The organism is Pelosinus sp. sgz500959 (assembly GCF_042610375.1).
Classification (GTDB): Bacteria; Bacillota; Negativicutes; order DSM-13327; family DSM-13327; genus CTSoil-075.
This window is the reverse complement of the sequence record NZ_JBGJZL010000017.1, coordinates 1-57,671: the sequence shown is the minus strand read 5'-3', so window position 1 is coordinate 57,671 and position 57,671 is coordinate 1. Positions and strand designations below refer to the sequence as shown.

Genomic DNA, 57,671 nt, shown 5'->3' with positions numbered 1-57,671 from the left:
CTTCATTTAGTTGATCATAGAATTATCTTGGAACGAATTGAAACGAATTAAGCTATATTTTTTTATTAATGGAGATTTCTTGAAAAATTGACAAAGGAATAAAATTCCTTTATAATGAATGAGAAATGGTAGCATGAAGCTGCTTAGTGACTTGAAGTTGGATGATAAAGAATGACTTGTGCAATGATATGAATATCATTTTGCAAGGAAATATAGGATAAAAGATAACCATGAAGGTTTATTAACTCTGAAGAGAGTGATGCCTGTCATGGTTTTTTTATGACTATGAGTGCTTTTAACTCCTACGACTTAGACTCGATCGACTCTTATTATATACTTTCAATTAGATTCGTTCACGAAGGACGAAGTGGAATCGTTATAATTCCCTATAGACTCATGATAAAAAAATTTAGGAGGTTTATTTATGCATATTCCTGATGGATACCTTAGTCCGTCGACGTGTTTAACACTAGGTGGTGTCATGTTACCAGTGTGGTATCGGGCGTCGGCAGTGGTGAAAAAACACTTAGAGTTAGCTCAAATTCCTTTTATGGCCATGGGAGCGGTTTTTGCTTTTTTAATTATGATGTTTAACGTTCCTATTCCCGATGGAACAACGGCTCATGCGGTGGGGGGTGTCCTCATTGCCATTGCTCTTGGACCGTGGGCGGCTGTGATTGCTGTCAGTGTGGCATTGTTCATCCAAGCGCTCGTATTTGGTGATGGTGGAATGTTGGCTTTTGGGGCAAATGCCTTTAATATGGCATTTATTATGCCCTTCTCTGGCTATTATACTTATAAGCTCCTTGTAGGGAAAGGACGTTCTGGTTCGACGCGCTCTATTATAGCAGCAGGTGTGAGTGGTTATGTAGGAATTAATCTGGCTGCTTTGGTTGCAGCAATTGAGTTTGGGATTCAACCATTGCTATTCCTTGCTGCTGATGGTACGCCACTGTATTCTCCCTATGGATTAGGTGTTTCTATACCTGCGATGATGAGTGTCCATCTATTAATCGCTGGTTTTATAGAAGGAACAGTCACCGCTTTGGTTTTAAAATTTGCTTGGAAAACTTCACCGGAATTAGTGAGACAAGTCAAAGAAATCGCAGTAGGAGGGGAATAAGATGCGTCGATATTGGATTGGATTAATTGTGTTAGCCATGCTGACGCCTCTAGGGTCGTTAGCAGAAGGGACTGCTTGGGGAGAATGGGGAACTGATGAGTTAATGGAGGTAGTTGGTTATATACCTCAGGGGATTGAACAAGCCGGCTCGTGGTGGACAGCCTTATTTCCCGATTATGGTATGAACTTTTTAGGTGAGGGCGAAATCCCTGGCAAGATAGGATATTTTCTATCGGCAGTTTTAGGATCAGGTTTGATCTATGCTCTAATCTCTCTCTATGGAAAAATGATTTTACGCACTAATTCTCAGCCTGTCCTCGGGTCGAAAGAATAGTATTGATGAATGATAAACTTCCAACTTGGCTAGGTGTCATAGAAAATCGTCCATTAATGCGACCAAAAACTAGATGGTGGCAGCGAAGTGATTATTTAGAGAAAACTTTAGTAGATATTCAGCAGGTCATGGCGGAAGATATGTTTCAGGCTGGGATTGCTGCTGAACAAGGGTGGTTGCAGAGTATTGAACCAAGAGTCAAGGTTTTTGGAGTCGGTATTTTGTTGTTAGCTGTAGGGCTGACCCATTCGTTGCCTATGTTAATCATTGTTCATCTATTCCTCCTTCTTACTGCGCGACTTTCGGACATTGGTTGGACGGCCTATCTTAAACGAGTATGGCTGCCAGCACTAGTCTTTGCAGGAATTGTTGTATTACCAGCAATTTTTAACTGGGTGACTCCAGGGCAGGCTGTGGTAGTCATTTATCAAAATGTGGTTTGGCATATTGGTTCTTTTACTCTGCCAAGAGAACTTTCAATTACGATTCAAGGCATTGCAACGGCCTGTTTTGTATTACTGCGAGCTTCCGCCTCCTTGGGTTTAGTTGTGTTATTAGTTAAGACTACCCGTTGGTCAATTTTAACCAAAGCAATTGGTTCTATGGGATTACCAGTTGTATTTGTTATGGTTCTTGATCTGACTTATCGGTATTTATTTCTATTCTTGTTACTATTATCAGAATATCTGTTAGGGCGTAAAAGTCGTTTGGTAGCAGTTGAAAAAACTGGTGGCGGATTGGTATGGATTGGTAGCTCTTTGGCTGGATTTTTTCGCATGCTGTGGCAATATAGCTATGAAATTAATACAGCCATGGTAGCTCGCGGCTTTAACGGTGACAATCATCAGAGGTTATCAACTCGATTGATGGTACGTGATGTATGCTTTCTCGGGATTATTTTGATTGTATGTATGAGTGTATGGGGAGGCGCCTCTTTTGTTAAAGAACTTGGTTTTTGATTTACAAAATATTGGATACGCTTATGGGCAGAATGAGTGTGCTTTAGAAAATATCAGTCTTAAAATCTCGGCTGGAGAAAAATTAGTATTATTAGGGGCTAATGGTTGTGGTAAGTCGACCCTGCAGAAAGTACTTGCTGGATTAATTTTTCCTCACAAGGGCAAGGTTCAAGCTTTTGGCTGGGAGATTAACCAGGATAGTATGAAAGATAAAGTTTTTGCTGCAACATTTCGTCAGAAGGTAGGATTTGTCTTCCAAAATTCTGATGTTCAAATTTTCTGTGCGAGTGTTCTTGATGAAATTATGTTCGGCCCCTTAAGTATGGGTATGGACTATGCTGTTGCTCGATCGCGAGCTTTAGAGCTACTGGAATTTGTGGGGATCACTCATCTCATGAATCGACTTCCCCATCATTTAAGTGGTGGAGAGAAAAAAAAGGTAGCAATCGCTGCTGTATTAGCTGTAAATCCTGATGTTTTGATTCTGGATGAACCAACAAATGGGCTTGATCCCAAAACCCAGGCTTGGATGAGGGATACTTTAAATCAATTGAATCAGCAAGGAAAAACGATTATCATTGCGACTCATCAGTTAGAATTGGTGCCAGAATTGGCGAGTCGAGTCGTCGTAATGGGAGAAAATCATCAAATCTTGGCAGATGACCAGCCAGTAGCGATCCTGGAAAATCGCTTATTGTTGCTTTCGGCTAATTTGATTGGAGAACACCAGCATGTTCATATTCATGGACAAAATAGACATGTTCATGTCCATCGCCATGTAGAAGTGGAGGGGAATGGATAAATAATAAAAATCTTTCTATTGAAAATATCATTCTATAACGATGTATCATTTTAATAGACTCAACATGCAGTATTCTTCTGCTTGTTGAGTCTATTGCTATTTCCATAGTCATGACAAATTGTAATCATTGTGGAAAAATTAGCACAATGATTTAAAATAGCTACCACAATTGTGCTAAAAAGGAGGATGTTGACAATCAGCAAAAAAGGATGTAAGATTTCAATGGGTCTATTTTTAGTTATGACGTCCATGCGTTAAAAGAATGGAGAGCTTGTTTGGACTGAGTAGGAGGAATTATTGTTGAAAGGTTTTCAAAAACATGAAATTTTAAAGGTCGTTGAAATTGATCGTACTAAATGTAAAGGCTGTGACTCGTGCAAGGTATTTTGTCCAACCAATGCTATTGATGGAAAATACGGTGCGGTGCATCGTATTGATAATGAAAAGTGTGTATTCTGTGGCCAGTGTTTGGTAAACTGTCCTTTTGGTGCGCCAACAGATGTGATTGACCCAGTCGATAAAATTATTGAAAAACTGAATAATAAGCAAGTTACAGTCGTGGCGGCCATTGCTCCAGCTGTACGGGTCGCGATTGGCGAGGAATTTGGTATGCAGCCAGGTCAGTTGGTAACAGAAAAACTATATGGTGCTATGAAAGTAGCTGGATTTAAGGTTTTTGATATTAATTTTGCTGCGGATAATACAATTATGGAAGAGGGCAGTGAGCTGCTAGCTAAGATTCGTCATTATTTATTAGGCGAAGCAGCAGAACATCATTTAGGTGCTTTGCCTCAATTTACATCGTGCTGTCCAGCGTGGGTGAGATATGTCGAACTTAACTATCCTCAGATTCTTCCAAACCTTTCCTCGGCCAAATCGCCAATGATGATGGCTGGGAGTTTAGCTAAAACCTATGGGGCAAAAGAAGTGTGGCATGTTAAACCTGAAGATATGTATGTTGTTGGTGTGATGCCATGTACGGCTAAAAAATTTGAATGTGCAAGGCCAGAGTTTGATAGCGCAGCTGAGTATTGGAAGAAGCAAGGTCATCAAGGTGAATATCCTGATGTAGATTCTAATTTGACAACTAGAGATTTAGCACGATTATTTAAAAAACTAAATATTAATTTTAATACAATACCTGAGTATACGGATGCTGATAATCCTTTGGCTCAATATAGTGGTGCAGGGACTATTTTTGCAAATACAGGCGGTGTCATGGAGGCTGCTCTGCGGACTGCTTATTTTTTGATTACAGATACAGAATTAGAGCGCTTAGAATTTACTCCAGTACGCGGGCTAGAGGGGATGAAAGAAGCTAGTGTCACGATGAAAGATGTCAAAACGGGCAAAGAATTGACACTGAGAGTTGCAGTTGCTCATGGGATTAAAGAACATGTTGTGCCATTAATTGAACAAGTTATAAATAATACTTCTCCTTATCATTTTATTGAAGTGATGAATTGTCCAGGAGGATGTGTAAATGGTGGCGGTCAACCGATTCATGCGATGGGAACGTCTTGGGTTAATAAATGGAAGGCGATATTGCCTTGGGATTAAGGTGTGGGGTGTGTGAAAAATGGCAAGTTATGATTATGTGGAAAAAGCGGTAAAAATATCAAGACGGGAATTTTTGCAAGTCATAGGTGTGGCGGGAGCTGTAATGTGGACAGGTGCGTACATCGCAACTGATTTGGTACAAGATCGTACTAAATATATAAAAATGCGCGCCCAAGGTATTTATCAGGATGATGTGAAAGCCAAAGCACGGCAGAGTCACAATAATCAGCCCTTAAATGAGATGTATAAAAAGTTTGCTCAGAAACCTTTAAGTCCATTGTCCGAGGAGTTATTTCATACTTCTTATGTCGATAGAACAAAGTTAGGTTAGAGGTAGAATAAAGAGGAGGTTTTTCCTTATGAGTCATCAGATTGAATCTGAACCAAGAGTATTAAAACATGGTTTGCCTTCCCGTTTGTTTCATTGGGGATTAGTGTTAGGTTTTCTGCCTGCTGCTATGACTGGATTTATTATTTGGCTAAAGCCTGGTAATGAAGATTTTGTTAATATGGCGATGAGAATTCATATTATTGGAGCCACTATTTTAACCATTGTAGCGATTTCTTATAGTATTTTAGCAACAGATCGCATTGTCGCATTTATTCGTAATATTTCGGAGTGGAATCGTGATGATTTGAAATGGATGAGAGTAGGGGGCGGGTATGCCCACAAAATTATATTAAAAAAAGAAATTATAGTGCCGCCTATGGGGAAAATAAATTCAGGACAAAAGATGATGGGTGTTTTTATGTTTCACGGTGGAATATTTTTATTGGTAAGCGGCTGGATTTTATATGCTTTTATTCCTTTAGCACCTAAGGTACTTATTTATTGGATTGATTTTGGACACTTATGGATAGGTATATTTTTAGGATTATGTACGCTTGCTCATATTCTCTTGGGAATTTACAATTGGGCAGATTTTAAGGCAATGTTTACAGATGGTACTATGTCTGTAGCAGAAGCTCGACATCATAATCCTTTATGGGTAGAACATAAAATTGAATTAGTAGAAAAAGAGTGTGAAGATGATTCGGAAGTCATTACGGCTTAGTAAATTATGTTTGCGTCTGAACTTTAAATGAATTACGCCCCAACTAGTAGACCAATAAGTCTGCTAGTTGGGGCGTAGTTCATTTAAAGGGATATTTGATCGTTGTTTATTTGTAAGAAATGAAGAAGTTAACGATGGATGTATTGGAAATGTTTCTTGGCAAGAACAAATGTTCTATAGTATAATAAAGAGCAATAAGGAGATGATTGGCGTGGATGTTTTTGATAAACTAAAAATTTTAACCGATGCCGCGAAATATGATGTGGCCTGCACTTCCAGTGGAGTGAATAAAAAAGCGGTTGTCGGGGGAATTGGCAGTGCAGCAGCCAGCGGCATCTGCCACAGTTTTGCAGGAGACGGTCGATGCATTTCATTGCTAAAGGTGTTAATGACCAATGTTTGTGTCTATGATTGTAAATATTGCGTTAATCGCAGATCGAATGATACGCCGCGTGCTTCTTTTACGCCACGGGAACTCGCTGATTTGACTATAAATTTTTATCGGCGTAATTACATAGAGGGTCTTTTTTTGAGTTCTGGCGTACTCAAAAACCCTGACTACACTTCTGAACAAATCATTGAGGTCTTACGTATTTTGCGTGAGGAATATCGATTTTCTGGATATATCCATGCAAAAGCCATTCCTGGAACTGACAGCACGTTGATTGCCCAACTTGGTATGTTAGCAGACCGTATGAGTGTGAATATTGAGTTGCCTTCCCAAAGTAGTTTGCAGATGTTAGCACCGGATAAATCAAAACATTCCATTCTAGCACCGATGGGATATATACAGAATCGCATACAAGAAAATTCCACAGACATCATCAAATATCGGCATGCGCCCAAATTTGTTCCTGCAGGACAAAGTACACAGATGATTATTGGTGCAACGCCAGATACGGATTTTCAAATTTTGAATTTAACAGAAGGGCTTTACAAAAAATATAAGCTAAAGCGTGTCTTCTTCTCGGCCTATATGCCTGTGATGGAAAATACCTTGCTTCCTACGATTGATACTAAACCACCTCTTTGGCGCGAACATCGACTGTATCAGGCAGATTGGTTGCTGCGGTTTTATGGTTTCGCGGCAAATGAACTGCTTGATCAGAATCACCAAAGTTTTAATGCCTATATCGATCCCAAAAGCAACTGGGCACTCAATCATATGGAGTTTTTTCCCATGAATGTAAACCGCGCATCCTATCATGACTTACTAAGGGTTCCAGGTATTGGTGTCAATAGTGCAAAGCGGATTGTAATGGCTCGCCGCACAACGACTTTGAATTTCGAAGGCCTTAAAAAACTGGGAGTCGTACTAAAGCGGGCTCAGTATTTTATCACCTGCGGCGGTAAAGCTTTAGATGGTTTGAAAATTACTCAGGATGGAGTACTGCGGTCTTTAATGTCTGAGAAAACCTTGGGCATGTACCACCAAAATTTCTCTGGCCAGTCTGAGTCCAAGCAACTTTCTCTTTTTGACCAATCATTGATGAACGAGCCCAAATTAATACAGGAGGATATCCAAGCATGTTTAACCAGTCCAATGTGATCTATCGCTATGATGGGAGTTTTGATGGGCTGTTATGTTGCGTGTTTGAAAGTTACGATAAAAAAGAAATTCCCATGGAGATTCTTCCACCGGACACGTCTCAGACCGTCCTCTTCGATGTAAAAGAGATTACGACTGATTTACAAAAATCCAAGAGGGTACTGGTTTCCATCCCGAAGAAAATTGGAGATCCTGCTTTAGAGTTGGTACGGCACGCCTTTTTAACTTGTTTTACTCAAAAGGAGCTGTACATTCTCTTATTTTTACGCATGGGTTATCAGTATGGTCCATCAGTAGTCAGTATGTTAGCTGATGATGTGGTAAATACCCTTTTTAAAGCCGTCAAACAGTTAGAAAATGAAAGTCATTTACTAAAGGGTTTCGTGCGTTTCTCTATTTTTAATAAGGTTCTCGTAGCGGAAATAGAGCCTAAAAATTACGTACTCCCTTTATTGACCCAACATTTTTGTGAGCGCTACCCAGAAGAACGGTTTTTAATTTATGATAAAACTCATGGTATGGCATTGATCTATCAACCTTATCAATCAACTGTGATTCCGATTGACTCTCTTGAAATGCCTGAACCAGATGAGGAAGAAGAATCTTTCCGCAAATTATGGCAACTTTTCTATGCTACGATTGAGGTGCAGGGACGTCATAACCCCGTATGTCGTATGAGTCATATGCCAAAACGCTACTGGAAATACATGACCGAATTTGGTTATCCACAGAAAAAATCCCTGCTCAGATTGGAAAGAGGTTAAAGAACAGAGACTTAAATTCATATTGGTTTTGAATTCTGTTGCATTGATGATGTAGTCAGAATACACTGAAAAAACCTCTTGTATTAAAAGGAAATTGTTGGTTTTTGTTGAATAGTTTATGTTATGGATAGTATATTGATCCATAACATAAACTATTTTCTTTAATTTTGTAAAATTAGAGAAAAAAATGATACTCTGCCTAGAATTAACTTTTTTAGGATGAATTATATCTGTATACAAATCTTCTAACTATTTTAGAGGGGGCTGACTTTTACATCGGACTTCAGTTCATAGTAATAGGAGGAGTATCATTGGACAGATTCACGATTTTAGGTGTAGTCGAGAGAATGAAAAAAAAGTATTTGAATAGTTATTCATGTCTTATTTTTTTATTAGGAGTCATTTTAATTGGTGGTCTCTGGACTTTTGTCCAATATCAAATCCGAGATGATTACGATAGAGCTATTGAAGAAAATTCTAGGGAAACCATCAATTTAACCAAGGCCTTTGAGGAGCATGTACGAAGAATTGTTGCAGAAGCAGATAAAGAGCTGCTTGATTTAAGCCATGTCTATGAACGAGACGGTCTTTCTAGCTCAATCTTTAATGAGTATGTGGAAAGATCAGAAAAAGATCCCAGCCGAACATTAGTGGCGATTTATGATGAACGGGGAAATATAATTAAATCTTCTAATTTAAAGAGTATCACGGAAAATCGCTCAGATCGAGATTATTATTGTTTTCATCAAAACAGTAATAATCATGAACTATATATTGGTTTGCCGATTGTAGGTAGAGTGAACGGGCAGAATACCATTCCCCTTACACGACGCATCAACAAACCTGATGGCACATTTGGTGGAATCGTTTATATAGGTCTTAGTGCCAACTATTTCCTTTTATATTATCAAAAGATCGATCTTGGCAATAATCAATTGCTTTCTCTAAGTGGTACAGATGGATATAATCGGGTTCGCCAAGTGAATGATAATTTTGAAACAGGTCAAAACATTATGATGGGGAAATTTTGGGAGATGGTTCAGTCTGGCCGCCCAAACGCAACTTACGTATCGAAGAATATGCTTGATGGTGTTAGCCGTATAACCAGCTATCGAGTCATGCCAGATTATCCTTTAATTGTTACTATCGGAAAATCGACTCAAGTGGCTCTGGCCAATTTTGATAGACGTAAGCAAGGCTATATTATTGGCGCCTCACTTGTCACCTTGTTCATTTTGGCATTTTGCAGTTTGTTGGTTACTCAGTACGCCAAGCGACAAAAAATGAATAGTGAACTATCGCGGCTAGAGCGACTAAATCTTGTAGGTGAAATGGCAGCAGGCATTGGACATGAAATTAGGAATCCATTGACGACGGTAAGGGGCTATCTGCAATGGTATCTTTACAATGAAAAGTATGCTGAACTTAGAATGCAGTTTGCTACGATGGTCGAGGAGTTAGATCGTGCTAACGAGATTATTACTGAATATTTATCGTTAGCTAAGAATAAATCCATAAAATTAAAATTGGATAATATCAACAATACTCTTGTAGCACTATTTCCCTTATTACAGGCAGAAGCATATAATTCTGGTCATGCTCTGCAAATAGAAAAAAATGATATTCCTGATATTTATATGGATGGCAATGAAGTACGGCAACTGATATTGAATATGGTACGCAATGGATTTGATGCAATGGAGTCGAATGGAAGGCTGACAATTAAATCCTACCGAGAAAAAGATAAAGTAATATTGGCTATCCGTGATACAGGAAGCGGGATATCTCAATCCATGTTAGACAAGCTGGGAACGCCTTTTTTAACAACAAAAGATAATGGAACGGGACTTGGACTTGCAGTTTGTTATCAAATCGCTGCCCGTCACAAAGCCAAGATTGATGTTGATACTTCCACAGAGGGCACAACATTCTACATCAAATTCGAGTTACCTAAATGAGATTCTAGAATTTATAGTCAATATCTAAACTAGTTTTGGGTATTGACTATATTTTATATAAATAAAGGAAAATGGCGAAATATGTAGAATATTTTCAATAATCAATTAATTCATAAAAAGGGGAATTAAAATGAAATTTTTTGATGACATGAAAGTAAGTTTGAAATTAGGTGTCCTAATTCTAATTGCCGTCATATCACTAGGTATCATGGGATATACAGGATATTATTACCTGCAGCAATCCAATATAGATATGAATACTATGTATGTTGAAAGATTAATTCCGGTTAAACTTTTAAATGAGAATCGTTCATATATTAATAGAGTCAATGGGGCAACTTTAGAATTGATGATGACAACTGATAATAAGAGAAATCAAGAGCTAATGAAGATGATCGATGATCGTGTAGCAAGATCTAATAGTAATCTTGAAGAAATCGAAAAACAATTTTTAGATTCCAAAGCAAAAGAACTGCTGAATCAAACGGCAATGACGCTGAAAAAGTATCGCGCGGTCAGAGCTAAAGTGATTGAATTAGCATTACAAAATAAAAATACGGAAGCATATGCATTATATATAATGGATGTAGAACCAGTAGCCACTGAACTTACGGATCGTTTACGTGAATTTTCTGATTATTATGCTAAATTGTCAGAGGAAATGAATGCTAATAACCAAGCAGCTTTTAAGAAGGCAACTCAAATTACTATTAGTGTCATTTTGATAGCCTTCTTAATACTACTAGTAAGTGGATTTTATATTGCAAAAATCATAATCAAACCTCTCAATTTAATGGTATTAGTTTGTCGAGAATTCGCATTGGGGGATTTTCGTGATAAACCGCGAAGGCTTGTTAGAAAAGATGAAATTGGTCAATTAGCGGATGCCTTGGCCGAAATGCGAAGTAAGCTGCGTGTTTTAATGAAAAATGTCAGTGAATCATCGGAGCAGTTAGCAGCTTCTTCAGAGGAATTAACCGCTAGTGCTGATCAGTCAGCTAAAGCAGCTACCCAGGTTGCAGAATCTATTGTTGATGTGGCAAAAGGCGCAGAAGAACAGCTTGCTGCAGCTAATCATACATCGACGGTGGTAGAGCAAATGTCAGCGAGTATCCTACAAATTGCTGCTAATGCCAATGAAGTAGCCGGACAATCAGACCAAGCGACTAACAAAGCTAAAGAAGGAAACCATTCCATTGATAAAGCGGTCAAACAGATGGCGAATATTGAACAAACAGTGGCTACTTCTGCCCAGGTTGTTGTTAAGCTCGGTGAACGCTCGAAGGAAATTGGTCAAATTATTGATACAATTTCTGGTATTGCGAGTCAAACTAATCTCTTGGCCTTAAATGCCGCCATTGAAGCAGCACGTGCAGGAGAGCAAGGACGTGGTTTTGCTGTAGTTGCAGAAGAAGTTCGCAAACTTGCAGAACAATCTCAAGGGGCAGCCAAACAGATTGCGACACTGATTAATGAAATTCAAGGAGATACAGACAAAGCCGTAGTGGCTATGAATGGTGGTACCCGTGAAGTTAAGTTAGGAGCGGAGATCGTCAATGATTCTGGAAAAATCTTTTTAGAAATTTCTAATCTGATCATACAAGTGTCCGACCAGGTGAAAGAGATATCTTTAGCGATTGAGCAGATGGCGATCGGGAGTGAGCAAATTGTACTGTCCGTAAAACAAATTGATCAGTTGAGTAAAAAGACATCTGGCGAAACCCAGACAGTATCGGCTGCCACTGAAGAACAATCGGCATCCATGGAAGAAATCGCCTCATCCAGTCAAGCGCTGGCCCATCTAGCAGCTGATCTTCGGGGCGCCGTTACTAAGTTTCAGATTTAATTCAATAGAATAGGGTGACAGAGATGGCGTCTTATGGCGCCTATCTGTCACCCTATTGAAGTTTTGAGATTATACATGAATTTTTTACATGGGTGCATTTTAGAATTTAACGCCCCGCATTTTTAAGCTTTATATTCATTTATAAATCAAGATTAACGATTGTTCTACCTTGGAGTTTTCCCTGTAGAATTAAGTCAATTTTTTGACTTAACCCATCTAAAGATACTTCCTCTACGTTTTGTTCTAGGTGATAAGGCTTCCATTCATTAGCTAACAAAGACCAAAGCTCTAAGCGGAGTTCCATTGGACACATGACAGAGTCGACTCCATGTAGAGTGATCCCTCTTAAAATAAATGGATAAACAGAAGTTAGTAATTCAGGAGATGCTACGTTGCCGCAGCATGTTACGCTGCCACCATAGTTAGTCGATTTTAGGGCTGTTGCTAACATATTTCCGCCGACTGTATCAATGACGCCAGCCCAAGTTCCTTTTAAGAGTATTCGTCCAGATTGATCATCCAGTTCTTCTCTGAGAATAATATCTTTTGCGCCTGTTTGAAGTAACATATCTTTTGCATCGGGTTTACCAGTTGCAGCAATAACACTATAACCGAGCTTATGAAGGATACCTACTGCAATACTGCCGACGCCACCTGTTGCTCCTGTTACTAAAATATTACCATCAGCTGGCTTAACGCCCCCATGTATCAATTTATAAACAGAAAGAGCAGCGGTAAAGCCAGCTGTACCATAGATCATCGTTTCTTTTAGTGAAAGATTGATAGGCACTTTGACAACCCAGTCAGCAGGGACTTGAATATATTGACCATAACCGCCAGACGTATTCATACCTAGATCATATCCGGTAACCAGTACTTTATCGCCAATATGGAATGTTTCATTTTTGCTTTCGATAATCACGCCAGCTGCATCTATGCCCGGAGTATGAGGATATTTTCGCGTTACTCCTTTATTACCAGAAGAAGAAAGCGCATCTTTATAATTTAAAGAAGAATACTTTACATTAATTAATACATCACCTTCAGGGAGAGTGCTGATTTTCCGATCAACAATTTTTCTGGAAAATTGATTGTCATTATTTTCTGTGACGACGAGAGCTTTAAATTGAGTAGTAGGCATACATTCACATTCCTTTCTACGAAATTAGTTTGATACCAAACATTATAACATAGAATAGTTTTGTGTCAAACTATATCGATTATTGAAGTGATGATTGAAAATCTTCTCATATTGACATGAGGTTTTACGTAAGACTATAATGACATAGCTAGGCAATCTATGCTTACTATTTATGATGAGGTTGTTAATATGAAGGATAAATATATAGTCTACTTTATCAGTAAAACGAAGAAAAAAATGCTGAATTTTATTGAAAAACAATTACAAGAAAATCGATTAGATGATTTGATCCCTTCTCATGGAAATATTCTTACAGCACTTTATGAGAATGATGGTCAGCTAACCATGAAACAAATTGCTCAAATCATTGGTAAAGATAAGTCGACGATAACGCCATTAGTCAATAAATTAGTGGATTTAGGTTATATTACAAAAGAAAAAAATGAAATCGATAAACGAGTTACTTATATTATATTGACTGAAAAAGGGAAGCAAATCGAAGCAAAGTTTAAAATAATCTCAAGTGAAGTAGCAGTGACGGCTTATAAAGGATTTTCGACAGAAGAAAAGGAAGTTTTTCTAAGGCTGCTAAAGAAATTAAATAATAATTTTGATTAAAATTTAGAGAGAGTGAAGTCCTGATGATGTGTCTGCGTCCCTCTTCTCAAAAGACCCTCTACGGCAGAGCGAGCGATTGTTAAAATCAACCTGCTTTAGGGGGCGTTTCTAATTATAATTACCAAAGCGTGAGGTAAGGCGATACACGGAAAGGAGCTAGAGGTTATATGGAAAAAATAGAGCGGATTTTTTATGAGAGAGAGACTTTGGATGTAGCGAAAGATTTATTAGGTAAATACCTAGTTCATCATACGAAGGATGGCAAAACAGTTGGCAAAATTGTAGAAGTGGAAGCCTATGTCGGTGTTAAGGATCGAGCCTGTCATGCGTATAATGGTAAATATACAAATCGAACAAAAGTGATGTTCGGTCAAGGTGGCCATGCTTATGTGTATTTAATTTATGGCGTTTACTACTGCATGAATATTGTAACCAATCAAGAAGACTATCCAGAAGCAGTATTGATTAGAGCCTTAGAGCCCTGTGATGGACTTGATCTTATGAAAAGACGACGTAAAACAGATAAAATTCTTAATTTATGTAGTGGTCCTGGAAAATTATGTGAAGCGATGGGCATTTCGAAGATGGAAAATACGATAGATTTATGTGGTGATAAAATGTATCTAGTAAGCGGCGAAGTGATTGCTCCAGAAAACATCATAGCAACTCCTCGTATTAATATTGATTATGCGGAGGAAGCACGCGATTATCTTTGGCGATTTACGATAAAAGACAACCCTTTTGTTTCAAAAACTAAGAAGATCATCTCCAGGTAAGAATAATCATGAGATACGTTCCCCATGAGAATGGATGAAAAGTAACTTTCATAAAACAAGCCGAAGCAGTAAGCTTCGGCTTGTTCATTATATTAAGGTTCTTTTGTAGTTAAAGTTTCGACCTTGGTTTTTTTATCATTCCAGCACCCACCTAATACATGGACGACTAGACCGAGCATAACGAGTAGTGCACCTATACTTTGTGCAAATGAGAGCGACTCTCCCAAAAAGATCGCCGAACTGCTCATGCCGACCAATGGAACCATGAGAGCTAAAGGTGAGACTATGGCAGCTGGATAACGAGACAATAATTTGCCCCATAGACCATAACCAACTAGCGTTGCAAATAAGGCTAAGTATATGATTGAACCAAACATAGTCCAAGTTGGAGTGTGAAAAACAGTTAGCCATGCAGCGGGTCCTTCAAGTAACCAAGATAGAAGTGCCAAAGGTAAGATGGCGACAACGCCAGCCCAGACAATCAAAGAAAGTATGGAAAAAGGAGGAACACCAAGTGTTGCGCGGCGCATGATGATATTACCTATGCCCCAACAGGCAGCTGCCGCCAAAGTCAATCCAAATCCCACGATAGTCATATTGCCTCCTTGTTGTAGGCCGATGATTGCCATACCGCAGGCTGATACGGCAAGTCCCAAGAGGTGGTTCCATCGCCAGACTTCGTTGCACCAAGTCACGGCAACGAATAAGGTAAAGAAGGCTTGAGATTGTAGTACGAGAGAAGCAAGACCGGCAGGCATACCCATTTTCATACCTAAGAATAAAAAAGAAAATTGTCCGACATTGATAGATAAACCGAGAGCAATAAGCCAAGGCCACGATACGGGTGGTTTTGGCAGGAAAAAAATAGCAGGAAAACAAGCAAATACAAATCGTAGTGTGACAAGGAGAAGCGGAGGTACATCTTGTAGCCCCAATTTGATGGCAATAAAATTAAGACCCCACACAATGATAACGAGTAAGCCAATGATGATATCTCGTTGTTTCACAAAAAAATGCCCTCCGATATAATGGATTGAGTTCGCAGATATGACGATAAAAATATGTCAAAAAATACAACGAGCTCTTCTTGTAATATAACACACCTCTTAGGAGATGTAAAAAATCTATCACTTAAAACCATATCATAAGGTTGCAGGAATTTTGTGTTGAATGGCAAATAAATGTAGTATAAATCACAACTTTGGACATGATGATATGAGGAGGAGATTCACTATGGCACAAGACAAATTTACTCAAAAGGCGATGGCTGCTTTGCAGGAGTCGCAGCAACTTAGCGCGCTTTATTATCACCAAGAAGTAACGACAAGGCATTTGCTTATGGCCTTAGTAAAAGAAGCAGAAGGTTTAATCCAAGAAATTATGTCACAGTCTAAGGTTGATGCCAAACTCTTTCAGGCTAAAGTAGAACAATTATTGAAAGAACAACCAGGAGTGCGGGGACAAGATAGTGGTTTGAGGATGAATACCGCAATGATCCGGGTCATGGCGTTGGCCGAAAAAATGGCGACAACTATGAAAGATGATTATGTCAGTACAGAACATTTATTATTGGCGATTGTGGATGATGGTGATCATGATGTAGTCCAGCTTTGCAAACAATTTGGACTTCATGGCAGCCGCATTCAAAAGATCATCAGTGAATACCGTAAGGGACAACGGATTACAAATGATAATCCTGAAGAAGGTTATAATTCTTTAGAAAAATATGGACGAGACCTAACAAAGATGGCTGAGCAAGGAAAGCTTGATCCGGTGATTGGCCGTGATGAAGAAATTCGCCGAGTCATCGAAATCTTGTCACGGCGGACTAAAAATAATCCAGTGTTAATTGGTGAACCTGGTGTTGGCAAAACTGCGATCGTTGAAGGGTTAGCGCGGCGTATTGTCGCTGGCGACGTTCCTGAGACACTGAAAAATAAAGTTCTATACTCTTTAGATCTAGGATCGATGGTAGCTGGTGCTAAGTTTCGTGGAGAATTTGAAGAGCGATTAAAAAGTGTTTTGAATGAAATTGTAAAATCTGAAGGGAAAATATTACTCTTTATTGACGAACTTCATACCGTGGTGGGTGCTGGTGCGGCGGAAGGGGCGATGGATGCAGGTAATATCCTCAAACCTATGTTAGCGCGGGGTGAACTGCGGTGCATTGGTGCAACGACTTTGAATGAATATCGTAAATATATTGAAAAAGACGCGGCCTTAGAGCGACGTTTCCAACCTGTACATGTTGGGCAGCCAACAGTTGAAGATACGATTTCTATTTTGCGGGGCTTAAAGGAACGTTATGAAATTCATCATGGTATCCGCATTAAAGATTCGGCATTGGTAGCGGCGGCAATTTTGTCCGATCGTTATATTTCCGATCGTTTCTTGCCTGATAAAGCCATTGATTTAGTGGATGAATCCAGTGCAAAACTTCGTACTGAAATTGATTCTATGCCTACAGAACTCGATGAAATTCAGCGTCGGGTGATGCAGCTTGAAATTGAAGAGCAAGCATTGAATAAAGAAAGTGATACTGATTCCATGGAACGGTTAGCGCGTATCCAGGAAGAACTCAAAGGACTGCGTCAGCAAGTAGGCAATTTGAAAACTCAATGGGAAACTGAAAAACAAGCGATTGTTCGTTTGCGTAGTATTAAGAAGGAAATTGAATCTGTTAAGAGTGAGATGGAGAGCGCTGAACGTGCTTATGATCTTAATCATTTGGCAGAACTAAAATATGGTCGTCTTCCTGAGCTTGAAAAGCAACTTAACGAAGAAGAGGACATACTGGCAAAGAAACGAACAACGAATACTTTGCTAAAAGAAGAAGTGAGTGAGGATGATATCGCTCAGGTCGTGAGTCGGTGGACAGGTATTCCAGTCAATCGAATGTTAGCTGGTGAGCGAGAAAAGTTGGCCAATCTTGAAAATGTCTTACATAAACGTTTGGTTGGGCAAGATTATGCTGTACAAGCTGTCAGTGATGCCATCATAAGGGCCCGAGTTGGAATTAAAGATCCAAATCGTCCCATTGGTTCTTTTATCTTTCTTGGGCCAACTGGAGTCGGTAAAACAGAATTAGCAAAAACATTGGCAGAAGTTTTATTTGATGATGAACGAAGTATCATTCGTTTGGATATGAGCGAATATATGGAAAAACACACCATCGCAAGATTGATCGGTGCTCCTCCTGGTTATGTAGGTTATGAAGAAGGGGGGCAACTGACTGAGGCTGTACGTCGCCGTCCTTATAGTGTGATTCTTCTAGATGAAATCGAAAAGGCGCATAAAGATGTACTGAATGTCTTACTGCAAATTCTCGATGATGGACGATTGACGGATGGCAAAGGACGTACTGTCAATTTTAAAAATACAGTGATTATCATGACTTCAAATTTAGGGGCTGCCGATATTTTGCAAAATGAATTCCGTGTGGCAAAAGAATTGGTTCTTACTATGGTTAAAACTTATTTCCGTCCAGAGTTTTTAAATCGTATTGATGATATTATTGTATTTAATGCCCTGACATTAGAACAGGTTAGTCACATTGCAGGACTTATGTTAGAGCATCTTGCCAGCCGATTGCAAAAACAACTAAATATTGCCTTGGTGTGGGATGAGGCTGCACTGACCTTACTAGCACAAGATGGATATGACCCAGCTTTTGGCGCAAGACCTCTGCGGCGGCAGATTAGTCAGTCGGTGGAAACTGAACTGAGTAAGATGCTTGTTCGCGGTCAAATTTCCGAAGGTGATAGCGTAAAATTAGGAGTGCATAATGGCTCTATGGTATTAACAAAAAACGTAAAATAAGATAGGATTATTTTACTAATCCTAATTGCTAAAATGTGATATAATAGCAAGATAACAAAAAAGTGAGGTATTACTAATGAAAAAAGCAATCATTGAAATGGAAAAGGGCAAAATTGTCATTGAGTTATTTGAAAAGGAAGCGCCAAATACAGTTGCTAACTTTGAGAAATTAATTACGGAAGGTTTTTATGATGGACTTTCCTTTCACCGCGTTATTAAAGGTTTCGTAGCGCAAGGTGGTTGTCCAAAGGGTAATGGTACTGGCGGACCTGGTTATACAATTAAGTGCGAAACAAAAGGCAACCCTCATAAACATGATAGAGGTTCCTTGTCCATGGCTCATGCTGGTCCTAATACAGGTGGCAGTCAGTTCTTCATCGTATATGAGCCACAACCTCATTTAGATGGTATTCATACTGTTTTTGGAAAAGTCATTGAAGGTCTAGATGTTGTTGATCAAATTCGCCAAGGCGACAAAATGTTAAAAGTTACAGTTGAATAATATTATCTGCCACAAAGGTTCTATTTTAGAACTTTTGTGGCAGTTTTCTTAAAAACTATTGACAATCCATAGGTAAATTTGATATGCTACATTAAATAGAATATAGCCTTTAAGCTGGTCCTGTGAGGCGAGCAAGGAGACATTTAGTAAAGTAGTGTATTACCTATGCCTTCTTGCGTCATCATACGCCAAGAAGGCATTTTTGTTTGCCTTTTAATGGGTAGCAATTGTCTTCTGGATATGATAGTATATATATGCATGAAATATGAATAAATATTAGTCGATAAAACGCTATCAATAAAAAAACTCTACTTAAGCAAGGCGTATTCTGTTGTAAAATACAAATACTAATCTGTAAGTTTATCCGATGAGTAAGTTACTTTAGGATATTTGGTTAGGGTTTTAGTTATGAGGAGGAGTGTCTATGAGTAAACGTCAGATTTCATTGCGAGGAAAAGATATTTTAGGTTTAGAAACCATGACAGTTCCAGAAATCGAATTAATTTTGGCGACGGCCCAAGAGATGAAGTCGGTAATTGACCGTGATATAAAGAAAGTGCCAACTTTGCGTGGCAAATCCATTGTTAATTTGTTTTTCGAAGCAAGCACGAGGACTCGAACTTCTTTCGAATTAGCAGGTAAATACTTAGGGGCTGATGTTGTTAATATTACGGCAAGTGCCAGCAGTGTGACAAAAGGGGAAAGTTTGCGTGACACGTTGTATACGGTAGAAGCCATGGGCGTTGATATTATTGTGATGCGTCATAGTGCTGATGGTGCGGCACAGTACGCTGCCAAGGTGGCGAAACCTGTAATCGTTAATGCTGGTGATGGTGCTCATGAACATCCAACCCAAGGTTTGCTGGATATGTTTAGTATTAAAGAGAAAAAAGGAAATTTGGCTGGACTTAAGGTTGCCATCATTGGTGATATTTTACACAGTCGAGTTGCACGATCGAATATTTGGGGACTGCAAAAGATGGGTGCTGAAGTACATTTAGCAGGGCCTAAAACTTTAATGCCACGGGATATTGAGCAAACTGGTGTCTATGTACACAATCGTGTCGAAGATGCGCTCGATGGGGCCGATGTTGTGAATGTCTTGCGTATTCAAAGAGAACGTCAACATAAAGGTTTGTTTCCATCAGCAAGAGAGTATGCACGAATTTTTGGTATCAACCAAACCCGCTTGGAATTGGCAAAGCCAGATGCCCTCATTATGCATCCAGGCCCGATGAATCGGGGACTTGAGATTTCTCCTGATGTGGCATATGGTGATCAGTCAGTGATACAAGAACAGGTTAAAAATGGACTGGCAGTGAGAATGGCCGTGCTGTTTTTGGTGCTGATGGGAGGTAAAGACATTGAAACTACTGCTTAAAGGTGGAAGAATCGTCAATCCAGCACAAAGTTTTGATGCTGTGGCAGATTTATTAATTGAAGATGGTCATGTTATTGAAATCGGCGAAAATATTAGCGCGGAAGGTGCAGAAATTTTTGACGCTGAAGGATTGGTCGTTGCTCCAGGACTCATCGATATGCATGTACATTTACGTGAACCTGGGCTGGAAGCGAAAGAAGACATTGTATCAGGTACTCGCGCCGCTGCTGCAGGAGGATTTACAACAATTGCTTGTATGCCAAATACCAAGCCTGCTGTCGATAGTTCCATTGTCGTTTCTGGAATTATACATCGCGCTCAATATGAAGGTGTTGTGAATGTAAAAGTCATTGGAGCGTTGAGTAAAGGACAAGAGGGCAAGGAACTAGCGGAAATTGGAGATATGATTTTCACGGGTGCAGTTGCCATTTCTGATGATGGAAGTTCTTTAAATAACAACAGTCTGTTGAAAACAGGTCTTGAATATACAAGTATGTTTGATTGTCCAGTCATTACCCATTCAGAAGATGAATCTTTGGTGGAAGATGGGGTTATGCATGAAGGTGCAGTTTCTGCCATGCTTGGTATGAAAGGGCGACCAGCTGTTGCGGAAGACATTGCAGTAGCGCGGGATATTATGCTTGCTGAGTATGCTGATGCAAAACTTCACATTGCTCATGTGAGCAGTAAAGGTGCGGTAGAACTCATACGCCAAGCTAAGAAAAAAGGCATTAAAGTGACGGCTGAGGCCACGCCCCATCATTTGACTCTTACAGATGAGGCGGTAAAAACCTTTGATACAGCAACGAAAGTTAATCCGCCACTACGGTCGGCAGATCATGTGGATGCTTTAATAAAAGGTTTGCAAGATGGAACCATTGATGCCATTGCCACAGATCATGCGCCTCATGCTTTTGAGGAAAAAGATATGGAGTATAAAGTGGCGCCTCCTGGTTTTACAGGGATGGAAACAGCTCTTGGCGTGGTATTGACAGGCTTATATCATACGGGTACACTTACATTATTGGAGCTGATTGAGCGTATGTCCACAGCTCCAGCGCGCATCTTAGGTCTTGAAGCTGGTGTGCTTAAGGTTGGATGCAACGCAGATATTACCATATTTGATGCAGATGCAGAATGGATTGTAGATAGTCGTAAATTTTATACAAAAGGCAAACATACTCCTTTTGACAAAAAGCCACTAAAAGGCAAAGTCGTGGCAACAATAGTCAAAGGCAAGTTTGTTATGCGAAATGGTGAGGTGTGTACATGAAAGGCAAATTAATATTAGAAGATGGTAGTGTATTTACAGGGGAAATCTTACTCGACACGGGTGTTGTTGGTGAAGTTGTATTTAATACAGGTATGACTGGATATCAAGAAATATTAACAGATCCTTCCTACTGCGGACAAATTGTGACTTTGACCTATCCTCTTGTTGGTAATTATGGAGTGGCTGAGTTATTTGAACAATCAAGGCAGTCTTTTGTGCGAGGATTTATTATAAGTGAGTTGTGTGAAGAGCCAAGTAATTGGCAACTGCAAAATACATTAAAAGATTATCTCCTTAAAAATAAAATTCAATGTATCTATGGTGTGGATACACGCGCTATTACACGACGGATTCGTTCTCATGGCACAATGAAAGGTATCATTGTTTCAGAACAAGTAAGTGAAGAAGAGATCGCTCAATATTTTGCAAAGCCAGCAGTAACAGGCGAAGTAATGGAAGTAACAACACCAGAAGTATACCGCATTGAAAATGACGGGCCTCATGTTGTTGTCATGGATTTTGGTATCAAAAAGAATATCCTTAATTCTTTAAGCAAACTAGGATGTTCCTTAACAGTCGTACCAGCTGATATGGGAGTACAGAAAATTTTGGCGCTTAAACCAGACGGTATCTTTTTGTCCAATGGACCTGGTGATCCAAAAGATGTGATGTGTGCTGTTGAAACCATTAAAGAATTAATTGGTAAAAAACCGATCTTTGGCATTTGTTTAGGGCATCAATTATTAGCCCTAGCCCTTGGTGCTGATACGTATAAATTAAAATTTGGTCATCGTGGTTCAAATCAACCTGTGAAAAATTTATTGACAGGTCGAGTACACATTACTTCACAAAATCATGGATATGCAGTAGAAGAAGCTTCATTGATCGGTAAAGATGTGATCATTAGTCATCGAGCAGTCAATGATCAGACCGTTGAAGGAATTCGACATAATCAATTACCGATATTTTCCGTTCAATATCATCCTGAAGCATCACCAGGACCTGATGATAGCACCTATTTATTTGATGAATTTATGGTTCTGCTCAAGAAAGGGGTATAATTATGCCAAAAAAACAATATCTTAAAAAAGTAATGGTCATTGGTTCAGGTCCGATCGTCATTGGGCAAGCTGCTGAGTTTGATTATGCTGGTACACAAGCATGCCGCGCCCTCAAAGAAGAAGGACTTGAAGTTGTCCTCGTTAATAGTAATCCTGCGACGATCATGACAGATACGAATATTGCTGATCGCGTTTATATAGAACCTTTGACGTTAGATTTCCTTGAAGCCATTATTGCCAAAGAACGTCCTGATGGATTACTTGCCACATTGGGCGGGCAGGCAGGGCTTAACTTAGCTGTTGAATTACATGAGAGTGGAGTACTTTCAAATTTTAATGTGGAATTATTGGGAACACCATTAAGTGCGATCAAAAAAGCTGAAGATCGGGAATTATTTAAGGCGACTATGCAAGAAATTGGTCAGCCAGTTCCTGAAAGTACCACTGTAGAAGATGTGGAAGCCGCTTGCTTATTTGCACGTAAAATTGGTTATCCTATCATTGTACGTCCTGCTTATACTATGGGTGGTGCAGGTGGCGGTATTGTTGATAATGAAGTTGATTTAATCAGCACTGTGACCCGGGGATTAAAATACAGTATGATTGGTCAAGTTCTCATTGAACGCAGTGTTGCCGGTTGGAAAGAAATTGAATATGAAGTGATTCGTGATGCTAACGACAACTGTATTGTTGTGTGTAACATGGAAAATTTTGATCCTGTTGGCGTGCATACTGGAGATAGTATCGTTGTTGCTCCTTCCCAAACTTTAACAGATCATGAATATCAGATGCTCAGAACAGCTTCCTTGAATATCATTCGTGCGCTAGGAATTGAAGGCGGTTGCAATGCTCAATACGCTCTTGATCCTAATACAAATAATTATTATGTTATTGAAGTGAATCCACGGGTAAGTCGTTCGAGTGCTCTCGCTTCAAAAGCAACAGGTTATCCGATTGCGAAAGTTGCTAGTAAGATTGCCATTGGTTATCATTTGGATGAAATACAAAACGCAGTAACAAAGAAAACAATGGCTTGCTTTGAACCTGCTCTCGATTATATTGTCGTTAAATTCCCGCGTTGGCCTTTTGATAAATTTATTTATGCAGATCGCATATTAGGTACCCAAATGAAGGCAACGGGTGAAGTGATGTCCATTGATCGTTCTTTTGAAGGTGCCTTATTAAAAGCTGTACGTTCTTTAGAAATTGGTGTTCATCGTTTGCAAATTCCTGAAATTGGAAAACTTACAACGGAAGAAGTACAAAAGAAATTAACCATTACCAATGATGAGCGGATCTTTGTCATCGCAGAAGCTCTGCGCCGCCGCATTAGTATCGATGAAATTCATGAAATTACAAAAGTCGATTACTTCTTTATTAATAAACTTAGAAATATTGTTAAAATGGAAAAACGTTTGCTTGTGGAAGAACATAGCCCAGAATTAATGTTGGCAGCAAAGAAAATGGGATTTGCAGACAAATCCATTGCAGAAATTTCTGGAAGAACCATAGAAGAGGTACGAGAAGGGCGCAAAAGCCAAAACATTGTGCCAAGTTACAAAATGGTTGATACGTGTGCTGCTGAGTTTGAAGCAGATACACCTTACTATTACTCTACTTATGCCCAAGAGGATGAAGTTCTTGTATCTGATAAACGCAAAATTATGGTGCTTGGTTCCGGTCCTATCCGGATTGGCCAAGGGGTAGAATTTGATTATTGTTCTGTTCACTCCGTATGGGCATTGCGCGACATGGGGCTTCAGTCAATTATTGTTAATAATAATCCTGAAACAGTCAGTACAGATTTTGATACGGCAGACAGTCTGTATTTTGAACCTTTAACGCCAGAAGATGTACTTAATATTATCGATAAAGAAAAGCCTGAAGGGGTTATTGTACAGTTTGGTGGACAAACAGCTATTAATTTGGCAGGACCACTGGCGAAAGCTGGGGTTAAAATCATGGGTACAAGCGTAGAAGATATCGATCGCGCTGAAGATCGAGAAAAATTTGATGCCCTCTTGGAAAGCTTAAATATTCCAAGACCACGAGGCGGAACGGTTACTAACGGTGAGGATGCTGTTCTTGAGGCTGCTAAAATAGGTTATCCTGTTGTGGTTCGTCCTTCTTATGTTCTCGGTGGTCGGGCGATGGAAATTGTGTATGACGAAGATGAACTAAAAGATTATATGACGAGAGCGGTAAAGGCTTCTCCAGAGCATCCAGTACTTGTTGATCGTTATATGCAAGGTACTGAAGTTGAAGTAGATGCCATTTCTGACGGAAAAGATGTCTTTATTCCAGGAATTATGGAACATGTGGAACGTGCAGGAGTTCATTCTGGTGACAGTATTGCTGTATATCCAACTCAAACCTTATCTCCTGAGGTCATTAAGATTATCGTAGATTATACGACTCGCTTGGCGACAGGATTGAATGTAAGAGGTGTAATCAACATTCAATATGTAGTGGTTGAAGACGGTGTTTACGTGATTGAAGTCAATCCGCGTTCTAGCCGTACCATTCCTTTCTTAAGCAAAGTGACAGATGTACCAATGGTTAATGTTGCTACGCGTGTTGCCATGGGCGAGACACTTCGTTCTCTTGGTTATCAATCTGGCTTAATGCCAGCAAAACCTTATATTGCAGTGAAAGCACCTGTGTTTTCTTTCTCCAAGATGCAACAAGTTGATATTTCCTTAGGGCCCGAAATGAAATCTACGGGCGAAGTTATGGGGATTGATTATCACTATGCGAGAGCTTTATATAAAGCCATTACTGGTGCAGGGATGAATATACCAGAACGTGGTACAGTACTATTTACAGTAGCAGATAAAGATAAAGAAGAGGGCGGGGAACTTGCTAAAGGTCTTGCTGACCTTGGTTATCGTATCGTTGCTACTGGTGGAACAGCCACTCATCTGCAATCATTAGGGCTAGATGTGGATGTTGTTCACAAAATGCATGAGCACAAACCTGATATTATGCAAATGATCAAGAGTGGTAAGATTAATATGGTCATTAATACACTCACTCATGGTAAAGCGCCTGAACGTGATGGTTATAAAATACGTCGAGCAACAGTAGAACATGCCATTCCGTGTTTTACATCAATGGATACTGCGAAAGCTGTTTTTGATGTATTGACTTTCATGCGGGAACGCCGTTTATCCTATGTACTTGCGATCCAAGATTATGTGGGCGGAGGCGATAGCCTTGCCTAAAATGCTGGTAAAGGCTCAAGTAATCGATAATCGAGAAATTGGTACTCAGGTCAAAGAATTAGTGCTGTATGCTCCAGAAATTGCAGCGCAAGCTATACCAGGGCAATTTCTCCATATTCGAGTAGCCAATGCTACTTATCATCCTCTATTACGTCGTCCCCTCAGCATTTCAGATGTGGATGCTGAGGAGGGCACTGTAAGCACTATTTATCGGATTGTCGGTCATGGTACGGCTTGTCTTGCTACGCTAAACAACAGTGATATTGTGGATACCATTGGACCTTTGGGCAATGGTTTTAAATTGCAAGGAAAACGACCTCTGCTCGTTGGAGGTGGAATGGGATTGGCGCCGCTCGTTTGTCTAGCAGGCGCCTTATGCCCAAGACCCATCGAAGTCCTAATGGGTGGGCGTACGGAAGAAGAAATGTTTTGGGTGGATATGTTCACCGATATGTGCAGTAATCTTCATATTACCACTGATGATGGTACGTTAGGGAGCCAAGGCGTTACTCTTGACCTGTTACCAGGCTTACTAAAAACGGGGAAATACGATATGATTTATACCTGCGGTCCTCATATTATGATGGATGGCGTGGCGAAACTTGCACAGGAATATCAGATTCCTTGCCAAATTTCTTTAGAAGAGTACATGGCCTGTGGCGTCGGTGGTTGTTTGTCCTGTACATGTGCTATGACGGATGGATCACGGAAAAAAGTATGTACTGATGGACCCGTTTTTTGGGCTGAGGAGGTGGTTTCATGTTAGCGGTCGATATTGCCGGCATCAAAATGAAAACACCTGTGATGACAGCGTCAGGAACCTTTGGTTTTGGTACGGAATACAGTGATTTTGTAGATCTGAATCAAATCGGTGCTGTGGTCGTTAAAGGTACAACTTTGAAACCGCGGCCTGGAAATAAGGGACGCCGTATTGCTGAAACTCCAGCAGGAATGCTCAACTCAATTGGGCTCGAAAATCCAGGAGTTGAAGAATTTTTAAAAAGTATATTACCGAATTTGGCTGGGTATGATGTACCCATCATTGTGAATATTTCTGGTAATACAGTAGAAGAATATGGTGAATTGGCTGCTCTTCTTACGGTTCCAGGCATCGCTGGTTTGGAACTCAATATTTCTTGTCCTAATGTAAAGGAAGGCGGAATTGCTTTTGGTACCCAATGCAATAGTGCTGCAGCTGTTGTGGAGATGGCAAAACGCAATACGAATTTACCTGTCATTGTTAAATTATCCCCTAATGTCACTGATATTGTAGAAATGGCAAAGGCTGTGGAACAAGCTGGAGCAGATGCCATATCTCTTATTAATACGTTACTTGGTATGGCCATTGATATTCATAAATGGAAACCAGTGCTTGGTAATGTAGTGGGCGGTTTGTCTGGTCCAGCTGTTAAACCTGTCGCAGTACGTATGGTATGGCAAGTTGCTCAAGCTGTTCAGGTGCCGATTATTGGTATGGGTGGTATTGTGACTGCTGAAGATGCGATCGAATTTATGTTGGCAGGGGCAAGTGCTGTTGCTGTTGGGACAGGCAATTTTGTCAATCCATGTGCTGCACAAGCAGTAGCAGATGGTATTAAGAGTTATCTGGAGAAAAGAAACTTAGCAAGTGTGAACCAACTTGTTGGTCAAGTGATGATATAAATTTTGGATGTGATATGGTGAAAGCTGATAAACGTTTAATCGTTGCCATCGATGTTCATTCTATGGACAAAGTACAGCAATTAGTTGAAACTCTAGGGGACAGTGTTAATTATTATAAAGTGGGCATGGAGCTATTTTATAGTGTAGGCAGTCAAGTGATTACCTACTTGCGTGCTCAAGGAAAAGATGTCTTTCTAGATCTGAAATTACATGATATCCCTAATACTGTAGGGCAAGGGTTAGCCACACTTACAGGACTTGGAGTATCCATGCTTAATGTACATGCTTCAGGCGGCCCTGCTATGATGAAAGCAGGTGCTGAAGCTGTACGGAAAAAAGCCGATGAGATGGGCATTGAACGTCCAAAATTAATTGCTGTGACGGTATTAACCAGTATTAATTCTGCTGAATGGTCTGCTCTTGGTTATGATTTAGATTTGTCAAAACAAGTAGTACATTTGGCAAAACTTGCGCAACAGGCGGGGTTAGACGGAGTCGTGGCTTCCCCCCAAGAGGCCGAGGCCATTCGCGCTATCTGTGGGGATGAATTTGTGATTGTTACACCTGGAATCAGGCCAAGTGGTGCGGCGATTAATGATCAAAGTCGGATCGCGACACCGGCTGGTGCTCTCAAAAATGGTGCTCATCAGTTAGTCATTGGGCGTCCAATTACAGCCGCAGAAAATCCTCGTCAAGCAGTACAAGCTATTTTAGAAGAAATGAGGGATAAGGCATGACAGAAGTTGAAGTAAAACAGTTATTTATCGAAACAGGAGCTATATTGGAAGGACATTTTTTGTTGACTTCAGGATTACATAGTCCTTTATATGTAGAAAAATTTCAAGTTCTCCAGCACCCAAAACATACAGAATCCTTATGCAAGGCTTTGGCTGAGCGCTTTGTACAAGATGATGTAGAGCTTGTAATAGGGCCGATTACAGGAGGAATTCTGCTTGCTCATGAAGTGGGTAAAAACTTAGGAACGCGCGCTATTTTTACGGAACGTGAAAATGGACGTATGACTTTGCGTCGTGGTTTTGTAATCGAACCTGGTCAGCGTGTACTTATTGTTGAAGATATTATTACAACAGGTGGTTCGGTCAAAGAGGTCATCGATGTTGTTAAGGAACATGGCGGCATACCAGTTGGTGTAGGAATACTGGTTGATCGCAGTGACGGGACTGTAGATTTTGGTGTACCGCATCAAGCCTTGTTGCATCTTACGGTCGAAACTTATCAGGCTGAGTCTTGCCCTCTTTGTGCAAGTGGTCAGGCGATCACTAAACGTGGTAGTCGCAAATTATAAACTCGTTTTGAACACTGAAAAAATATTGAATTAATTAACATAATAATTAAAAAAACTATTGCAATCATATAAAGGTTATGTTATTATATAGAAGTTGGTTGTTGCGAAACACGACATGTGGCCCAGTAGTTTAGCGGTTAGAATGCCGCCCTGTCACGGCGGAGGTCGTCGGTTCAAATCCGATCTGGGTCGCCATTCATTATGCGGGAATAGCTCAGCGGTAGAGCATCGCCTTGCCAAGGCGAGGGTCGGGAGTTCGAATCTCCTTTCCCGCTCCATAGGGGTATAGCTCAATTGGTAGAGTAGCGGTCTCCAAAACCGTTGGTTGAGGGTTCAAGTCCTTCTGCCCCTGCCACTCAAATCGATTAACGACGCGGCTTTTTGCTACGTCGTTTTTTTATTGCGGATCGGAAAGTATGAGACTTTTTTGATTCCGAGTAAGAATGACATCAGGCTATTGTCTGTGTCTTAAGACTTGGTATAAACCAAGTCTTTTCTTATATCGATGTAAATTAATAAAAATACCATAATTTATTTGGAAATATACAATAATATTGATATATTAGTAATACTATATGAATTTATCAATATTAAATAAAAAGAAATGAGAGGGCTAGCATGGATGTCGTTATAATTGATAAAATTGTCCAAGAATCTACGCGTGAATATGTATATCGTTTTTTGAAATCGAATATAATGCAATTAAGGCTTATCCCGGGTAGCGCTTTATCGGAAAAAGAAATATCGCAGCTATTAGGTGTAAGTAGAACCCCTGTTCGTGAAGCGTTCATTCAATTATCTCAGGAATATTTGCTTGATATTTTACCTCAAAAAGGAACCTATGTATCACTAATTGATATTGAAAATGTTGATGAATCTAAGTTTTTGCGCGAGACAGTAGAACGGGTGGTCGTTGGTATTGCTTGTACAGAGTTTCCTAGTGATAAACTTTTTGAGCTTCAATCGAATCTTGCCTTACAAGAATTGTGCATGGAACAAAAAAATTATTTAAAATTTTATGATCTTGATGAAGAATTCCATAAAACAATCTTTGTAGGATGCAAAAAAGCGCGGACATGGTCTATGATTCAACAAATGAACACCCACTATAATCGAGTTCGCATGTTAAATATGGCTGGTGGCTATAACGTAACACCCGTTTTGAATCAACATAAGGAATTAGTTTTAGCAATTAAAGAAAAAGATGTAGCTTTGGGCATAAAGACCATTGAGCGTCACTTGAATAAAGTGAAATTTGATATCCAAGAGTTGTATAGAGATCATGTTGATTATTTTAAACAACAAAATCCGGTGTTGAGATAATTTTATACATAGTGCAGAAAATAGCTACTTGAAAAGATTTTGACTTTTTAGGTAGCTATTTTTATTTTATTAATCATTCTAAAAAAACTTAAAAATTAGATTTTAATGAATAATACTAATAAATGGTATTTACACTAGTATGGTAGTATGGTAGAATAATTTTAACAAGCAGATAGCATTAATTCGCTTCTTACGATTAGTAGGTCATCATTGCGATAAGTTAATGAAATCAGTTTTGTTATTTAATATTAAAGGGGGCCAAAAACAAATGATTATGTCATTTCGTTGGTACGGTAAAGAAAACGATTCAATATCCTTGCAGAATATACGTCAAATTCCTGGAATGAGAGGAGTTGTAGGAGCTTTATTCGATGTGCCCGTTGGTGAAGTTTGGCCGATGGATAAAATTCTTGCTTTAAAAGAAGAGATTGAGGAGCAAGGTTTGGTACTTGAAACTATAGAAAGTGTTAATATTCATGAAGATATTAAATTAGGCCTTCCAACGCGAGACCTATATATTGAAAATTACATCACTACATTGAAACGTCTTGGTCAAGCGGGTGTCAAAGTTGTTTGTTATAACTTTATGCCAGTATTTGACTGGACTCGAACTGATTTAGCTAAAGTGTTACCTGATGGTTCGACAGTTTTAGATTTTGATATGAAGTTGATTCGTGATAAAGATCCGCAAAAATTGGTAGAAGAAATGCAAGCCAATTCCAATGGATTTGAACTTCCAGGCTGGGAAGCATGGCGTTTGAAAGAACTAAAGAATCTGTTTGAATTGTATAAAGATATTGATGAAGAAAAACTATTTGAGCATTTAGAGTACTTTTTGAAAGCTGTTGTGCCTGCAGCGGAAGAAGCTGGCATCAAGATGGCTATTCATCCAGATGATCCACCTTGTTCTGTTTTTGGTCTTCCTAGGATCGTAACGTCTAAGAAAAATTTAAAAAGAATTGTTGATATGGTTGATAGTACGAGCAATGGACTCACTATCTGTAGCGGTTCTTTAGGTGCGAATCTAGAAAATAATATCCCTGAAATTATCCGTTACTTTGGTGACCGGGTTGCCTTTGGACATGTGCGTAATGTTCAGGTTCATGAACCAGGTGTATTTAATGAAACAGCCCACAAAGCCGATGAAGGTTCTCTAGACATCTATGAAATTATGAAGGCTTTCCATGATATCGGTTTTACTGGACCGATCCGTCCTGACCATGGCCGAATGATATGGGGCGAAAATGGTAGACCGGGTTACGGTTTATATGATAGAGCCTTAGGAGCTAATTATTTGTGTGGTCTTTGGGATGCCATTGTTAGAGGCGCAAATAAATAGAAAGGGGAGAGGGGGTTTTTCATGTTAGTCTTAAATCAAGAAAGTATAAAAAACGTTGACCTATGGAAAAAAGCAGGTATAGAAAATCTGAATTTTAATCATGAGCAAATGTCGGCTTCGACAAAAGAAAATCCTACATGGGTACACTTTGGAGCCGGAAATATTTTCAGAGGATTTATAGCAATGCTTCAACAATCACTTCTCAACTCAAAAAAAGTAGATTCAGGAATTGTTGTTGTGGAAACCTATGATCATGAAATTATCGAAAAAATTTATGCACCTTACGATAATTTAGGATTGCTCGCCATTATGAATACAGATGGTAGCTTAGACAAAGAAATTATCGGAAGCATCGGCGAAAGTCTAATCGGAGATCCTTCAAAAGAAGAGGATTGGAAGAGAATACAAACTATATTTTCTAAACCTTCTCTGCAGCTTGCAAGTTTTACGATTACAGAAAAAGGTTATAGTTTAAAAAATTCTGCAGGTGATTATTCAGCTGAAGTACAAGAAGATATGGCAAATGGTCCTCGGCAGCCTAAAAGTGTCATGGGCAAGATTGCATCATTAGCATATACTCGTTATCAACATGGTCAACTTCCGATTGCTTTTGTAAGTATGGATAACTGCTCTCATAATGGAGATAAACTGTATAATGCAGTGGAAACTATTGCTAGAAAATGGGTTACACAAGGTTTGGTTGAAGAAGGATTCTTGCAGTATATCAATGATCCTGCAAAAGTATCTTTCCCATGGAGCATGATTGATAAAATTACACCTAGACCTGCTGATAGTGTAAAAGATGCATTAAATCAAAGTGGCTTTGGCAGTACAGATATTCTTTGTACGACTAAAAATACATTTATTGCTCCTTTTGTTAATGCAGAGAAACCACAGTATTTAGTTATTGAAGATAAATTTCCTAATGGTCGTATGCCTTTAGAAGAGGTAGGGGTAATTTTTACAGACAGACAGACGGTAGATCGGGTTGAAAAGATGAAAGTATGTACTTGTTTAAATCCGTTGCATACTTCCCTTGCCGTTTTTGGCTGTTTATTAGGATATACATTAATTGCAGACGAGATGAAAAATCCAAACTTAAAAGGATTAGTAGAAAAAGTTGGATATGAAGAAGGGATGCCAGTCGTCGTAAATCCGCAGATTGTTGATCCGGAAGCTTTTATCAAGGAAGTTATTGAAGTGAGATTCCCGAATCCTTATATCCCTGATACTCCGCAACGTATTGCCTCTGATACCTCACAAAAAGTAGGCATTCGATTTGGAGAGACGATAAAAGCTTATTGCGAAAGACCTGATTTGGACCCTAAAACTCTTCAGTATATTCCTCTCGTTATTGCTGGTTGGTGTAGATATTTGATGGGCCTTGATGATCAAGGAAATAAGATGAGTTTAAGTCCAGACCCATTATTGAGTATGTTGCAAGTTCACATTTCTGGAATTGAATTAGGAAATGTAGAATCTGTAGGGGATTCTTTAGAACCAATACTTTCCAATGAAGAAATATTTGGCGTGAATCTTTATAATATTGGTTTAGGCGAAAAAATTGAAAATTATTTTAAAGAATTGATTTCAGGAGTTGGCGCTGTAAAAGCTACCCTAGAAAAACATATAACAATTTAATAATTCCAATAATATGACGTAAGATGTATGTAGAAGATAAACCCAGGAGTGTCAGCTTATATGAGTTTCTGGGTTTATCTTACGGAATAATAATTTTTTTTACTATTTGTGATCTAATAAGTTACCTTAATTATAAATTTCTCTGTAAATGTAGAAGTATAATGAGAAGAAACAAAATATTTACATTTGTCATAATTTACTGAATTATGTTGATCGAACGGCTATGTTTGTTGCCCTGCCGATCTTAAATAAAAAGTTTGATATACATCTGCATTTGTGCTAGCTGCATAAATATAAAATTGAAAATAATGGTAGGTGATGTACATGAATGGATTTATGGATGAAAATTATCTCTTAGAGACAGAAACTGCTAAAAAATTATATTTTGAGTATGCAAAAGATATGCCCATTTTCGATTATCATTGTCATCTTCCCGTTCAAGAAATTGCAGATGACAAAAAGTTTGAGAATATAACACAACTCTGGCTAAGTGGCGATCATTATAAATGGAGAGCCTTAAGAGCGAATGGTATATCGGAAGACTATATTACAGGAAATAAAAGCGATTATGAAAAGTTTACGAAATGGGCTGAAACAGTTCCTTATACAGTAGGGAATCCTTTATTTCAATGGACGTATTTTGAACTCAAATCTTATTTTGGAATACAAGATCATTTAACGCCAAAAACGGCAGATGCCATATGGAAAAAATGCAATGAGATGCTTCAACAAGAAAGCTTTTCAGCAAGAAATTTAATTAAGCGATCGAATGTACAAGCTCTTTGCACAACAGATGATCCAGTAGATACTTTAGAGTATCACAAACAAATAAAAGCGGATGAAAGCTTTGATGTAAAGGTTCTTCCAACCTTTAGACCTGATATGGCTTTGGAAATTGGCCATGAGAATTTTCAGAAATGGATGAATAAGTTGGGAAGTCTTACAGGTGTTACGATTGCAACTCTTGATGATTATCTTGAGGCGTTGAAACGTAGAATTGAAGATTTTCACGAAGTTGGTTGTCGATTATCTGATCATGGCCTATCTGAACATTTTTATCAGGAATCTAATTCAGTAGAGATCGATCAGATATTTCAAAAGCGTTTTGATAAAGACTCAATCGGAGCGGAAGACCAACTGAAATTCCGGTCAGCAATTCTAGTGTATCTTGGAAAAGAATATGCAAAACGTGGTTGGGCGATGCAAATTCACATTGGTGCAATACGCAATACCAATAGCAAGATGTTACATTCCATTGGAATTAATACTGGTTTTGATACGATTGCAGATTTTAATTTTGCCAATGAGTTAGCTGCTTTTTTGAATGCCCTGGATGTTTCAAATTTACTTCCTAAAACCATCTTGTATTGTTTGAATCCGAGAGATAATTATATGTTGGCAGCTATGGCAGGAAACTTCCAAAGTGACTCGCCAGGTAAGGTTCAATTCGGATCAGCATGGTGGTTCAATGATCATGAAGATGGTATGATCGATCAAATGAAGGCTTTATCGAGTATTGGTCTATTTTCGAGATTTGTTGGTATGCTGACAGATTCCAGAAGTTTTATCTCTTATACAAGACATGAATACTTTAGAAGAATTATGTGTAATCTTATTGGAAATTGGGTAGAAAAAGGCAGTTTCTATCAAGATTTTGACTTCTTAGGTGAAATGGTACAAGGAATATGTTTCAATAATGTAAAAAAATATTTAGATGTTGAAATGTAACAATCAATAAGACAAGTTAAATCAGATAATACTGAGGGGAGCATTTTATATGATAGCCAAATTTAATCGAATTCAAAGAATAACAAAGTCTGGAGTTGTAGCAGTTGTTCGTGGTGATACTTCTGAACAAGCCTTGCGAGTAGCTGAAGCTTGTCGGAAAGGTGGAGTAAACGCTATTGAAATTACTTTTACTATACCTGGTGCAAGTAAGGTCATAGAGGATTTGACCAAAGCCTACAAAGATGATGAAATGATTATTGGGGCGGGAACTGTCCTTGATCCAGAGACAGCAAGAATTGCAATCTTAGCGGGAGCCCAATATATAGTCAGTCCATCCTTTAACTTGGAGACAGTCAAATTGTGCAATCGTTATCAAATACCAATTATGACTGGAGCCATGACGATTGATGGCGTGGTCGCTGCCATGGAAGCTGGCGTTGACATTGTAAAAATATTCCCAGGAGAAGTCTTCGGTCCTTCTTTTATTAAAGCGATCAAAGGGCCATTACCTCAAGCAAACCTCATGCCAACGGGAGGCGTGAGTCTTGAGAATGTGGATCAATGGATAAAAGCAGGATGTGTAGCAGTTGGTGTAGGCAGTAATCTTACTGGTGGTGCAAAAACAGGAGATTATCAGTTGATTACTGACATTGCCAAACAATTCGTTGAAAAAGTTAAAATTGCTCGCGGTTGATCATGTGGACAACTAGATAAGAAACTCCCACAGAATTTTAATTCTGTGGGAGTTCATTATTCATCACTTCATCACGCAAAATAGACCAAATGCCTTGACATAATGTATTCTAGAATTGAATAAGTGAAATGTCTTGCGAGCTTTGGAGACAAATATTAAGAGTATAAGGGGAAAAATCTGGAAATTCAAAGAAGAAAACTTGACAATGAGTAAACTAATTTGTACTATATAGTTAGTTTTATAAAACTAATATCTGGTGAGGTAAAGATTATGTTGGTAGAAGATTTAATTGTAAAGGCCATTGATGTATTATCGCAATCAATGCGTCAGGTAATGCGAAAATATAAAGAGGAATCGCCAGAGGAAAGTGAGCTTTTTAATCTTACAATAACCCAGTTGCATTATCTCTATGCCATAAGGGAAATGAGAAATCCAACTTATACTGAGTTGGCCCAAAAGTTTAACGTTCAAAAGTCGACAGTTACTGTTACTATCAATAAACTAATTCAACGTGATTATATATATAAAACACAGTCGGTCGATGATTTAAGAGTGTTTCATCTTCAACTTTCCCCAAAGGGGCAAAGGCTAATGGAAATTGAGGACCAGGGATATCGGCAATTTGCCACCCAAATCACAGCCTGCCTAGATGATTCACAAAAAGAAGAGTTTGCGAAGCTTTTACTCATCATTGCCGGTTCATCATCTCGCGGATAGGGGGATATGATGTTAGTAAATAGTTAGTTTCTTAAAACTAATTATTGGGTGAATGTGCTAAACGAGAAGTCTTTGGAGGGAGAGTATATGAATAGGAGGACTTTTCTCAGTTATAGTGGATTAGGTTTTCTTATATTAAGTGGGGTTACTGTAGTACAGTTGTTAAATCAAAACAACTATCGTTATGAAAGTATACCTGATAATAAAGAGGGTATTTTAGATGATGATTTTTTCTATATTATATATTTGGCATCACTGGCACCTAGCGGGCATAACACACAGCCATGGACTATAAGGATGATCAATAGGAATCACTGGGTCCTTGGAACCGAAAAATCTCGATGGTTGCCTGCGGTTGATCCAGAAAATCGGGAAGTATTATTATCGTTGGGAGCTTTTTTAGAAAACCTGATCATTGCTGCGGGAATAAAGGGATATGATGTTGAAACTGAAATACGGGCAAATCATCCGTTGGATAGTGAAATAGTTGATATTAAACTATACAAGACTCATAAAACAACAAATTTTAATGAGGAAAAAATTATATTGCGAAGAACGATAAGAAATAATTTTCTAAATGATTCATTATCTGTCGAGGATCTCAAAGAAATTATAAGTGATGACCAAGATAGTTTTACTTATTACCCTCAAGAGTCTCAAGGAGGCAAGTATCTTAAAGAAGGAACGATCCTTGCAAATCGGATACAGGCATATCGAAATTCAGCTCAAGAAGAATTGGCAAAATGGATAAGATGGTCTAAAGATGATGTTAGACGTTATATGAATGGACTAACGCCTGAAACCATGGAAATCCAGGGAATAGCCCGGTTGTATGTTGAGAATTTTTATTCGAATAAGTCAGTCATGGATAATAGTTTTCGTGAAGATACAATAAGGACAGTACAACGGCAAGTAAATGGTGGTAGTGGCTGGTTATTACTTGAAAGTAAGGATTCGTCAATTTTAGAACTGATTGCTACAGGTCGGAAATTGCAACGAATGTGGCTTAAAGTTAGAGGTAAAATGATCGCAATTCATCCAATGACCCAGATGCTAGAGGAAGAACCGCTGTTGCAACAGATCGTATCAGAGTTAAATAGTAATAAAAAAATTCAATTCCTATTAAGAGTTGGCTATGTAAAAGATTATCCCAGACCCGTAAGTCCAAGGATGCTTTTATCAAGAATAATGATTTAGTACCTTATCGCTTTTATAAAAGAAAAAAATTTAATTCATTTAATCATGGTTAAGTTAACTTTAGCAAAATCGTTAACCCTAAAGCAAGAGCAGAAAACTGCCTTTAGCGAGAATGATATAGAAATTCCCACAGAACTTTTTAGTTCTGTGGGAGTTTGTTATTCATGACTTCATCACGCAAAATAGACCAAATGGATTGAAATAATGTATTATAATAAAGTGAAGTACGGATCGTAGCGATGTCCCGAGGACGTGGCAGGTCAATATCGATAATAGTTTTAATCATACCAGGATGTGCGCTCATGACCATGACTCTGTCACCAAGACAGAGGGCCTCATCAATACTATGGGTGATAAAGACAGTCGTTTTTTTTGTCCTTTCCCAGATTCTAAGGAGTTCTTGTTGTAAAATGAGACGATTCTGTTCATCGAGAGCGCCGAAGGGTTCATCCATAAGCAATACTTCAGGATCGTTGGCAAAGGCGCGAGCAACGCTAACGCGTTGCTTCATACCGCCTGATAGCTGAGAAGGATAAGAATGAGTGAATTCCTGAAGACCGATCATATGAATATAACCCGCGGCAATTTCATTTCTTTCTTTTTTGGGTATTCCACGCATCCGAAGACCATAGCTCACATTATCAAGTACTGTCATCCAAGGGAAAATTGACTGCTCTTGAAAAACCATTGAATTAATGGGATGGCCATTTTGCGTTGACTTTATCTTTATATTGCCGCTTGAAGCCGTCTCTAGGTCGGCTAAAATACGGAGTAGAGTGGTTTTCCCACAACCGCTAGGCCCGACGATGCAGAAAAATTCTCCATCACCAATGGATAATGAAATATCTTTGAGGGCTGTTGTTTGCCCTTTTTGAGTAGAAAAAATTTTATTGATGTTTTCGATCGAAATTTTTTCGGTGGTATAGGTCATTAGACTCATCCCCTTGTTATAATTCTTGTTTCCAAGGGAGAACCCAGCTTTCAATTCGGTCAAGAATAAGTGAAAAAAGATAGCCGAGACAGGATAAGGTAATGAGGGCTACAAACATTTGTTCAATGTCAAACATATCGTAGGCGCGCCAGATCATCCAACCTACACCGGCTTTGGCTGCGGACATTTCGGCAGCTACAATTAAAATTAAGGCCATACCCATACCGAGCTTTAAGCCTGCAAAAATCATTGGTAAGGCACCGGGGAAAGCCACTGTAAGATAAAAGTTTTTACGACTTGCACCAAAATTTTTAGCCACATCCAAATAAATTTTATCAATGGTGAGCACTCCGGCCATTGTGTTGATGACGACTAAATAAAATACGCCAATCCCAATGGTGAAAATCTTTGATGTCTCACCCAGACCGAAGATTAATAAAATAAGCGGCATTAATGCCAATTTTGGAATGGGATAGGTAGCGGCAATCATTGGCTCAATTGCTGAACGTGCAAAAGGAGATAAGCCCATACTGATGCCTAGAAAAATACCAGGGATAGAGCCTGCCAGAAAGCCCCATAATACTCGTTGCACACTGACTGCCGTATTATATAATAATTCACCAGAAACTAGCAAAGGGATAAAAGAACTCGTGATTAAGCTAGGACTGGAGAATAAACGGACGTCTATCATGTGAATTCGAGCCAAAAACTCCCATGCTAAGAGTAAAGTAAGGGGGGATAATACAGAGATGATCCGAATGTATAGAGTTCGATTTGCCTGTCTCAACATGCACTCATCTCCCAAGGACATTTTAGATTATTGATATTTCCCTAATGTTTGAATTGCAAAGTCTACATATTGATTATCCACAGCATCGGAAAGGGTTATGTTAGATTTTAATAGATTATTACTCTTATACCAGTCTAAATCCATGCTTATGCCTTTAGGACGGACGTAACCATTGGGATTTAGACCAGTTGGGAGCATTTTCTCATAGAGTGCTGCATCCTTGATCACTGAATAGTTGCAGAGAATATCTACAATTTCAGCTTTATTTTTGTTTTTAAAGAAGGCGTCGTTATAATCACGTAGAGATTGTATGTAGGCGGTCATAAATCGGTTGGCTACATCTGGATTCTTAGTCATGCTTGTGCCGAATACTAATAAAGCTGTTTGGGCATCAGGATCATAATCAAAGGGATCTTTCCAAGGGTCAATTAAACCTTTACTTATACCTAAAGTAACGAAGGGTTCGATGATCATAGCGGCGTCAATACTTTTATTACCGAGAGCGACTAATAAATCAGGAAAGGCACGGATAATTTGCAAATCAATATCTTTTGTTGTTAATCCTGCTTTGTCGAGTACTCTTGCTAAAGCAATTTCATCAAGTGAAGCTGTGGCAACAATACCAATTTTTTTGCCATGTAAGTCTTTATAATCTATAATAGTATTCGCCAAATCTTTACGAATGACTAAACGGTAGTAGCCTTGACCAGGGACGTTGATTCCTTTGTCCGCAACAATTTTCACAGGAATATCACGAGACATGGCGTTGAATAAGCCAGAAGAGGTGACTGTTGCGCCAACGTCTAGCTGACCAGCTGCTAATTGATTAATCATTTCTTGCCCTGTATTAAATTGTGTGGGCTCAATAAGGATGCCTACATCTTTATAATAACCTTTTGCCATCCCAATTAAGATGCCTGCATCAGAAGTGACTTGTTTCATGCCGACTTTAACGATTTTTTCTTGGGGTAAAGGAGAGAGTGTTGGTGCCCATGCTGGGGATGCTTGAGAATTGTGTGTAATTTGGCTTTGACTACAGGCTGTAATCAATAATGTGATAAGCACCAAAACTAAGTTCTTTAGCCATAAGGTGTACTTCATCGTTTTTCCTCCTAACACATTTGAATAGTTATCACATCGTATTCATTTTTAGACGATTTGGTGATAAATAAAGGGTTTTACAAGGAAAATAAAGAATAATTATGAAGAAAGGTTGTTATATATGGAAAAAATAATCGCACAAGTAAAATCATGGGAATTATTATCTAAATTACCTCTTGAATTAGAAAGCTTTACATTGGCGATGGAGTTAGAAGAGCGCGGTACACAGTATTGCATATTTACTTATGAGAATAAAGAATGTCATAAAAGCTTTTCTGTGATCTATGATAAAGCGACAAAAGAATTTTTAGCACGGATTGTAGTCGGTTTAATGGAGTATTTTGATGTAAATTTTATTGTCGCTGATATGAAAATTTTAGAAAAATTATTAATTAAAAGATTAAAAGATACTTTAAAAAACTTGGCGGTCTTTAATCAAGATAATTTGGATAGCATCCTAATTGAAAAGAAAATCCTTGAATGGACATATAGTGAGAATTTGCCTCAAGAAATAGCAGGCTTTAGCTTGTTTATTAGACCATCGCAACCTGTAAAAATAATTAATGGCTCATACATTATTCTTGATTATAGTGATTTTTCTAATGAAAGTAATTTGGTTATTTATTATAATATATTTAGAGATGAATTTTTTGGAGAAGTGCGCCTTCACCGTACTCCGCAAATGTCAGGAGTTTTTGATGGAAATACTCTCGATAAACTACAAGAAAATATCGATATCCATCTTACAAAAATTTTAGAAAATATGAGAATTCAATTAGCTAAAGATGATTTACATAAATAAAGTTAAGAGGGAGCTAATACTAAATGGCAAGAATATTAGTGTGTGATGATTCTGCTTTCATGCGAATGATGTTGAAGAGAGTATTGGTTGAAAATGGGCATGAGATTGTAGGTGAAGCAGGAAATGGTATGGAAGCGGTACAAATGTATCGTCAGCATCAACCTGACTTGGCTACCATGGATATCACAATGCCTAAAATGGATGGAATACAGGCTGTTACCCATATCCATGAAGAAAATCCTTTAGCAAGAATTATTATGGTTACTGCAATTGGCCAACGAGCAATTATTACGGACGCTTTAAAAGCGGGGGCTGCAGATTTTATTATTAAACCATTTGATAATGAACAAGTGATTGCCACAATAAGAAAAGTTTTAACGAGTGCATAAGTTATATTTACGAAAGTACTTGACAATAAAAAACAATGTGCTATAATAATATTTGTGGTTAGGACATGTGAATGAAAAAAATGGATTTAAAAAATAAATTCAAAAAAACGTTGACAAGATTAACCGAATATGATACAATAGATCATGTTGCTAGTGAATACGGCCCAGTAGTTTAGCGGTTAGAATGCCGCCCTGTCACGGCGGAGGTCGTCGGTTCAAATCCGATCTGGGTCGCCATCTAAAGCACATCTTGCCTCGGTAGCTCAGTCGGTAGAGCAGAGGACTGAAAATCCTCGTGTCGGCAGTTCGATTCTGCCCTGAGGCACCATTTATCATGCGGGAATAGCTCAGCGGTAGAGCATCGCCTTGCCAAGGCGAGGGTCGGGAGTTCGAATCTCCTTTCCCGCTCCAATTAAATCGGCGGCATAGCCAAGTGGTAAGGCAGAGGTCTGCAAAACCTCTATTCCCCAGTTCAAATCTGGGTGCCGCCTCCAAATTTATTTAAGTATCACACCTGCGAGGGTGGCGGAATCGGCAGACGCACCGGACTTAAAATCCGGAGGGTGGTAACGCCCGTGGGGGTTCAAGTCCCCCCCTTCGCACCATTTTTAATTAATCAAAACTTCTGATTTTAAATCAGAAGTTTTTTTGCATCTAAGAAGGCTTATGTCTGCGTCTGAGTAGTTGACATAAGCTTTACTCGTTCTTAAGTTGAAATTGACTTCGGTTGTGCTAAGGCATATACTTAATAATGTAAACAGTATAATAGTAGGGGGTAGCTATGAAGAATATAGTATTTCTCAATTCAGCAAAATTGGACTTTGATAACAAACTGGATTTTTCCTTATTATCTGAACTTGCCACTGTTACAAAATATGATGCAAGTAGCAATGAAGAAATTTTAGAACGAGTGAAGGGGCAAAATATTGTCATTACTAAGGAGATGCCTGTAGGTAGGGATCTGATCTTACAATTTCCTCCTTCAGTTAAACTTATTTGTGAAGCCGGTACTGGTTATAATAACATTGATATTGTTGCAGCAAGAGAAAAAAATATTGCAGTTTGCAATGTGCCAAGTTATAGTACTGAAGCTGTTGCCCAGTTGGTCATTACCTTTATGTTAAATTTAAGTTCATCATTGATTCAACAGCAAATCATGCTTCATCAGAAAAATTTTGATAATTTCACTAAATTTTTGCAAGTGCCGCATTTTGAGTTACAAGAAAAAACTCTTGGGGTCATTGGTGGTACTGGTGCGATTGGTCAAAATGTAATCAGTATTGCGTTGACTTTGGGGATGAATATTCTGGTTTATAATCGTAATCCAAAAATTTCGAATGATCCGAAAGTGAAATTTGTTACTCTTGATGAGTTGCTTAAGCAAAGTGATTTTATCACAATTCATTGCCCTCTTACTGCTGATACAAAGCATCTTATTAATAAAGATCGGCTGAAGATGATGAAGAAAAGTGCATTTATTATTAATACTGCTAGAGGGGCTATTATCAATGAAACTGATTTAATTGAAGCCTTACAGCAAGGAGAAATAGCTGGTGCTGCTCTTGATGTGCAGGACCCAGAACCACCGGAGCTCCATAACCCTTTATTTACCATGGATAATGTTATCTTGACCCCGCACATAGGGTGGAGACGTTTGGAGTCTAGGCAAAGGCTTATTCAGCTTATGGCCGGTAATGTTGAGTCTTTTATTCAAGGGAAGCCAATTAATGTTGTCAATTAGATCCTATCATTGATGGATTCGGCTTTTTTAAAAATAAAATGACCAAGTTCTCTGTAGAGGACGTGGTCAAGTAAAAAACTAAATTTTTTTGTATCTGAAGATTTGGCTTCTGCCTGCGTCTGCGGACTTGGCACAAGCCAAGTCTTTTCTTACGTTATGATGAAGTTGTATGCATGGTCTTAAAGAGTTGTGCAAGTTGATCTTCAATCATTGTAGAATATGTATCAACCAGTGATAATGCTTCTGTGCCATCAGGTCGGGTAATTGATTTATCAACAAGATATGTGTTGCTTGATGAAGAAAAAGCTCTTAAATCGAGAGAAATATCAAGGGGATGAATTGTAAAGAGCATGACATAATTCACGTGAGCAGCGCTAGAGTAAGCTGATAATTGTTCTACAGTCGCTGAAGTTGTATTGGTAATTCCGCAGCGGTTTAGATCTCGTATCACAGCATTGCCAGATTGGACTTCGCTACCTAAAAATAAAGCGTTAATCTTAAAGCGGATTATTTCGTTTAGAGCTTTGTTTAAAAGGTCGATACCAGGAACATAATGACCTGATGTATCTACATAAAGAGCAACTGCAATCATTGCATTTTCATCAGAAGGACTTGCGAAACAGGTGGTTATACTTATTAATAGGGTGAAGATTAATAAAAAAACTATTTTCTTTGACATGTAAACACCTCATTAAATTTTATGTCGTATTAGAATTTATTTTGGGAAGCTTTGTCGGAGTGTTACTAATAATGCTTTTTACTAGTTGAGCACGGGTAAAAATGTTATAATAATCTGTAAAGGTGAAAAACAGCATACCGAAGTGATGGTTTAAAGGAGATTTTTATAATAAATGAAAAGAAATGTATATGATCAGGTACGGATGTTTTATAGCCAGGATTTACTTTGGGAACCTATTATTAGGCAAGAATGGGTTGAAGGTTTTTTGAGGCAAAAAGCTTGGCAGGGACTTGATGATGATAAGCTTAAAGACTTATGGAGACAGATCGAAATGTTCATCATGTATTTAAATTATGCTGATCATGCTGATTTAAATGAAATCACTGTGATTGAATATAGTTTTGCTATTGAATGGTTAGTTGAACACATAGCCGGTTTTAAGGCAACCTTAAAACGTGTACATCATCTTTTTAATGTTCTGATTGATTTTTATAGCTATTTATTTAACAAAAAACTCATTAATGATATAGATGAGATAAAAGAAGCAGCTCAAAAAATCGCAGGCGGAAAAAAATTAAAACTAATTAAAGTTGATTCAATGGTTGAACGGTTTCGGTTAGTTGAAGACAATGTTGATAAGTTAACTGGCCTTGATGCTGAGTTTAATCATCAGCTTGGTAGCGTTATTGGTGAAGCGATTGAAGGACTCATGCTCAAATTAGGCAAGTATTTTCATAAAGAGGATTTTGCGGAAGATTTTGAACGTGCTTTGTATTTATATATTGGACCTTTTGAAAGAGTGCCAGAAGAAGGGAAAGATGAATTTTGGCTAGGATTTTGGGATTATTTTTTATTTGACTACCACTTATTAGAAAGTGATGTTAAACCTTTAGAATATTTTGATATGATTTATGGTGAAAAGTTGAGTGCAGAGGAAAGTCAAGTATTAAAAGAACTATTAAACTCTAAATTTACCGTCTTTTATGTCAGTAAAATATTAAATCCTAATTCAGTCGAATGTGTTAATTTATTTACAGATGAAATCTTCAGTTTACCATTGCTTGATTTTGATTATAAATCCTTAAAAAAATTATTATTTTTTGGACATGTATTCCCGACAGGACTTGTGATGATTAATTATCTAACGAGTGTTGAAATGAGTACGAATCTTAGACGGCGGATAAAAGATGAAGTCGTTAGGCAAACCGAAATTTTTAGAATTCAAAAATCAGATGCGACTTTAGAAGATTTTTTTAATCGACATGCCTTAGTGCTACGGCATACTGTAAAGATTTTAGTTACGTTAAGTAAAGTGAATGTAACATCAACAATACATTTAGACCGTAGTTATCCAGTTGTTGAAGATAAGAGAGTACCCAACCAGGCTGTAATTGAATTATTACATGAATTGGTAGTGAGTCATGGGTATTCGCTACATGATCAAAAATTACTTGAAAAAATGTGGTATGATTTTTCTCAGCTGACAGAGATCAATGTGCGTAAACCTGCTACGTGGGCAGGGGCTATATTCTATGCATATGCTGAGATTAATAATACAAACCATGTAGTTGTGAAAGAGATTGCTGAACAATTGGATATTTCTACTGGAAGTATTTACAAGAATAGTACTCAAATTGATCATATATTACAACTGCAGGTTTTTGATCCACGCTATTTAAGTGAGGAAGGGTTTGTCATTTCTTTGTTTGAGTCATAGTATAAATACGTCAGGAGGGATCATCTTGAATTGTAGCGTTTGCGGTGCTAAAGTACAAGGCGATGAGCAGATATGTGCAAATTGCAACGAGATAGAAAGTAAAGTTCAAATATTGACTTTGGAAGAACAGCAAGGGTTCAAAGGTGTTACCCTTGAGCAAGATGAAAATGGGCAAGATTATCGTGGATATGAGAAGAGTCATGCCAATCAACAAATTTATATCAAGCAGTTTAATATGGGTAATATTAATTGGCTTACTAAACTAGTGATTGGCATTGTTTTGGCAGTCCTAGTAGTGATTGCATTGCCAATTGCCCTCTTCTTTATCAGTATCGTGGGTTTATTTTTATACATTGTACGAAAATAAGATTATTTTTGCAATAATTTTTCTTTTAAGGTCAGATAATTAGTGGTAAAATAGGTCCTATTTTGGGCTTCGCGGTGGTCAAAGCCATAAGCTCGTCTACTAATAGCCAATACGGGAGGAGCTTGAATTCTCTTTGCTACGGCCATACCAGTATAAAGTTTCCACCATCTTTCTAAATCATTAATGAACTGGGCAGCAGTAGGGAACAGTTTCGTCACTAGGCCGGATTCACAACCAATTTTTTCTTCTAAGATATCTTGCTCATACCATGATAAAATATCTTCAGGGGTAGCCCTATTCCAATGTTCCATAAATGCTTTAAATAAATAATCATGATAAGGGTAAATAATAGGATCGCCTTTTCCTTGATCAACATTCTGATCAAAAGAAAGTTCAGCACTAGGAACAATATTAATTGTTTCTTTGGGAATGACTTCGCATTGATAAATTTCTTGATTGATGAAATTTGCTAATTCATATACTTGAAATTTCCAAAGATCAGCTAAAACGGCCAAAAATCCAGCTTGGTCACCGTATAAGGTCGAATAACCAACCGTCATCTCGCTTTTATTCGCATTACAAGTGAAACCAGCGCCAAAGGAGGCGGCGATACCTGATAAGATACGGGCAGAGCGATCACGGGCCTGAATATTTTCTGCTACAAAAGAAGTTACATTCAAATGTTGTTCCTTTCCATTTGCAAGGTTTATGATTGGAGTTTGGTTAATTTGTTGAATGGTATGATCAACAGCTTCTTGAATTGGCATAATGGTGTAAAGGCAACCTAGATTTTGTGCTAATTTAGCCGATAGATCTTTCGTAGTCTGAGAATTGTAAATGCTTGGCATATTCACTAGTAATACATTTTCAGGACCTAAAATTTTGGTATAAAGAGCAGCACTTACAGCTGAATCAATGCCACCCGAAGCACCGATGACGACTTTGCTTATACCAATTGAACGTAAAAAACGTTTAGCACCATAGTGCAAACTTTTATAAATACTAGCGATTGTCGTATCATTTTCCATAGTGATTGATGAATGGTTTACGTCTGACTTAGCGCAAGCTAAGTCTTTTTTTGTGTGATGATCGAGATCAAGTTCGATATATTTTACTAAAGTAGAAAATGGTGGGCAATATTCTATGATTTCTCCTTTTGAATTATAAACAGTGCTGAGACCATCAAAGGTATAAATGGTTTTCCCATTGTTTTGTATACCTGTATTATTTACATAAATTAGCGGTCTATTCACAAGTTGAGCTTGAGTAGAAAAAACACGATTACGTTTATTATTTTTGCCCAAAGTATAGGGAGAACTTGAAATATTGATAAATAAATCGACGGGACCATTTTGATGGATAGCCTGAATTGGTTTAATGGCATATTCATCACTCCAACCATCTTCACAGAGGATACAACCTAGTTTCAAATTTGTGTGGGCTAATTGTAAATTGACAGGTTGCAATAATTGGTTAACATGTTCGCCTCTTTCGGTTGCAAGTTTGCGTAAACTATAAAAATGGCGAGAATCATCAAACTCCCGGTAGTTTGGTTGCAGCGTTTTAATGCGGAACGGGTAAGGGAAATTATCATTACCTATCAATTTGCCTTGAAAGGCAATAAAACAAGCGTTGTATTTACGCACTCTGCCATCATCATTGACTTTGTTCCAGTCCATTGCAATATTACCAAAAATGATGCAAATATCAGTTGAGGATTCGATAATACGTTGTCCATGTTTTTCGCAGTCGCGTAGGAAGGTTGGTTGTTCCCAAGTGTCGCCGAGAAAATAACCAGGTATGGACATTTCAGGGAAAATAATCAGTTCCACGTGTTTTTGTCGTGCTTCTTCAATCATTCTTAACATTGTATTCGTATTTTCCATTGGATTTCCTGGAATTATTTCCATTTGTGCTAAAGCTATTTTAAGCAAAAATAAGTCACCTCTTCTTGTCGATTGGTTATGATTATTATCTTTATTAATTCTATATTGTATGTAGATCTCCTGCCCAAAGTGTGGTAAATAAGTAGGGGATCATAGGGTTGGAGTTTATTGACAAATTAAATTAAGAATAATATACTGTGTAAAATATAGATGATTTGTTGTATAATGATGAGAATAATGTAATTTATAAATGAACATGTTCAGCTAAGCTAGACATTGGTTTCATTGTTAAATTTTATAAATGAGGGATAACTTGAAAAAAACGAATGTTGCTCGCATTTTGGATGGATTAAAAATCACCTATGAATTGCGTGAATACAAAGTAGATGAAAATGATTTGAGCGCGGAAAGTGTTGCACTCAAAATTGGCAGACCCTTAAGAGAAGTCTTTAAAACTTTAGTGGCATGTGGTGACAAAAATGGAGTATTGCTTGCCTGTATACCAGGAGGAGCTGAGCTAGATTTAAAAGCACTGGCAACTCTTAGTGGTAATAAAAAAGTTGAGATGGTACCTTTAAAGGATGTACAAAAATTAACCGGTTATATCCGAGGTGGAGTTTCACCTTTAGGTACAAAAAAGCAGTATCATGTATATGTTGACGAAAGTATGATGTTGTGGGAAAAAATTTCCATTAGTGCTGGAGTAAGAGGATGTCAAATTCTGATTGCTCCTAATGATTTGCTGACCGCTGTTAATGGTACCTTGTGTCAAATATCGCGTGAGATGGCATCAGAATAGACCATACAGAGCTTGTTTAGATGGAGGCGCGTATGAAATTTAAGATTCATGAAAATATAAAGCAGGAGAATAATCATGTTCAACTTGGGTATGTGGTTATTCGTAATGCTAAAGTACAAGGAACTCCTATGGCCTTGGCACAGAAATTTTTCCAGTTACAAAGCTCGATCGCTGCAGTTTATAATATAGATGGGTTAGCCGAAGTACCACGCCTTGCAAGTGCGCGTAATTTATATAATCCAAATGAGTTTGATATTACTCGTTATGATCTGGAATCAGAAGAATTAGTTCGTCGAGTTTTACGCAAGAAAGATGCTTATTATGTGAATAGTGCAGTAGTTGCTGCTCAATATTGCTCGATGTATTTACTATTGCCAGTTGGGTTATACGATCTTGATCAAATTGATGGCAATATTACGTATCGTTTGCCAAGGGAAGAGTTTTATATCAATATTAATGGCGAAAGTATGCCAACGAAGGGGCAAGCATTTTTAAGCGATGATTATGGTGTCTTTGCGAATGGAATTGTTGATACAAGGCGTACAGCCGTAACGTTGTCAACAAAGAATCTCTTGGCTGTTGTTTATGGAAATGGAAAAGTAACAAGAGATGAGCTTGCAGATACTCTTAAATTAATTGGTGAAACGATTATTTGCTATAATGATGGTATCGTTGAAGAGCAAGGAATTATCTAAGGTTCGCTTTGTGATTTGTATTTTAATAATATAGATATGATTTGGTACTGGAGAAAGGGAGTTTTTTATGTATATTAGTACTCGAGGAAAAAATGATCATTTTTTTGCAGCTGAAGCCATTAAAACTGGAATTGCAGGTGATGGTGGGTTATTTGTACCCACAACTATACCTAAGATCACGACAGAGTGGTTGGTTTCTTTAGCCAATCTTGATTATGGTAAACGAGCTTTTGCCATTTTAAGCTTATTTTTACCTGATTATAGTGAAGAGGAATTGCAATTTTGTATTGATGCCGCCTATACTACGGAAAAATTTGATAATGCTGCCATTGCTCCTCTTGTGGCAATCAATGGTGACAAATTTGTTCTTGAATTATGGCATGGTCCAACAAGTGCTTTTAAGGATATGGCCTTACAAATATTACCTCAATTGCTATCTAAAGCTCTTGTTAAAACCAAGGAAACAGCAGAAATTGTAATTTTGACAGCAACTTCAGGCGATACAGGTAAAGCTGCTTTAGAAGGATTTAAAGATGTTAAGCAGATAAAAATTATAGTTTTTTATCCTGATGCAGGTGTAAGCCCCATTCAACGGATGCAGATGGTCACGCAAGCTGGCTCAAATGTTTCTGTTGTCGCTGTTCGTGGTAATTTTGATGACACTCAAACAGGAGTAAAAAATATCTTTAATGATAAAAATTATAACGCTGACTTGGCCGCACAAGGTTTTCAGTTGTCGTCAGCTAATTCGATTAATTGGGGACGATTAGCACCACAGATTGTATATTATTTTAGTGCTTATGCTGATATGGTGCGCGATGGTCATCTTGAACTTGGACAACCAGTCAATTTTGTTGTACCAACGGGAAACTTTGGTAATATTCTTGCAGGTTATTACGCGAAAAAAATGGGTCTACCAATTGGTAAACTTATTTGCGCTTCGAATAGTAATAATGTGCTGACTGAATTCTTGCATACTGGTGTGTATAATCGTAAACGCCCATTCCATAAAACCGCTTCTCCATCAATGGATATCTTAATTTCCAGTAATTTAGAACGTTTATTATATTACATTACAGATGGTGATACTGTACAAGTGAGCAGTTGGATGGCAGAATTAAATGAGCATGGTCAATATAATGTGGGGGAACAGTATTTGGCTGCTATTCAAGAAATTTTTTGGGCTGACTGTGTGGATGATGATGAAACCTTGCAAATGGTACATGCGGTTTATGAAGAACATCATTATCTCGCTGATCCTCACACCGCTGTTGCTTGGCAAGTTGGTGAGCGTTATCGTCAGAACACTGGCGATGATCGAGTTCAAATTATTGTGTCGACAGCCAGTCCATTTAAGTTTAATGAGAGTGTATTGAGTGCGATCGACAGTGAAAATTTCATTGCTGAAAAGAATGAATTTGCAATGCTAGAGCAATTGTCTGAACGAAGCGGCTGGTCGATACCACCTGCTTTGGCAGCTTTAGAAAATGAACCTATCCGTCATGAAATCGTATGTAACAAAGAAGAAATGCCTACAGTAATCAAGCAGATCTTAGAGAAAAATAAATAGAGATGCAAATGGCCTGAATCAGTTGATTCAGGCCATTTGTGTATAAACTAAATTACCGCCAATACTATTTATTCGGCTAATAGTTTTTCCATTTCATCAAGCATTGTAGAAAATTTCGCTAATGTGATTTCAATTGGTTTAGGGGAAGACATATCGACACCTGCTTGCTTTAGAAGATTAATAGAGTAATCAGAGCCACCGCTTTTGAGAAAATCGATGTAGCGTTGCTGAGCGGGTTCTCCTTCTTGCAAAATCTTTTCTGCGAGGGTTGTTGCTGCCGAGTATCCTGTAACATATTGATACACATAAAAATCCATATAAAAGTGTGGGATTCGCGCCCATTCAATATCAATGTCTTTATCTGTGATGATCTCAGTACCATAGTATTTTACATTCAGATCATGCCATAGTTCATCAAGCAGATCAGCAGTCAGTGGAGTATTTTCTTCTGCTTTTATATAAATTGTTTTTTCGAATTCGGCAAACATCGTCTGGCGATAAACTGTACCTCGGACTTGTTCTAGGTATTGGTTGATCAAATAGAGTTTAATTTTCTTATCAGTTGTTGTTTTTAACATATATTCTAAGAGTAATATTTCATTGGTGGTAGAAGCTACTTCAGCACAAAAAGTTGTATACGATGATGTAGGGTAGGGTTGATATTTCTGACTATAGTAGCTATGAATTGCATGCCCCATTTCATGTGCTAAGGTGGAGACAGCATCATAACGATCGTTATAGTTTAATAATACGAAAGGATGTGTGCCATAATTGCCCCAGGAATAAGCACCTGTCTGTTTGCCTTTGTTTTCATAGACGTCAATCCAACCGGAAGTTAGGCCTTTATCCAGGATATCGACATATTCTGATCCTAAGGGTTCAAGACCATTACGTACCAATTTCAACCCTTCTTCATAGGGGACTGGAAATTTCACATCACCAACGAGTGGTGTATAAAGATCATACATATGGATTTCATCCAATTTGAGGAATTTCTTCTTAAGAGCTACATACCGTTGGAGTGGTGCAAGGTTATTGTGGACAGTTGTGATGAGATTGTCATATACTTCAGTTGGTACATTATCACTTTTCAAAGCTGATTCTAATGTAGATTGATAATGACGGGTTGTGGCATAAAAAGTATTCTTTTTTGCATTGCCGCTTAAGGTTGAGGCAAAGGTATTGCGATACTTATTATATGTTGCAAAGAGATGAGTGAAAGCTTCTTGTCGTACAGCCCGATTGCTTGAACGGATAAACAAGCTATAACGTCCTTCACTGAGTTGTACTGATTGCCCATTTTCATCAATTGTTTTTGGAAATTCCAAATCCGCATGGGCTAGCATGTTAAAGGTGTTTTCCGATGCTTGTGTGACTTCGGCGACTCTTGACAAAATTGCTTCTTCGGCAGGTGAAAGGATGTGTTGTTTTTGCCTAGCAAGGTTATCAAAATAAAAATCATATACAGTAAGACCTTTTTCTTCTTGACGGAATTTAGTTAATGTTGCATCAGGAATTGCTAAAATTTCTGGCTCAATAAAAGCTGTAACAGCGCCTGCTTCGGCTAATACGGATTCCACCTTACTGGTCATTCCTTGGTATTTGCCATCTGTCGTATTTTCGTCGCGATGCATACGTGCAAATGCATATAGTTTTCCACTGATAATGCCGATTTCATCTCGGGCTTTAAGGCAAGCGAGTAGATCTTGTGATGAATGTGCTAGTTTCCCTGTGAAATTCTCAATTGGTACAAGACTGGACTTTAATTGTTCAAAGTCTTGTTGCCAAAGTTCATCGCCGGCATAAATATCATTGAGATGCCACTTGTGTTGGGCAGAAATTTCGCTACGGTCAGGTACATGAGAGGTGTCTTTAGCAGCTACTTCTCCCTCAGTATTGAGAAATAGTACAGTATTACGAATGAAAGGGCTGATTTGCGGTAATTTAAACATGAGCACGCTCCTTTGAATCATGATGGATATTTTTGTATTAAATCTGATATTTGATGAGTTCCATATAAGTTGCATTACAAAATCCTTATTTAGAATAGTGAATGCAAGTTACATATATCGTTATATATTGGCAAAAAGAATGTGAATTCCTGTGTAGTATATGAAAAAAATATTTTTTTATGCTTTGAAATAGTTTGTGATACCATGAAAAATACTTTCGGCTATTTTGGTTCGACCATCTGTGCTAGAGAGCAGAACTTCTTCTTCTGGATTAGAAATAAAAGCGACTTCGACTAAGATGGCGGTCATTTTTGCATAGCGGATGACATAAAAACTAGCAAAACGTGAAGCGCGATCTTTAGTGCCGAGCTCGGCTACGAGATTTTTCTGAATACAAGTAGCGAGTTTCATTGAATCAGCATCGCCATAATGAAAAGTAGTTGTACCCATGGCTGTATTGCTGGTAAAGGAATCATTGTGTATACTAATGAAGATATCCGCATTCCCATCGGTAGCGATTTCAACACGGGCTTTTAGTTCTTCACTCGTCTCAGATGGAGAAGCGGACACGGCGCGATCAGTATCGCGAGTCAGTATTACGGTTGCGCCATTACTTTCTAGCATATCTCTTAATAGTAAAGAAATTGCTAACGTATTATCTTTTTCTAATGTCCCAGATGGACCAATGGCGCCGGAGTCATTGCCGCCATGACCGGGATCTAGGCAGATAATTTTACCTAACAGGCGATTGCTTTCTGGCTCATCAATAATATGAGTGGGACGTTCTAAGGGGGTTGGCACAATATAATCTTTAGAATAAATGTAGATTAATTCATTGGTAGTGTCATAATTAATTTTCCAATGAAGAGTTTGTGACATGGCTTTTAATGTCATTAATAAATCTCTACTAACCCTGACATTAACAGGTACTTTTTGTCCATCTATGACTATCCGCATTATTGCACCTTCCTCTAAAGGTTAATTTTATTTATACTATTCGTCAGCCTGTGAGAGGGTGAAGGGTGTATTTTAGAAAAGCAAGGATAGTATAGTCACAATGCGGAAAAAATTAAAATATTATATGTGAATTTATATGGGGTGGTTTTAGAATGAAAGTCGTTTTATCAACATTGAATGCCAAGTTTATCCATTCTTCTTTTGCGCTAAAATATTTGGAAGCAGCTTGCCGTCCAGTATGTCCTAAAATTATGAGTAAGGAATATACAATTAACAATGAGTTGCTCAATATTTTAAGTGATATTTATAGTCAACAGCCAGATCTTATTGGACTGGCATGCTATATTTGGAATGTAGACATGACCTTAAAGTTAGCTAGATTACTAAAAAAAGTACTACCTCATGTGACGATTGTGTTAGGCGGACCAGAGGTATCATATGATCCAGCAGAACTTATGTCACAGCATGATTGTGTGGATTATATCGTACAAGGCGAAGGCGAAGAAACTTTGCAAGCTTTGCTGAAGGCCTTGAAATCCAATCAGTCTGTTGAGGGGATCCCGGGTCTTACTTTTCGTCAACAGGAAGAAATTATTGTTGGGGAACCCCAAGTGATAAGGAACTTAGATACAATTCCTTTTCCTTATTGTGATGCAGATATCGACAAGCTAAAAGATAAGATTATTTATTATGAGAGTGCTCGAGGGTGTCCTTTTTCTTGTAAATACTGCTTATCGAGTGCGACCGCTGGTGTGCGGTTTTTTAGTTTGGAAAGAGTTTATGAAGATTTGAAATTTTTTATTGCTCATAATGTACGCCAAGTTAAATTTGTTGATCGCACATTTAACGCTCGTAAGGAACATTATTTGCCTATATTACGCTTTTTAGCAAAACAAAATTGTCGAACTAATTTTCATTTTGAAATTTCTGCAGACATTTTAGATGATGAAGTGCTAGAATTTCTAAAAGATGTACCAGTTGGTCGTTTTCAATTTGAAATTGGTATTCAATCTACCTATGAACCCACCCTTACTAAAATTTCTCGGCATAATAATTGGCCTAAGATTGTAGAATACGTTACGAAAATTATCTCTTACAAAAATATTCATGTTCATCTTGATTTGATTGTAGGATTACCCAAAGAAAGTTATGCTCAGTTTGGGAAATCCTTTAATGATGTATATGAACTTCAGCCACATATGCTGCAGATTGGCTTTTTAAAGCTACTAAAAGGTGCTGGAATTCGTGAAAATGCCGACGAATCGAAGTATATATTTCTTGATTATGCTCCCTATGAAGTATTGGCAAATGATTGTTTAACTTATGGAGACGTTCGTAAACTTAAAATATTGGAAGAAGTTTTTAATCAAGTGTATAATACTGGTCGATTTAACTATACATTGCAATTCTTAATCTCATTACATGGGGAAGATGCCTTTGGTTTTTATCATGATCTTGCTTCTTATTGGGAAGAACGAGAACTACATTTAGTAGCTCACAGCAGTAAATCTTTGTATAAATATTTATTAGATTTCTATCGTATCCATCATGAACATGCAATAGAGTTAGTCCAGGAATTTTTGAAATTTGATGCTCTTATGAGCGAAAAAGGCTCGTTGCGTCCTGAAATCTTGTCGTGGAACAAAGAAATGTGGACGAAAGAGAAAAATGCATTTTGGGCGAGTCAAGAACAAGTACGCAAATATTTACCCAAATATACTTTTACCACATGGCGAGATGTGAATAAAAAATATCATATTGAAGTCTTTTCTATTGATATTCTTGAATATGTAAGAACACGTACTATTACAAAGAGGGAATTGCCTATATTGTTTTCCTATGAAGAAGAAAACACAATGTATCAATCTCTAACTCTTCATGATTTTTGGCAGGGAGGGGACAGGAATTGAAGATGCGTTATAATATTTATTCAGAGTATTTACGACAACGTTATGGAGAAAAAGTATATAAATTACCTGTCAGCTTACCGGTTACTTGTCCAAATCGTGATGGTACCTGTGGTAGTCGAGGATGTTCTTTTTGTGGTGAAATTGGTGCTGGATATGAAAACCTACCAGCATCCATGACAGTAGGAATGCAACTTGCAGCAAATCGTGTACACATTGCAGCTAAATATAAAGCAAAAAAGTTTATTCCTTATTTCCAAAATTTTAGTAATACCTATTTACCAGTAGAACAACTTAAAGAGTATGTATATGAAGCTTGTCAAGACGAAGTGGTTAGCATTGCATTGGCGACACGTCCTGATTGTGTTAATGATCAGTATTTGAAAATGTTGGCTGAAGTCAGGGCAACTAAAGGAGTCGATATTAGTCTTGAACTAGGATTGCAAACTGTGAATTATCATTCTTTGCAAAAAGTCAATCGTGGACATACCTTAGCCGAATTTCTTGATGCAGTGCTGCGGATCAAACGATACAATCTTGAAGTTTGTGCCCATATTATATTGAATTTGCCATGGGATAATGAGGTTGATGTAATTGAAAGTGCTAAAATATTATCGGCGATGGGTGTGGATCAAGTAAAACTTCATGCTCTTTATATTGTTAAAGAGACAGAAATGGCTGATTTATATCAGAAAGGTGAAATATCACTGATTACGAAAGAAGAATATGTGGAAAGAGTTGTTACGTTCCTTGAATACCTTCATCCTGATATTGTAGTACAACGTTTAATTGGTCGTGCTCCAGAATCAAATACACTTTTCACTAATTGGCAGACTGGTTGGTGGAAAATTCGTGATGCGATTGAACAAACATTATTAGAACGTGATACATGGCAAGGAAAACGTTGTACTTATTTAAATGGCAGTGCTGTGCAGAAGTTTCTGTGAATTTAACTAGAAAAAGTTTTTTGAGATTTCCTATTTACAATCTATTTTTTTGTTGTTAAGATAGGGCTTGTGATTTTAAAAATAGAGGTGTAAATAAAAGAAATGGAAAAAATAGAATTATTGTCTCGTATTCGTAAATTATCTTCTGTAGTACATGGCTCAGATTTGGCTGAATATAATTTAGCTGATGAAAGTATTGCAGAAATGCATAGAGTATTAGATGAATTAAGTGAAAAATATATTTCTGCATACTGCTAAGCTTAGAGTAAAGAATGATTGTATTATAGATGCTACAACCTTAAGTCTTAACTTATGTTGTTATGACTATTATAGGTTGTAGCATTTTTACGGACTCTTTAATAGTCGTATAATGGCAGAAAAACAAAATTTTTCTAAAAATATGGAAAAATTATTGACATAGCTTGTCGAACTGTGTTAATATAAACAAGTTGCCAACAGCGACACAGAAAAAAGAACAATATGTTGACATGGTGAAATAAATGTGTTAAACTAATATTCGTTCGCAAAAAACGATCAAGTGTTCTTTGAAAACTAAACAATGTAAGTAAAGTTAAAATAAGCCAGATGTGCCGTACTCGTTTTGAGTACACACACGTTGGGTCACGCAAGTGATCTAGCGCAAGTAAGTTTTTTAAAGAGCCATCAAGGTTCTTCAAATAAAGTTTTTGTATATTATGTGAGGCTGATTGATAAGGATGTTCGACTGCTAACGCATCGAACAAAGCGATCATATCAATGCTGAAGCATTGTATGCCTGCTTTTATGGAGAGTTTGATCCTGGCTCAGGACGAACGCTGGCGGCGTGCCTAACACATGCAAGTCGAACGGAGATTTCATTTATGGAATCTTAGTGGCGAACGGGTGAGTAACGCGTAGACAACCTGCCTTTTAGATGGGGACAACACTGCGAAAGTGGTGCTAATACCGAATGTTGTATTAATGATGCATATCATAAATACTAAAGATGGCCTCTAAATGTATGCTATCACTAAAAGATGGGTCTGCGTCTGATTAGCTAGTTGGTGAGGTAATGGCTCACCAAGGCGACGATCAGTAGCCGGTCTGAGA

Annotated in this window: 51 protein-coding genes, 8 tRNA genes and 1 rRNA gene (1 of these 60 running past the window's edge); 51 read left to right on the top strand and 9 right to left on the bottom strand. The window is 38.1% G+C overall.

From position 1 onward, the window contains the following. The 12 genes from ACAN52_RS19590 to ACAN52_RS19535 all read left to right on the top strand — a co-directional run. Positions 1–51, top strand: partial view of a CooT family nickel-binding protein gene (locus ACAN52_RS19590; RefSeq protein WP_378956688.1) — the end only. Its footprint begins 147 nt before the window's first position; the window shows 51 of its 198 coding nt (coding positions 148–198); the start codon falls outside the window, past its left edge; it ends in the stop codon at positions 49–51. Between the two features lie 373 nt (positions 52–424). Further along, entirely contained in the window at positions 425–1,123 is a 699-nt protein-coding gene (cbiM, locus tag ACAN52_RS19585; RefSeq protein ID WP_378956686.1) for a cobalt transporter CbiM, read from the top strand. 1 nt (position 1,124) lies between these two features. Next, entirely contained in the window at positions 1,125–1,457 is a 333-nt protein-coding gene (locus tag ACAN52_RS19580; RefSeq protein ID WP_378956684.1) for a PDGLE domain-containing protein, read from the top strand. Between the two features lie 5 nt (positions 1,458–1,462). Next, positions 1,463–2,416: an energy-coupling factor transporter transmembrane component T family protein gene (locus ACAN52_RS19575; protein WP_378956682.1), complete on the top strand. Its 954-nt coding sequence runs from the start codon at positions 1,463–1,465 to the stop codon at positions 2,414–2,416. After that, positions 2,394–3,218, top strand: coding sequence for an energy-coupling factor ABC transporter ATP-binding protein (locus ACAN52_RS19570; RefSeq protein WP_378956680.1), 825 nt, complete (start codon positions 2,394–2,396; stop codon positions 3,216–3,218). Before ACAN52_RS19575 ends, ACAN52_RS19570 begins: the two co-directional genes overlap by 23 nt. A gap of 300 nt (positions 3,219–3,518) precedes the next feature. Beyond that, the gene (locus tag ACAN52_RS19565; protein ID WP_378956678.1) at positions 3,519–4,778 is read left to right on the top strand and encodes a [FeFe] hydrogenase, group A; all 1,260 of its coding nucleotides are present in this window, start codon (positions 3,519–3,521) and stop codon (positions 4,776–4,778) included. A 19-nt stretch (positions 4,779–4,797) separates the two neighbouring features. Beyond that, positions 4,798–5,109, top strand: a complete 312-nt coding sequence (locus ACAN52_RS19560) for an iron hydrogenase small subunit (protein ID WP_378956676.1) — start codon at positions 4,798–4,800, stop codon at positions 5,107–5,109. Positions 5,110–5,137: 28 nt separating this feature from the next. Then, positions 5,138–5,833: a cytochrome b/b6 domain-containing protein gene (locus ACAN52_RS19555; protein WP_378956674.1), complete on the top strand. Its 696-nt coding sequence runs from the start codon at positions 5,138–5,140 to the stop codon at positions 5,831–5,833. Between the two features lie 211 nt (positions 5,834–6,044). Then, positions 6,045–7,382 (top strand): putative DNA modification/repair radical SAM protein, encoded by a 1,338-nt coding sequence (locus ACAN52_RS19550; RefSeq protein WP_378956672.1) that lies wholly within the window; start codon positions 6,045–6,047, stop codon positions 7,380–7,382. Next, positions 7,361–8,146 carry a TIGR03915 family putative DNA repair protein gene (locus tag ACAN52_RS19545; RefSeq protein WP_378956670.1) on the top strand — a complete coding sequence of 262 codons (786 nt, stop codon included), beginning with the start codon at positions 7,361–7,363 and terminating at the stop codon, positions 8,144–8,146. The genes ACAN52_RS19550 and ACAN52_RS19545 overlap by 22 nt, the downstream gene beginning before the upstream one ends. 311 nt (positions 8,147–8,457) lie before the next feature. After that, positions 8,458–10,104: an ATP-binding protein gene (locus ACAN52_RS19540; RefSeq protein ID WP_378956668.1), complete on the top strand. Its 1,647-nt coding sequence runs from the start codon at positions 8,458–8,460 to the stop codon at positions 10,102–10,104. Between the two features lie 130 nt (positions 10,105–10,234). Further along, positions 10,235–11,950 (top strand): methyl-accepting chemotaxis protein, encoded by a 1,716-nt coding sequence (locus ACAN52_RS19535; RefSeq protein ID WP_378956666.1) that lies wholly within the window; start codon positions 10,235–10,237, stop codon positions 11,948–11,950. A 139-nt stretch (positions 11,951–12,089) separates the two neighbouring features. Here ACAN52_RS19535 and ACAN52_RS19530 read toward each other — a convergent pair whose 3' ends face one another. Further along, positions 12,090–13,091 (bottom strand): YhdH/YhfP family quinone oxidoreductase, encoded by a 1,002-nt coding sequence (locus ACAN52_RS19530; protein ID WP_378956664.1) that lies wholly within the window; start codon positions 13,089–13,091, stop codon positions 12,090–12,092. Positions 13,092–13,280: 189 nt separating this feature from the next. Between ACAN52_RS19530 and ACAN52_RS19525 the strand changes: the two genes are divergently transcribed. After that, positions 13,281–13,709, top strand: a complete 429-nt coding sequence (locus ACAN52_RS19525; protein WP_378956662.1) for a MarR family winged helix-turn-helix transcriptional regulator — start codon at positions 13,281–13,283, stop codon at positions 13,707–13,709. Positions 13,710–13,876: 167 nt separating this feature from the next. After that, complete coding sequence (locus ACAN52_RS19520; RefSeq protein ID WP_378956660.1) at positions 13,877–14,485, top strand: DNA-3-methyladenine glycosylase; 609 nt, start codon at positions 13,877–13,879, stop codon at positions 14,483–14,485. Positions 14,486–14,577: 92 nt separating this feature from the next. Here ACAN52_RS19520 and ACAN52_RS19515 read toward each other — a convergent pair whose 3' ends face one another. Then, entirely contained in the window at positions 14,578–15,492 is a 915-nt protein-coding gene (locus ACAN52_RS19515) for an EamA family transporter (RefSeq protein WP_378956658.1), read from the bottom strand. A 226-nt stretch (positions 15,493–15,718) separates the two neighbouring features. Between ACAN52_RS19515 and clpB the strand changes: the two genes are divergently transcribed. The 20 genes from clpB (at position 15,719) to ACAN52_RS19415 (ending at position 37,352) form a co-directional block, all read left to right on the top strand. Continuing rightward, positions 15,719–18,304: an ATP-dependent chaperone ClpB gene (gene clpB / locus ACAN52_RS19510; protein WP_378956655.1), complete on the top strand. Its 2,586-nt coding sequence runs from the start codon at positions 15,719–15,721 to the stop codon at positions 18,302–18,304. A 76-nt stretch (positions 18,305–18,380) separates the two neighbouring features. After that, positions 18,381–18,806, top strand: a complete 426-nt coding sequence (locus ACAN52_RS19505; RefSeq protein WP_378956653.1) for a peptidylprolyl isomerase — start codon at positions 18,381–18,383, stop codon at positions 18,804–18,806. Between the two features lie 424 nt (positions 18,807–19,230). Further along, on the top strand, positions 19,231–20,187 hold the full coding sequence (locus tag ACAN52_RS19500; protein ID WP_378956651.1) for an aspartate carbamoyltransferase catalytic subunit: 957 nt from the start codon (positions 19,231–19,233) through the stop codon (positions 20,185–20,187). Then, entirely contained in the window at positions 20,171–21,460 is a 1,290-nt protein-coding gene (locus tag ACAN52_RS19495; RefSeq protein ID WP_378956649.1) for a dihydroorotase, read from the top strand. The genes ACAN52_RS19500 and ACAN52_RS19495 overlap by 17 nt, the downstream gene beginning before the upstream one ends. Beyond that, positions 21,457–22,521, top strand: coding sequence for a glutamine-hydrolyzing carbamoyl-phosphate synthase small subunit (carA, locus tag ACAN52_RS19490; RefSeq protein WP_378956648.1), 1,065 nt, complete (start codon positions 21,457–21,459; stop codon positions 22,519–22,521). The genes ACAN52_RS19495 and carA overlap by 4 nt, the downstream gene beginning before the upstream one ends. Positions 22,522–22,523: 2 nt before the next feature. Continuing rightward, the gene (gene carB, locus ACAN52_RS19485; protein WP_378956646.1) at positions 22,524–25,745 is read left to right on the top strand and encodes a carbamoyl-phosphate synthase large subunit; all 3,222 of its coding nucleotides are present in this window, start codon (positions 22,524–22,526) and stop codon (positions 25,743–25,745) included. After that, positions 25,738–26,511, top strand: a complete 774-nt coding sequence (locus ACAN52_RS19480; RefSeq protein WP_378956644.1) for a dihydroorotate dehydrogenase electron transfer subunit — start codon at positions 25,738–25,740, stop codon at positions 26,509–26,511. Before carB ends, ACAN52_RS19480 begins: the two co-directional genes overlap by 8 nt. Next, on the top strand, positions 26,505–27,407 hold the full coding sequence (locus tag ACAN52_RS19475; RefSeq protein ID WP_378956642.1) for a dihydroorotate dehydrogenase: 903 nt from the start codon (positions 26,505–26,507) through the stop codon (positions 27,405–27,407). Before ACAN52_RS19480 ends, ACAN52_RS19475 begins: the two co-directional genes overlap by 7 nt. A 17-nt stretch (positions 27,408–27,424) precedes the next feature. Then, a complete protein-coding gene (pyrF, locus tag ACAN52_RS19470) occupies positions 27,425–28,144 on the top strand; it encodes an orotidine-5'-phosphate decarboxylase (protein ID WP_378956714.1) in 720 nt (239 codons plus the stop codon). Next, on the top strand, positions 28,141–28,713 hold the full coding sequence (pyrE, locus tag ACAN52_RS19465) for an orotate phosphoribosyltransferase (protein WP_378956640.1): 573 nt from the start codon (positions 28,141–28,143) through the stop codon (positions 28,711–28,713). The genes pyrF and pyrE overlap by 4 nt, the downstream gene beginning before the upstream one ends. Positions 28,714–28,832: 119 nt before the next feature. Beyond that, positions 28,833–28,908 (top strand) — tRNA-Asp (locus tag ACAN52_RS19460). 8 nt (positions 28,909–28,916) lie between these two features. Then, a tRNA-Gly gene (locus tag ACAN52_RS19455) sits at positions 28,917–28,991 on the top strand. A 1-nt stretch (position 28,992) separates the two neighbouring features. Further along, positions 28,993–29,068: transfer RNA gene (locus tag ACAN52_RS19450), tRNA-Trp, on the top strand. A 263-nt stretch (positions 29,069–29,331) separates the two neighbouring features. Next, positions 29,332–30,036, top strand: coding sequence for a GntR family transcriptional regulator (locus ACAN52_RS19445; RefSeq protein WP_378956638.1), 705 nt, complete (start codon positions 29,332–29,334; stop codon positions 30,034–30,036). A 268-nt stretch (positions 30,037–30,304) separates the two neighbouring features. Next, positions 30,305–31,375 carry a mannonate dehydratase gene (uxuA, locus tag ACAN52_RS19440; RefSeq protein ID WP_378956636.1) on the top strand — a complete coding sequence of 357 codons (1,071 nt, stop codon included), beginning with the start codon at positions 30,305–30,307 and terminating at the stop codon, positions 31,373–31,375. Between the two features lie 21 nt (positions 31,376–31,396). After that, entirely contained in the window at positions 31,397–33,016 is a 1,620-nt protein-coding gene (locus ACAN52_RS19435; RefSeq protein WP_378956634.1) for a mannitol dehydrogenase family protein, read from the top strand. 324 nt (positions 33,017–33,340) lie between these two features. Beyond that, a complete protein-coding gene (gene uxaC / locus ACAN52_RS19430) occupies positions 33,341–34,744 on the top strand; it encodes a glucuronate isomerase (protein ID WP_378956632.1) in 1,404 nt (467 codons plus the stop codon). 49 nt (positions 34,745–34,793) lie between these two features. Continuing rightward, positions 34,794–35,438, top strand: a complete 645-nt coding sequence (locus ACAN52_RS19425; RefSeq protein ID WP_378956630.1) for a bifunctional 2-keto-4-hydroxyglutarate aldolase/2-keto-3-deoxy-6-phosphogluconate aldolase — start codon at positions 34,794–34,796, stop codon at positions 35,436–35,438. 270 nt (positions 35,439–35,708) lie between these two features. Then, positions 35,709–36,155, top strand: a complete 447-nt coding sequence (locus ACAN52_RS19420) for a MarR family winged helix-turn-helix transcriptional regulator (protein ID WP_378956629.1) — start codon at positions 35,709–35,711, stop codon at positions 36,153–36,155. A gap of 87 nt (positions 36,156–36,242) precedes the next feature. Then, positions 36,243–37,352, top strand: coding sequence for an Acg family FMN-binding oxidoreductase (locus tag ACAN52_RS19415; RefSeq protein WP_378956628.1), 1,110 nt, complete (start codon positions 36,243–36,245; stop codon positions 37,350–37,352). A 139-nt stretch (positions 37,353–37,491) separates the two neighbouring features. Here the strand turns inward: ACAN52_RS19415 and ACAN52_RS19410 are convergent, their stop codons facing one another. The 3 genes from ACAN52_RS19410 to ACAN52_RS19400 are packed head-to-tail and all read right to left on the bottom strand — an operon-like array spanning position 37,492 to position 40,174. Further along, positions 37,492–38,283 carry an ABC transporter ATP-binding protein gene (locus ACAN52_RS19410; RefSeq protein ID WP_378956627.1) on the bottom strand — a complete coding sequence of 264 codons (792 nt, stop codon included), beginning with the start codon at positions 38,281–38,283 and terminating at the stop codon, positions 37,492–37,494. 16 nt (positions 38,284–38,299) lie between these two features. Continuing rightward, a complete protein-coding gene (locus ACAN52_RS19405; protein ID WP_378956626.1) occupies positions 38,300–39,073 on the bottom strand; it encodes an ABC transporter permease in 774 nt (257 codons plus the stop codon). A 27-nt stretch (positions 39,074–39,100) separates the two neighbouring features. Next, on the bottom strand, positions 39,101–40,174 hold the full coding sequence (locus tag ACAN52_RS19400; protein WP_378956625.1) for an ABC transporter substrate-binding protein: 1,074 nt from the start codon (positions 40,172–40,174) through the stop codon (positions 39,101–39,103). Positions 40,175–40,295: 121 nt separating this feature from the next. On the opposite strand from ACAN52_RS19400, the gene ACAN52_RS19395 reads away from it, so the two are divergent. The 8 genes from ACAN52_RS19395 (at position 40,296) to ACAN52_RS19360 (ending at position 43,106) form a co-directional block, all read left to right on the top strand. Then, positions 40,296–40,976 (top strand): hypothetical protein, encoded by a 681-nt coding sequence (locus ACAN52_RS19395; RefSeq protein WP_378956624.1) that lies wholly within the window; start codon positions 40,296–40,298, stop codon positions 40,974–40,976. A 23-nt stretch (positions 40,977–40,999) separates the two neighbouring features. After that, positions 41,000–41,365, top strand: coding sequence for a response regulator (locus ACAN52_RS19390; RefSeq protein ID WP_378956623.1), 366 nt, complete (start codon positions 41,000–41,002; stop codon positions 41,363–41,365). 161 nt (positions 41,366–41,526) lie between these two features. Beyond that, positions 41,527–41,602 (top strand) — tRNA-Asp (locus tag ACAN52_RS19385). Positions 41,603–41,617: 15 nt separating this feature from the next. After that, positions 41,618–41,693 (top strand) — tRNA-Phe (locus ACAN52_RS19380). Between the two features lie 8 nt (positions 41,694–41,701). Further along, positions 41,702–41,776 (top strand) — tRNA-Gly (locus ACAN52_RS19375). 8 nt (positions 41,777–41,784) lie between these two features. After that, a tRNA-Cys gene (locus ACAN52_RS19370) sits at positions 41,785–41,859 on the top strand. A gap of 22 nt (positions 41,860–41,881) precedes the next feature. Further along, a tRNA-Leu gene (locus ACAN52_RS19365) sits at positions 41,882–41,970 on the top strand. A 176-nt stretch (positions 41,971–42,146) separates the two neighbouring features. Next, on the top strand, positions 42,147–43,106 hold the full coding sequence (locus tag ACAN52_RS19360; RefSeq protein WP_378956622.1) for a 2-hydroxyacid dehydrogenase: 960 nt from the start codon (positions 42,147–42,149) through the stop codon (positions 43,104–43,106). 154 nt (positions 43,107–43,260) lie between these two features. Here ACAN52_RS19360 and ACAN52_RS19355 read toward each other — a convergent pair whose 3' ends face one another. Further along, positions 43,261–43,785: a hypothetical protein gene (locus tag ACAN52_RS19355; protein WP_378956621.1), complete on the bottom strand. Its 525-nt coding sequence runs from the start codon at positions 43,783–43,785 to the stop codon at positions 43,261–43,263. Between the two features lie 172 nt (positions 43,786–43,957). Here ACAN52_RS19355 and ACAN52_RS19350 point away from each other — a divergent pair, with 172 nt between their 5' ends. Next, the gene (locus tag ACAN52_RS19350; RefSeq protein WP_378956619.1) at positions 43,958–45,502 is read left to right on the top strand and encodes a hypothetical protein; all 1,545 of its coding nucleotides are present in this window, start codon (positions 43,958–43,960) and stop codon (positions 45,500–45,502) included. 25 nt (positions 45,503–45,527) lie between these two features. Next, entirely contained in the window at positions 45,528–45,869 is a 342-nt protein-coding gene (locus ACAN52_RS19345) for a hypothetical protein (protein WP_378956618.1), read from the top strand. A 2-nt stretch (positions 45,870–45,871) separates the two neighbouring features. On the opposite strand, the gene nadE is transcribed toward ACAN52_RS19345, so the two are convergent. After that, on the bottom strand, positions 45,872–47,803 hold the full coding sequence (gene nadE, locus ACAN52_RS19340; protein ID WP_378956616.1) for an NAD(+) synthase: 1,932 nt from the start codon (positions 47,801–47,803) through the stop codon (positions 45,872–45,874). Positions 47,804–48,068: 265 nt separating this feature from the next. Between nadE and ybaK the strand changes: the two genes are divergently transcribed. From ybaK to thrC, 3 genes are all read left to right on the top strand, one after another. Next, entirely contained in the window at positions 48,069–48,554 is a 486-nt protein-coding gene (ybaK, locus tag ACAN52_RS19335; protein WP_378956615.1) for a Cys-tRNA(Pro) deacylase, read from the top strand. 32 nt (positions 48,555–48,586) lie between these two features. Next, a complete protein-coding gene (locus ACAN52_RS19330) occupies positions 48,587–49,249 on the top strand; it encodes a B3/4 domain-containing protein (protein WP_378956612.1) in 663 nt (220 codons plus the stop codon). Positions 49,250–49,316: 67 nt separating this feature from the next. Then, complete coding sequence (gene thrC / locus ACAN52_RS19325; RefSeq protein WP_378956611.1) at positions 49,317–50,819, top strand: threonine synthase; 1,503 nt, start codon at positions 49,317–49,319, stop codon at positions 50,817–50,819. Between the two features lie 68 nt (positions 50,820–50,887). On the opposite strand, the gene pepF is transcribed toward thrC, so the two are convergent. Further along, the gene (gene pepF, locus ACAN52_RS19320) at positions 50,888–52,771 is read right to left on the bottom strand and encodes an oligoendopeptidase F (protein ID WP_378956610.1); all 1,884 of its coding nucleotides are present in this window, start codon (positions 52,769–52,771) and stop codon (positions 50,888–50,890) included. Between the two features lie 177 nt (positions 52,772–52,948). Beyond that, positions 52,949–53,728, bottom strand: a complete 780-nt coding sequence (locus ACAN52_RS19315) for an N-acetylmuramoyl-L-alanine amidase (protein ID WP_378956609.1) — start codon at positions 53,726–53,728, stop codon at positions 52,949–52,951. Between the two features lie 152 nt (positions 53,729–53,880). Between ACAN52_RS19315 and ACAN52_RS19310 the strand changes: the two genes are divergently transcribed. The 4 genes from ACAN52_RS19310 to ACAN52_RS19295 form a co-directional block, all read left to right on the top strand. After that, entirely contained in the window at positions 53,881–55,638 is a 1,758-nt protein-coding gene (locus ACAN52_RS19310) for a B12-binding domain-containing radical SAM protein (RefSeq protein WP_378956608.1), read from the top strand. 2 nt (positions 55,639–55,640) lie between these two features. Next, positions 55,641–56,582, top strand: a complete 942-nt coding sequence (locus tag ACAN52_RS19305; RefSeq protein WP_378956712.1) for a TIGR01212 family radical SAM protein — start codon at positions 55,641–55,643, stop codon at positions 56,580–56,582. A gap of 102 nt (positions 56,583–56,684) precedes the next feature. Further along, positions 56,685–56,840 carry a hypothetical protein gene (locus ACAN52_RS19300; RefSeq protein ID WP_378956607.1) on the top strand — a complete coding sequence of 52 codons (156 nt, stop codon included), beginning with the start codon at positions 56,685–56,687 and terminating at the stop codon, positions 56,838–56,840. A gap of 522 nt (positions 56,841–57,362) precedes the next feature. Further along, positions 57,363–57,671: ribosomal RNA gene (locus ACAN52_RS19295) — 16S ribosomal RNA — on the top strand; the annotation flags it as partial.

Excerpts from the sequence above, each read along its gene's own strand:
- cbiM (WP_378956686.1), top strand. The coding sequence starts at position 425 with ATGCATATTCCTGATGGATACCTTAGTCCGTCGACGTGTTTAACACTA.
- ACAN52_RS19580 (WP_378956684.1), top strand. The coding sequence starts at position 1,125 with ATGCGTCGATATTGGATTGGATTAATTGTGTTAGCCATGCTGACGCCT.
- ACAN52_RS19575 (WP_378956682.1), top strand. The coding sequence starts at position 1,463 with ATGAATGATAAACTTCCAACTTGGCTAGGTGTCATAGAAAATCGTCCA.
- ACAN52_RS19560 (WP_378956676.1), top strand. The coding sequence starts at position 4,798 with ATGGCAAGTTATGATTATGTGGAAAAAGCGGTAAAAATATCAAGACGG.
- ACAN52_RS19555 (WP_378956674.1), top strand. The coding sequence starts at position 5,138 with ATGAGTCATCAGATTGAATCTGAACCAAGAGTATTAAAACATGGTTTG.
- ACAN52_RS19545 (WP_378956670.1), top strand. The coding sequence starts at position 7,361 with ATGTTTAACCAGTCCAATGTGATCTATCGCTATGATGGGAGTTTTGAT.
- ACAN52_RS19535 (WP_378956666.1), top strand. The coding sequence starts at position 10,235 with ATGAAATTTTTTGATGACATGAAAGTAAGTTTGAAATTAGGTGTCCTA.
- ACAN52_RS19530 (WP_378956664.1), bottom strand. The coding sequence starts at position 13,091 with ATGCCTACTACTCAATTTAAAGCTCTCGTCGTCACAGAAAATAATGAC.
- ACAN52_RS19525 (WP_378956662.1), top strand. The coding sequence starts at position 13,281 with ATGAAGGATAAATATATAGTCTACTTTATCAGTAAAACGAAGAAAAAA.
- ACAN52_RS19520 (WP_378956660.1), top strand. The coding sequence starts at position 13,877 with ATGGAAAAAATAGAGCGGATTTTTTATGAGAGAGAGACTTTGGATGTA.
- clpB (WP_378956655.1), top strand. The coding sequence starts at position 15,719 with ATGGCACAAGACAAATTTACTCAAAAGGCGATGGCTGCTTTGCAGGAG.
- ACAN52_RS19505 (WP_378956653.1), top strand. The coding sequence starts at position 18,381 with ATGAAAAAAGCAATCATTGAAATGGAAAAGGGCAAAATTGTCATTGAG.
- ACAN52_RS19500 (WP_378956651.1), top strand. The coding sequence starts at position 19,231 with ATGAGTAAACGTCAGATTTCATTGCGAGGAAAAGATATTTTAGGTTTA.
- carA (WP_378956648.1), top strand. The coding sequence starts at position 21,457 with ATGAAAGGCAAATTAATATTAGAAGATGGTAGTGTATTTACAGGGGAA.
- carB (WP_378956646.1), top strand. The coding sequence starts at position 22,524 with ATGCCAAAAAAACAATATCTTAAAAAAGTAATGGTCATTGGTTCAGGT.
- ACAN52_RS19475 (WP_378956642.1), top strand. The coding sequence starts at position 26,505 with ATGTTAGCGGTCGATATTGCCGGCATCAAAATGAAAACACCTGTGATG.
- pyrE (WP_378956640.1), top strand. The coding sequence starts at position 28,141 with ATGACAGAAGTTGAAGTAAAACAGTTATTTATCGAAACAGGAGCTATA.
- ACAN52_RS19445 (WP_378956638.1), top strand. The coding sequence starts at position 29,332 with ATGGATGTCGTTATAATTGATAAAATTGTCCAAGAATCTACGCGTGAA.
- uxuA (WP_378956636.1), top strand. The coding sequence starts at position 30,305 with ATGATTATGTCATTTCGTTGGTACGGTAAAGAAAACGATTCAATATCC.
- ACAN52_RS19435 (WP_378956634.1), top strand. The coding sequence starts at position 31,397 with ATGTTAGTCTTAAATCAAGAAAGTATAAAAAACGTTGACCTATGGAAA.
- uxaC (WP_378956632.1), top strand. The coding sequence starts at position 33,341 with ATGAATGGATTTATGGATGAAAATTATCTCTTAGAGACAGAAACTGCT.
- ACAN52_RS19425 (WP_378956630.1), top strand. The coding sequence starts at position 34,794 with ATGATAGCCAAATTTAATCGAATTCAAAGAATAACAAAGTCTGGAGTT.
- ACAN52_RS19420 (WP_378956629.1), top strand. The coding sequence starts at position 35,709 with ATGTTGGTAGAAGATTTAATTGTAAAGGCCATTGATGTATTATCGCAA.
- ACAN52_RS19415 (WP_378956628.1), top strand. The coding sequence starts at position 36,243 with ATGAATAGGAGGACTTTTCTCAGTTATAGTGGATTAGGTTTTCTTATA.
- ACAN52_RS19410 (WP_378956627.1), bottom strand. The coding sequence starts at position 38,283 with ATGACCTATACCACCGAAAAAATTTCGATCGAAAACATCAATAAAATT.
- ACAN52_RS19405 (WP_378956626.1), bottom strand. The coding sequence starts at position 39,073 with ATGTTGAGACAGGCAAATCGAACTCTATACATTCGGATCATCTCTGTA.
- ACAN52_RS19400 (WP_378956625.1), bottom strand. The coding sequence starts at position 40,174 with ATGAAGTACACCTTATGGCTAAAGAACTTAGTTTTGGTGCTTATCACA.
- ACAN52_RS19395 (WP_378956624.1), top strand. The coding sequence starts at position 40,296 with ATGGAAAAAATAATCGCACAAGTAAAATCATGGGAATTATTATCTAAA.
- ACAN52_RS19390 (WP_378956623.1), top strand. The coding sequence starts at position 41,000 with ATGGCAAGAATATTAGTGTGTGATGATTCTGCTTTCATGCGAATGATG.
- ACAN52_RS19360 (WP_378956622.1), top strand. The coding sequence starts at position 42,147 with ATGAAGAATATAGTATTTCTCAATTCAGCAAAATTGGACTTTGATAAC.
- ACAN52_RS19355 (WP_378956621.1), bottom strand. The coding sequence starts at position 43,785 with ATGTCAAAGAAAATAGTTTTTTTATTAATCTTCACCCTATTAATAAGT.
- ACAN52_RS19350 (WP_378956619.1), top strand. The coding sequence starts at position 43,958 with ATGAAAAGAAATGTATATGATCAGGTACGGATGTTTTATAGCCAGGAT.
- ACAN52_RS19330 (WP_378956612.1), top strand. The coding sequence starts at position 48,587 with ATGAAATTTAAGATTCATGAAAATATAAAGCAGGAGAATAATCATGTT.
- thrC (WP_378956611.1), top strand. The coding sequence starts at position 49,317 with ATGTATATTAGTACTCGAGGAAAAAATGATCATTTTTTTGCAGCTGAA.
- pepF (WP_378956610.1), bottom strand. The coding sequence starts at position 52,771 with ATGTTTAAATTACCGCAAATCAGCCCTTTCATTCGTAATACTGTACTA.
- ACAN52_RS19315 (WP_378956609.1), bottom strand. The coding sequence starts at position 53,728 with ATGCGGATAGTCATAGATGGACAAAAAGTACCTGTTAATGTCAGGGTT.
- ACAN52_RS19310 (WP_378956608.1), top strand. The coding sequence starts at position 53,881 with ATGAAAGTCGTTTTATCAACATTGAATGCCAAGTTTATCCATTCTTCT.
- ACAN52_RS19305 (WP_378956712.1), top strand. The coding sequence starts at position 55,641 with ATGCGTTATAATATTTATTCAGAGTATTTACGACAACGTTATGGAGAA.
- ACAN52_RS19300 (WP_378956607.1), top strand. The coding sequence starts at position 56,685 with ATGGAAAAAATAGAATTATTGTCTCGTATTCGTAAATTATCTTCTGTA.